At 31.3% G+C, this 57,671-nt stretch carries 36 protein-coding genes and 3 pseudogenes (2 of these 39 cut by a window edge); 17 read left to right on the forward strand and 22 right to left on the reverse strand.

The annotated features are described in order from the left end of the window. The 10 genes from R6X41_RS08585 to R6X41_RS08630 all read left to right on the forward strand — a co-directional run. A protein-coding gene (locus R6X41_RS08585; protein ID WP_318499297.1) for a Wadjet anti-phage system protein JetD domain-containing protein crosses the window boundary here: on the forward strand, positions 1-526 show its 3' portion. Its footprint begins 623 nt before the window's first position; only the last 526 of its 1,149 coding nucleotides appear in the window; its start codon lies off the left edge, out of view; its stop codon occupies positions 524-526. A gap of 429 nt (positions 527-955) precedes the next feature. Continuing rightward, positions 956-3,325, forward strand: coding sequence for an EcoAI/FtnUII family type I restriction enzme subunit R (gene hsdR / locus R6X41_RS08590; protein WP_318499299.1), 2,370 nt, complete (start codon positions 956-958; stop codon positions 3,323-3,325). Beyond that, the gene (locus tag R6X41_RS08595; protein ID WP_318499301.1) at positions 3,326-3,994 is read left to right on the forward strand and encodes a hypothetical protein; all 669 of its coding nucleotides are present in this window, start codon (positions 3,326-3,328) and stop codon (positions 3,992-3,994) included. It begins immediately after the preceding gene. Then, on the forward strand, positions 3,987-5,417 hold the full coding sequence (locus tag R6X41_RS08600) for an N-6 DNA methylase (RefSeq protein ID WP_318499303.1): 1,431 nt from the start codon (positions 3,987-3,989) through the stop codon (positions 5,415-5,417). The genes R6X41_RS08595 and R6X41_RS08600 overlap by 8 nt, the downstream gene beginning before the upstream one ends. Continuing rightward, positions 5,418-6,752 carry a restriction endonuclease subunit S gene (locus R6X41_RS08605; protein WP_318499306.1) on the forward strand — a complete coding sequence of 445 codons (1,335 nt, stop codon included), beginning with the start codon at positions 5,418-5,420 and terminating at the stop codon, positions 6,750-6,752. Between the two features lie 2 nt (positions 6,753-6,754). After that, a complete protein-coding gene (locus R6X41_RS08610; RefSeq protein WP_318499308.1) occupies positions 6,755-8,656 on the forward strand; it encodes an AAA family ATPase in 1,902 nt (633 codons plus the stop codon). Positions 8,657-8,754: 98 nt separating this feature from the next. Further along, positions 8,755-10,776 (forward strand): hypothetical protein, encoded by a 2,022-nt coding sequence (locus R6X41_RS08615; protein WP_318499310.1) that lies wholly within the window; start codon positions 8,755-8,757, stop codon positions 10,774-10,776. Further along, a complete protein-coding gene (locus R6X41_RS08620) occupies positions 10,773-11,750 on the forward strand; it encodes a recombination protein NinG (protein WP_318499312.1) in 978 nt (325 codons plus the stop codon). The genes R6X41_RS08615 and R6X41_RS08620 overlap by 4 nt, the downstream gene beginning before the upstream one ends. Before the next feature lie 175 nt (positions 11,751-11,925). Beyond that, positions 11,926-15,171, forward strand: coding sequence for an AAA family ATPase (locus R6X41_RS08625; protein WP_318499314.1), 3,246 nt, complete (start codon positions 11,926-11,928; stop codon positions 15,169-15,171). Then, positions 15,171-16,427 carry an McrC family protein gene (locus tag R6X41_RS08630; protein ID WP_318499316.1) on the forward strand — a complete coding sequence of 419 codons (1,257 nt, stop codon included), beginning with the start codon at positions 15,171-15,173 and terminating at the stop codon, positions 16,425-16,427. Before R6X41_RS08625 ends, R6X41_RS08630 begins: the two co-directional genes overlap by 1 nt. A gap of 351 nt (positions 16,428-16,778) precedes the next feature. Here the strand turns inward: R6X41_RS08630 and R6X41_RS08635 are convergent, their stop codons facing one another. The 3 genes from R6X41_RS08635 to R6X41_RS08645 all read right to left on the reverse strand — a co-directional run bounded on the left by R6X41_RS08635 (position 16,779) and on the right by R6X41_RS08645 (position 19,705). Beyond that, positions 16,779-17,513: an SOS response-associated peptidase gene (locus R6X41_RS08635; RefSeq protein ID WP_318499318.1), complete on the reverse strand. Its 735-nt coding sequence runs from the start codon at positions 17,511-17,513 to the stop codon at positions 16,779-16,781. A 94-nt stretch (positions 17,514-17,607) separates the two neighbouring features. After that, a complete protein-coding gene (locus R6X41_RS08640) occupies positions 17,608-18,897 on the reverse strand; it encodes a DUF723 domain-containing protein (protein WP_318499320.1) in 1,290 nt (429 codons plus the stop codon). Positions 18,898-19,111: 214 nt separating this feature from the next. Beyond that, positions 19,112-19,705, reverse strand: coding sequence for a hypothetical protein (locus tag R6X41_RS08645; protein ID WP_318499322.1), 594 nt, complete (start codon positions 19,703-19,705; stop codon positions 19,112-19,114). A gap of 714 nt (positions 19,706-20,419) precedes the next feature. Here R6X41_RS08645 and R6X41_RS08650 point away from each other — a divergent pair. Further along, entirely contained in the window at positions 20,420-21,616 is a 1,197-nt protein-coding gene (locus R6X41_RS08650; RefSeq protein ID WP_318499323.1) for an IS256 family transposase, read from the forward strand. Between the two features lie 227 nt (positions 21,617-21,843). Here the strand turns inward: R6X41_RS08650 and R6X41_RS08655 are convergent, their stop codons facing one another. Continuing rightward, entirely contained in the window at positions 21,844-22,494 is a 651-nt protein-coding gene (locus R6X41_RS08655) for a hypothetical protein (protein WP_318499325.1), read from the reverse strand. A gap of 275 nt (positions 22,495-22,769) precedes the next feature. On the opposite strand from R6X41_RS08655, the gene R6X41_RS08660 reads away from it, so the two are divergent. Beyond that, positions 22,770-23,738 (forward strand): IS110 family RNA-guided transposase, encoded by a 969-nt coding sequence (locus tag R6X41_RS08660; RefSeq protein WP_318499327.1) that lies wholly within the window; start codon positions 22,770-22,772, stop codon positions 23,736-23,738. A gap of 295 nt (positions 23,739-24,033) precedes the next feature. Here the strand turns inward: R6X41_RS08660 and R6X41_RS08665 are convergent, their stop codons facing one another. Beyond that, on the reverse strand, positions 24,034-25,842 hold the full coding sequence (locus R6X41_RS08665; RefSeq protein WP_318499329.1) for a DUF262 domain-containing protein: 1,809 nt from the start codon (positions 25,840-25,842) through the stop codon (positions 24,034-24,036). Between the two features lie 2 nt (positions 25,843-25,844). Further along, positions 25,845-27,464, reverse strand: a complete 1,620-nt coding sequence (locus R6X41_RS08670; RefSeq protein ID WP_318499331.1) for a hypothetical protein — start codon at positions 27,462-27,464, stop codon at positions 25,845-25,847. 299 nt (positions 27,465-27,763) lie between these two features. On the opposite strand from R6X41_RS08670, the gene R6X41_RS08675 reads away from it, so the two are divergent. Next, positions 27,764-28,132: a hypothetical protein gene (locus R6X41_RS08675; protein WP_318499333.1), complete on the forward strand. Its 369-nt coding sequence runs from the start codon at positions 27,764-27,766 to the stop codon at positions 28,130-28,132. A gap of 242 nt (positions 28,133-28,374) precedes the next feature. Here the strand turns inward: R6X41_RS08675 and R6X41_RS08680 are convergent, their stop codons facing one another. The 6 genes from R6X41_RS08680 to R6X41_RS08705 form a co-directional block, all read right to left on the reverse strand. Next, complete coding sequence (locus R6X41_RS08680) at positions 28,375-28,740, reverse strand: HIT family protein (RefSeq protein WP_318499335.1); 366 nt, start codon at positions 28,738-28,740, stop codon at positions 28,375-28,377. Next, positions 28,737-29,768 (reverse strand): HNH endonuclease domain-containing protein, encoded by a 1,032-nt coding sequence (locus R6X41_RS08685; protein WP_318499336.1) that lies wholly within the window; start codon positions 29,766-29,768, stop codon positions 28,737-28,739. Before R6X41_RS08685 ends, R6X41_RS08680 begins: the two co-directional genes overlap by 4 nt. 491 nt (positions 29,769-30,259) lie before the next feature. Continuing rightward, a complete protein-coding gene (locus R6X41_RS08690; RefSeq protein ID WP_318499337.1) occupies positions 30,260-35,212 on the reverse strand; it encodes a hypothetical protein in 4,953 nt (1,650 codons plus the stop codon). A 2-nt stretch (positions 35,213-35,214) separates the two neighbouring features. Continuing rightward, positions 35,215-39,924: a hypothetical protein gene (locus R6X41_RS08695; protein WP_318499339.1), complete on the reverse strand. Its 4,710-nt coding sequence runs from the start codon at positions 39,922-39,924 to the stop codon at positions 35,215-35,217. 1 nt (position 39,925) lies between these two features. Next, the gene (locus R6X41_RS08700; protein ID WP_318499342.1) at positions 39,926-41,041 is read right to left on the reverse strand and encodes a hypothetical protein; all 1,116 of its coding nucleotides are present in this window, start codon (positions 41,039-41,041) and stop codon (positions 39,926-39,928) included. A gap of 455 nt (positions 41,042-41,496) precedes the next feature. Beyond that, a complete protein-coding gene (locus R6X41_RS08705) occupies positions 41,497-42,732 on the reverse strand; it encodes a tyrosine-type recombinase/integrase (RefSeq protein ID WP_318499344.1) in 1,236 nt (411 codons plus the stop codon). Positions 42,733-43,759: 1,027 nt separating this feature from the next. Here R6X41_RS08705 and R6X41_RS08710 point away from each other — a divergent pair. Continuing rightward, positions 43,760-43,924, forward strand: a pseudogene (locus tag R6X41_RS08710) (DEAD/DEAH box helicase family protein); the annotation flags it as partial. Positions 43,925-44,213: 289 nt separating this feature from the next. Here the strand turns inward: R6X41_RS08710 and R6X41_RS08715 are convergent. The 10 genes and pseudogenes from R6X41_RS08715 to R6X41_RS08760 form a co-directional block, all read right to left on the reverse strand. Continuing rightward, complete coding sequence (locus R6X41_RS08715; RefSeq protein ID WP_318499346.1) at positions 44,214-44,402, reverse strand: transposase; 189 nt, start codon at positions 44,400-44,402, stop codon at positions 44,214-44,216. Positions 44,403-44,462: 60 nt separating this feature from the next. Continuing rightward, positions 44,463-44,924, reverse strand: a complete 462-nt coding sequence (locus R6X41_RS08720; protein WP_318499348.1) for a transposase — start codon at positions 44,922-44,924, stop codon at positions 44,463-44,465. 128 nt (positions 44,925-45,052) lie between these two features. After that, positions 45,053-46,561, reverse strand: a complete 1,509-nt coding sequence (locus R6X41_RS08725; RefSeq protein ID WP_318499350.1) for a sulfatase — start codon at positions 46,559-46,561, stop codon at positions 45,053-45,055. Positions 46,562-46,577: 16 nt separating this feature from the next. Further along, positions 46,578-47,873 (reverse strand): DUF6786 family protein, encoded by a 1,296-nt coding sequence (locus R6X41_RS08730; RefSeq protein WP_318499352.1) that lies wholly within the window; start codon positions 47,871-47,873, stop codon positions 46,578-46,580. Between the two features lie 14 nt (positions 47,874-47,887). Beyond that, on the reverse strand, positions 47,888-48,169 hold the full coding sequence (locus R6X41_RS08735) for a hypothetical protein (RefSeq protein ID WP_318499354.1): 282 nt from the start codon (positions 48,167-48,169) through the stop codon (positions 47,888-47,890). Further along, positions 48,153-48,392: pseudogene (locus R6X41_RS08740) on the reverse strand (sulfatase-like hydrolase/transferase); the annotation flags it as partial. The pseudogene R6X41_RS08740 and the gene R6X41_RS08735, both read right to left, overlap by 17 nt. A 136-nt stretch (positions 48,393-48,528) precedes the next feature. Continuing rightward, on the reverse strand, positions 48,529-49,077 hold the full coding sequence (locus R6X41_RS08745; RefSeq protein WP_318499446.1) for a sulfatase-like hydrolase/transferase: 549 nt from the start codon (positions 49,075-49,077) through the stop codon (positions 48,529-48,531). A 173-nt stretch (positions 49,078-49,250) separates the two neighbouring features. Then, complete coding sequence (locus R6X41_RS08750) at positions 49,251-51,719, reverse strand: glycoside hydrolase family 95 protein (RefSeq protein ID WP_318499356.1); 2,469 nt, start codon at positions 51,717-51,719, stop codon at positions 49,251-49,253. Positions 51,720-51,935: 216 nt separating this feature from the next. Continuing rightward, entirely contained in the window at positions 51,936-53,486 is a 1,551-nt protein-coding gene (locus R6X41_RS08755) for a sulfatase family protein (protein WP_318499358.1), read from the reverse strand. 164 nt (positions 53,487-53,650) lie between these two features. Further along, positions 53,651-54,745: a GH116 family glycosyl-hydrolase gene (locus R6X41_RS08760; RefSeq protein WP_318499360.1), complete on the reverse strand. Its 1,095-nt coding sequence runs from the start codon at positions 54,743-54,745 to the stop codon at positions 53,651-53,653. Between the two features lie 275 nt (positions 54,746-55,020). Here R6X41_RS08760 and R6X41_RS19830 point away from each other — a divergent pair. The 3 genes and pseudogenes from R6X41_RS19830 to R6X41_RS08770 all read left to right on the forward strand — a co-directional run. Next, positions 55,021-55,239 (forward strand): annotated as a pseudogene (locus tag R6X41_RS19830) (IS982 family transposase); the annotation flags it as partial. A gap of 355 nt (positions 55,240-55,594) precedes the next feature. After that, complete coding sequence (susR, locus tag R6X41_RS08765; protein WP_318499362.1) at positions 55,595-57,244, forward strand: SusR family glycan utilization regulator; 1,650 nt, start codon at positions 55,595-55,597, stop codon at positions 57,242-57,244. Between the two features lie 313 nt (positions 57,245-57,557). Beyond that, positions 57,558-57,671, forward strand: the 5' portion of a protein-coding gene (locus R6X41_RS08770; protein WP_318499364.1) for a SusC/RagA family TonB-linked outer membrane protein. 2,844 nt of this gene lie beyond the right edge of the window; 114 of the gene's 2,958 nt are visible here — the first part of the coding sequence; it begins with the start codon at positions 57,558-57,560; the stop codon falls past the right edge of the window.

A 57,671-nucleotide genomic window follows, 5' to 3' on the forward strand; every position in this document is an offset into this window, starting at 1 on the left:
GCCACAAATTCGATTTAAAATACTAGACAAAACAATTAGTGAGCGTTTCTTCTATGGTCTTGAAGACATAGCAACTCCTATAAACCAATTTAAAAAACTCAACTTACCAATTGAAAGGGTAATAGTTTTAGAAAACAAAACAACGTTTTACACCGCCTTAACGCTACCTGAGATGGACAAAACCATAACCATTTTCGGCAGTGGCTTTAGCGTTTCCAATTTAAAGAACGTATCTTGGTTTAAAGATAAAACGTTACTTTACTGGGGAGATCTAGACGCACAAGGTTTTGAAATTCTATCACAATTTAGAGGCTACTTCCCACAAACAAAAAGCATTTTCATGGACAAATTCACATTTAATAAGTACTACGAAAATGAAAAAGGTACAGCTTCAAACATCACAACCTTACTTCACTTAACGCATGAAGAAAAAGAACTATATAATTATATAAAAGCCGACAACTTGCGCCTTGAGCAAGAAAAAATCCCATTTGACTACGTTAATGACTATTTTAGTAAAAACTAAGACTTCTATATTTATATAAATCTATTATTATATAGATATATAATTACAAAATTCAATAACTCATTCTCTTCAGAATAATTCATCTTACCCCTCCCCTAGGTTTTCTATATCAAAAAAAAATTCAATATTTTTTTTGATTCTAGTGAGTTTGACTTTTAATTAAAATGTTATATTTTCACTAGCACTATACGTGACGCCTGCCGCTAAGGCGCATTTCAAAAATCAGTTGATTATTTCGCGTTGAATAAAAAAAAAATCAACTGATTTTTAAAAAGGAAAAACACCCAAGATATGGACTTTTTTCTAAACTCATATCGTGGGTGTTTTATGTGTTATCTACCTTCCTTTAAATCTTCTATAATTATATATTTATACAATTATGGATTTCCGTAAATATATATCAGGGGTATTTAGTATTTTTAATGATTTATGGATAAGAAGTCATTAACAGAAAGAGATATATGTTCCAAGTTCATTAATCCTGCTATACAAAAGGCAGGTTGGAACATGAGAACACAGGTGCGAGAAGAAGTTTCTTTTACAGATGGTCGTATTATTGTTCAAGGGAAAATGTATACGCGTGGTAAAAGTAAACGTGCAGATTATATCTTATATCATAAACCTAATGTTCCTATTGCAATCATTGAAGCCAAGGATAACAAAAAGCCTGTAGGTTCTGGAATGCAACAAGCTTTAGAATATTCAGAAATATTACAAATTCCTTTTATTTTTACTTCAAATGGGGATTCTTTCGTTTTTCATGATAAAACGGATACTACTGGTGCCTTAGAAAAAGAACTAACATTAGACAACTTTCCTTCTCCAGATGAACTTTGGGAGAAATATCTTAAACATAATAAGCTTGAAACGCCAAAGGCAAAGGAAATAGTCGAGAAAGACTACTATGTAGATGATAGTGGAATGAAGCCAAGGTATTATCAGCAAAACGCAGTTAATAGAACTTTAGAGGCTATTGCAAAGGATCAAGACAGAATTATCCTGGTCATGGCTACAGGTACAGGAAAAACCTATACGGCTTTTAATATTATTTGGCGGTTATGGAAAACAGGAATTAAGAAACGTATCTTATTTCTAGCCGATAGAAATGCTTTATTAACGCAGACAAAAAATGGCGATTTTTCTCCTTTTGGGAATGATATCATGCATATTATTAAAAACCGAAAGATTGATAAATCGTATCAAATATACTTCGCCTTGTATCAGGGTTTAACCAGTACGGACGAAGATAAAAACGCATACAAAGAATTTAGTCCTGACTTTTTTGACTTGGTTGTTATAGACGAGTGCCATAGAGGATCGGCTTCCGAAGCTTCAGCTTGGCGTGAAGTTTTAGATTATTTTTCTTCAGCAACACAAATTGGACTTACAGCAACACCTAAAGAAACTAAAGATGTTTCTAATATGGAATATTTTGGAGAAGCTGTATATACATATTCTTTAAAACAAGGGATTGATGATGGCTTTTTAGCCCCATACAAAGTGGTAAGAATTACAACCAATGTAGATGAAGGTTGGAGACCTACTGCAGGGATGTTAGATAAATACGGGAACGAAATTGAAGACCGTATTTACAACCTAAAAGATTACGATAGAACGTTGGCGATTGACGAGCGTACAGCATTGGTGGCTAAAAAAATTACAGAATATTTAAAAGCTACCGATCGTTTCGCAAAAACCATTGTGTTTTGTGTAGATATAGATCACGCTAACAGAATGCGACAAGCATTAATAAATGAAAATGCAGACCTAGTTGCAAAGCATTGGAATTACTGCGTAAAAATTACGGGTGATGACGAAGTTGGCAAGCAAGAGCTCGATAACTTTACAGACGTAGAAGAACGCTTTCCTGTTATTGCTACAACCTCTAAAATGTTAACCACGGGTATAGATACGAAAATGGTGAAATTAATCGTGCTAGAATCTAATATTCAGTCTGTAACCGAATTTAAACAGATTATAGGACGAGGAACACGAATAAGGGAAGCAGAAGGGAAAGTCTTTTTTACGATTATGGATTTTAGAAAGGCTACAAATATGTTTGCTAGACCTGATTTTGATGGTGACCCTGTTCAGATTTACGAACCACAACCAGATGAACCTGTTACACCTCCAGACGAAGCAGATCCTAATCAGCCAGAAAATGAAGATCCAGAATCTCCTGAAGATTTTGGACCGACTCGGCCAGATATAAGTATTGATGGTGACGACGAAGTGATACGAAAATACTACGTGAATCAGATCCCTGTTTCGGTTGTTAACGAGCGGGTTCAGTATTATGGGAAGGACGGTAAACTTATTACGGAATCCTTAAAAGATTATTCTAAAAAAAATATAGAAAAGGAATTTGCTTCACTTGATGATTTTATTCAAAGATGGAACGATTCCGAAAAGAAAGAAGAGTTAATCAAGGAATTGGCAGATCAAGGTGTTTTATTAGAAGCCTTGCGTGAGGATGTTGGATTAGATTTAGACGATTTCGATTTAATTTGTCACATTGCATTCGATCAGCCACCTTTAACACGACAAGAACGCGCAAATAACGTCCGTAAACGCAATTACTTTACAAAGTACAGTGAAACAGCACAGAAGGTATTAAACAGCTTGCTAGATAAATATGAACAAGAAGGGATTGTGTCCATAGAACAAGGTTCTGTATTAAAAGTACGTCCATTAAACGAAATGGGCTCTCCTGTTGAATTGGTAAGAGCGTTTGGAAAGAAAAAAGATTTTGACCAAGCCGTTAAAGATTTAGAAATCGAAATATATAATATAGCTTAAATGAAACCAAGAACCCCATTAGATAAAGAACTAGAGTTAATTGGTGAATCAGAGGGTTATAAAATAATCTATCTTGACAATTATGATTATTTAGCGAAAGGCGTCTGTGTAAATAATATTAATCACATTTTCGCAAAACCTATTGATGTTTCCGATGACATTGATAATGTTCTAGATGATGGTGAACCACAGTTTAAAGTTGCATTTTTATCAGAAGAAATGTGTGAATTATTAAAATCTATTTTACACTCTAATCTGTCAATAAAGATTAATCGTACAGGTAATTATATGTATTTAAAAACTAATTTAATAAGTCTTCAATTGATTTTCAAAGTAGATTACATGGTAGACTATATGATTATGTGTGTCGAGAAATGTACTCAAGTAGAAGAGGATTTAATTGAAATTTACAATGGTACATTGACAAGCGTTTCTTTACTTTCTAAAAAATATGAGGCCAAAATTCCAACCTTAAATAAAGATATAACGACTAGAGTTACGGTAGAGATTGCATTACATTTAAATATTGATAATAAAGCAGTTGTTTTAGGGATGCCCACTCCAAATATTGATGGAGACGAGCCTATAGAAATATACGATGAAAGTGATGACATTTTGGATTTCGTCAACTTACATCAAATAAAAAAATCAAGAGAAATAAATGAGTAACATTACAACAAATATAAAAGGCATACGCGATATAATGCGTAAAGACACAGGAGTAGATGGAGATGCACAACGGATCTCCCAAATGGTGTGGATGCTTTTTATAAAAATATTTGCCGACAAAGAAGAAGAATGGGAAATTACGATAGACGGTTACGAATCGCCTATTCCAGAACACTTAAAATGGCAAAATTGGGCTGCAGACGATGAAGGTTTAACTGGAGATGCTTTAATGGAGTTTATCGAAAACGAACTGTTTCCTGCTCTAAAGGAATTAGATATTACAATAAGTCCGCAAGCAAAAATTATTCGTTCGGTATTCGATGATACTTATAACTTTATGAAAAACGGAACACTCTTCCGTCAAGTCATAAACGTGATTAACCAGATAGATTTTAACAACTCTACCGAAAGTCACGTGTTTAACGATATTTACGAAACCATATTAAAAGACCTACAATCTGCAGGGTCTTCTGGAGAGTATTACACACCAAGAGCCGTAACGCAGTTTATGGTAGATATGATAAATCCGCAATTGGGCGAGAGCGTATTAGATCCTGCTTGTGGTACAGGTGGTTTTTTAACTTGTACCATTGACCATGTTAGAAACCAAGTAAAAGATTATACCGAAAGAGACGTATTGCAAAAATCGATACGTGGTATAGAGAAAAAACCATTACCACATTTACTGTGTACTACCAATTTAATGTTACATGGTTTTGATTTGCCAGCAGTACGCAGAGATAATTTACTAAGCAAACGTTATGACAATTGGGGCACTAAGGACAAGTTAGATATTATATTGTCTAATCCGCCTTTTGGTGGCGTAGAAGAAGATGGTACAGAAACCAACTTTCCTGCTAAATTTAGAACCAAAGAAACAGCCGATTTATTTTTAGCCTTAATTATTAAACTCTTAAAGAATAAAGGACGTTGTGCTATTGTATTACCAGATGGTACGCTGTTTGGCGAAGGGATGAAAACACGCCTAAAAGAAGAGTTGTTAGAAAAATGTAACCTGCATACCATTGTACGTTTACCAAATGGTGTATTTAGCCCGTATACAAGTATAAAAACCAACTTGTTGTTTTTTGAAAAAGGAACTCCAACCCAAAATGTTTGGTATTTTGAACATCCTTATCCTGATGGCGTAAAAAGTTATAATAAAACTAACCCGATTCATATTAAAGAATTTGATTTAGAAAAAGAATGGTGGAATAATCGTGAAGATGAAAAATTTTCTAAAAATGCTTGGAAAGTTTCTATTGATGAAATAAAAAAAAGAAACTATAATTTAGATATCAAGAATCCTGTATCAAAAACAGAAGAAGTTATTTTTACGTCTGCTGAAACTATAAAGAATTTGAAGAAGTCATTTAAAATTTCAAATGAAATTATTACTGAATTAGAAACACTTTTGAAATAAATGGCTAAAGAATATTTAATAGGTAAATTTCTTAAAAGAATAAAACGACCAATTGAATTGGAACCTAACCAATATTACAATTTAGTTACAATTAAAATGAATCATAAAGGAGTCGTTTTAAGAGGAAGTAAGAAAGGTTCTGATATCAAGTCTAAAATGTTTCAAGTAAAAGAAGGAGATTTTATTCTTTCTGGTATTGATGCAAGAAATGGAGCTTTTGGAATAGTACCCAAAGAGCTTGAAGGAGCTATTGTTACAAATGATTTTTGGTATTTTGAAATAGATGAAAACATTATTTTAAAACAACTTTTTTTAGAATTAACAACAATGTCGTGGTTCGATGAAATTTGCAGAAAAGGAAGTGATGGTACAACACAAAGAATTAGATTACAAAAGGATAAATTCTTCAATCAAAAAATTCTTTTACCAGATACTAATGAACAAAAAAAATTGTCAGATAAAATTTTAACCTTTAAAATAGGTCAAGCCTCAATAGATTTTGAAATTGAATCTCAGAAGAATAATATCATTAATCTAAGACAAGCTATACTTCTAGAAGCAGTACAAGGAAAACTAACAGCAGATTGGAGAGTAAATAACCCAGATACAGAAGATGCAAGTCAACTCTTGAAACGCATACAAGAAGAGAAAACACAACTCATCAAAGACAAAAAAATAAAAAAGGAAAAAGTTTTACCACCAATTACCAAAGAGGAAATCCCTTATGAATTACCTGAAGGTTGGGTTTGGAGTAAATTAGGAATCATATCACTAATTGTCGGAGGAGGAACTCCCAAATCAAGTAATCCTGAATATTTCTGTGAAGAAGGAATTTCTTGGTTCACACCAGCCGATTTAGGAAAAAGTAAATTGAAATATGTAAAAAATGGAAGAAGAGATATTACTGAACTTGGCCTTAAAAAAAGTTCTGCACAACTTATGCCAAAAGGTTCGGTAATGTTTTCTAGTCGAGCACCAATAGGTCATACAGCAATCGGATTGAAGGATTTTTCTACTAATCAAGGATTTAAATCTTCTGTGCCATACTTTATGGAGATGAATGAATATATTTATATATACTTAAATTCCATTGTTAAAGATACTAATGAAAATGCTTCTGGTACAACTTTTAAGGAAGTTTCAGGAACAATAGTTAAAAATTTCTTATTTCCACTTCCACCATTAGAAGAACAAAAAGCCATTGTAGAAAAAGTAAATGTTTCAATGGGTTTATGTGATGCCTTAGAGCAAGAAGTACAACAAAGCCAAGAACATAGTGAGCAGTTAATGCAGAGTGTTTTGCGTGAGGTTTTTGAACCTAATAATGTAAATTAATTATGAGGTTAAAGGAAATTCACATAAAAGGAACTTATAAAAATTTAAAAGATTTTAAAGTATCATTTGAGGGAGATAATTTTTTAGAAGTATTTGTAGGTAAAAATGGAACAGGTAAATCTAATTTCTTTGAATCAATTTTAGAGATTTTTAAACATTTATCAGAAGAAAGTTATACAATACCTTTTAACTATTCGATTACTTATGAAATAGAAGAAGAAACCATTTATCTAGAATGGAAAGATGTAAAATGGATAAACAAAGAGGATGAAGAAATTACTCCTGATAAAACAAAGCTACCTGAGAATATTTTAGTGTATTATTCAGGTCATAATAAAACCATTGGCAGTTTATTAAAGTCATCAAATGAAAACCATAAAAAACTATTAAACAATAATAGAAAAAAAAAGAACTTATTAAGCGAAGTTACTAGACGTTTTACAGGTATTGATAATAAATATAAATCATTACTACTTAGTGTGATCTTATTGCAAGATGATACTAATAAAGCAAAGTTATTTATAAAAGATAAATTAGGTATTGTAACCATAGGAAATGAAATAGGATTAGATTTCAAAAGACCTGACTATGCTCAGATTAAAGAAAGTCTAAAAGGCACAGAAAAAGACATATTTAAATTTGATGAGTTTGATAATGATAAACGTTTTTGGTCACCAGAAGGATATTTTAAAACGCTTTTAAATAAGGCTTGGTCAGTAAATAGCTTTGATTATCAAGGACGACCAAGAAATCAAGGAAAAATTAATGAGGATGAATACATACTATATAAATCCTTTAGCAAGTTTCAAGAATCTTTCCAAGGTTATTCCCCTCTCGAGTTATTTATTGCTTTTGATAATTTAAAAACTATTGGTTATTTAAATGATATCAAAATTGATATTACTTTAAATTCAGGAAAAAAAATAAACATAGACCAATTTAGTGATGGTCAATTTCAATCCATTTATATCTACGCGCTTACAGAATTATTCAAAGATAAAAACTGTATTACCTTATTAGATGAACCAGACTCTTTTTTGCATCCAGAATGGCAACATAAATTTTTAAGTCAAGTAAATGAGATTAGTGATGCATCTGCTAAAACTAATCATGTTTTAATGAGTAGTCATAGTGCAGTAACATTGGTTGGTGATTTAGAAAAAAGAGTCAACTTGTTTAGATTTCATGATAATGACTTGAAATGTCATAAAGTAGGTAAGGATTTTGCAGTAAATCAGTTGTCAAGTCAACTATTTAAAGTCAATTACGATAAACAAATATTAAGCATTATGCACACGCATAGTCAAGATAAACCAATATTATTTACTGAAGGGTTTTCAGATCCAATCGTGTTATATGAAGCTTGGGGTCGTTTATATGATTATGATATACCGTTTGATATCTGTTTTGGTTTTGGTTGCGAATATTTGAGAAAAATATTAAGTAGTGATAAATTTCAATCAGAAATGGGTGAAAAACCTATTTTTGGTTTGTTTGATTTTGATGAAGCTTATAACCATTGGAACTCTTTAAAAATAGATGGAGCATTATTAGAAGTAGACCCTTACAGAGGAATTTGCAAAAAAGTTGAAACTAAAAATAGTTATGCTTTTTTAATTCCTGTTCCGCCTATACAGGAAATAAAGAACCAAGTTATAGCAGATGAAACTACTGGAGAAACTTTTGGTTATCAATCTAAAGTAGAAATGGAACATCTTTTTTATTGCGATGAGACAAAAAGTAAATTCACTCTTAAAAATAAAGTTGGAGGTGGTCAAATTTGGGAAGTAAGTGATTCTCAAAAAATGGCATTTGCACAAGAAGTTGTGCCATTATTAGATGATTCATATTTCGAAGTACTAAGACCAATGTTTGACTCTATTATTGGCCAAATTAATATTTAAAATTTTCTAGTTATATGAGTGGATTTAAGTTGTTAGGAATAAAAACAAAGGATAGAGTTGATATAGAAAACGATCCAACACTAACAGATTATTTAAAAGTGCTTAAAGAGAATACTTATTATTCTTTTTATTCAAGTTATGAATTTGATTCTAAAACAGAAACGTTTACTTATTTTCCAGAAAACGATGTTGATTTGTATTCCATTTGTAGAGAAGACCAAAATCCGTTACATGTTAATATTTCTGCAATAGTTGGAGAAAATGGAGCAGGAAAAAGCACACTGATAGAATTACTATTTTTAGGTATACATAATTTAGCAGTAGCGTATAAAATACTTAAAAACCCTGAAGATTTAAGCAGTTGGCATACAGAAGAAGGAGTTCACTTAGATATATACTATTCAGTAAATGATAAAATTTATTGTATACGGCTAGATGACTTAGATGTTTGTTTTTCTTCTCAATCTAAAAAAGCAGACAATAGTTTTTCAAAGTTTAAAGATTTCAAAAAATATGATACAAAAAACAAAAAAGATTTAGAATTCTTTTTTTATTCAATTGCAATTAATTATTCACTCTATGGTTTAAACACAAATCATGTAGGTGAATGGATTAGAGCCTTATTTCATAAAAATGATGGTTATCAAACACCTCTTGTCATTAATCCTATGAGAATTAAAGGTCAGATTGATGTTAATAGAGAAGAAGGTTTAGCTAAATCAAGATTAATATCAAACTTACTAATTGAAACTAAATCAAATGAACATCTAAAACTAAGCAAGAAACAGATTGCTACAGCAATAACCTTTAAATTAAATAGACGTAAAATAGAAAATATTTATGATCACAATATTGGTTCAGATGGTATTTGGACTTTTGAAAAATTAAATAAGAAAACTCCAAAATTATTAGATATAATATATAAAGGCTTTGAAATAGATAACAGGGATGTAGAAATTAAATTTAAAGAAGAAATTGAAAAGTATATTATTAAAAAACTATTTAAAATTGCACGCACCTACGATAAGTATAAAGTATTTTTAACGGATAATTCAGGTAATAATAAAAAACAACCTTCTTTCACTACCGATGAAAAACACAACTTAGAAAGTTATATCGAAGCAATAAAAAAAGATGACAGTCACATTACCTTTAAGTTAAATCAAGCAATAAATTATATTAAAAAGAATCCCTTGGTTGAAGATGAAAACTATAAATGGAATAAGGAGAATGAGCATTTTCACATTCCTATTAAAGAATTATCAAAAAGAATAAACACATCCAAACTTTCTGAAATAATTAATTTAATACCACCTTCCCTTTTTAACATAGAAATACATCTTGAGGAAATAGAATCTAAAGAGAATAAGTCCGTTTTTAGTGGTTTAAGTTCAGGAGAACAGCAGTTAATTCATTCAGTACAGTCTATTTTATATCATATAATAAATGTTAATTCTGTGTTTAGTAATAACTCTCCAGAAGATATTAATTACGCATATATTAATTTAATACTAGATGAAATAGAATTGTATTTTCATCCTGCTCATCAAAAAGAATTTATTCAGCATATTTTAACAGGAATAAAATCTCTAGATATTCCAAACATTAAAGGAATTAACATGTTGTTTTCAACACATTCTCCTTTTATCTTATCAGATATTCCTTCATCAAACATTTTAAAATTAAGAAAAGGAGAAGCAATAATTAACGAACAACTAACCTTTGGTGCAAATATTCATGATTTATTAGCAAATGATTTCTTTTTGAAAGATGGATTTATGGGTGTTTTTTCTCAGAATGAAATTAAAAATGTAATTGAAGCATTAAATTATACTCATCTTAATAATTTAAAGATTGAAAAACAAAATCAAGTCAATTTAACTGATGAAGCCAATCATAAAAGTCGAGTAGAATTGGAAATAAAAGATATTGAACATAAGTTGTCAAAAACAAATAAACCTAATGAGAAATACAACAAAGAGTATTGTAAAAAGGTAATTGAGGTTGTAGGAGAGCCTATTTTGTATATGAGTTTAATAGAATTGTATACATTAGCTTATAAAAACTCTAAGGATGCTTTTATAGATGAGCAAATTGCTAACTTAAATAAGTTAAGATGATAGCTATTCATGTAGATAAGGTCAGGTCTATTCAGTTTAATTTCTTTAATGAAATTGAAGAACAAAGAGAGATAGCAATTACTAAATTAAAAAAACTAAACAAAAAAACTACTAATTTAAAAGACAAAACTTACCTAGAAGAAGTAATATTATTATTTGATAGCAATCCCGATATTTTACTTTGGGACTCAATAAAAATAAATAATGAAAAAGATAAATTTAGTAGCCTTCCAACTTATCCTAAAACTAGTAAAACAGGTAAAGTAACACTTTGTAAAACAGAAATAAAAGACAAAATACTAACTGCACTAGGATATAGAAATTTAAGGAGTAGTTTTTACCCAATGTATTTTAAAGAAATCGGTATAAAATCTTGTGTGTACTGTAATTCACAACTCACGATATCCGCAAAAAAATCATCTGTTACTAATGATTATTCGGCAAAATTTGATGTTGATCATTACCATTCTAAATCAGAATATCCTTTTTTAAGTATTTGTTTATTTAATTTATACCCTGCTTGTTCTTCCTGTAACAGAATAAAAAGTGATAATGTTGTCGAATTTGAGTTGTACACAAACAATAGAATTAAAGCAATTAAATCGGATTATAAATTCAAATTAACAGCTTACTCTAAAGCTAAATATTTAATCACTAAAGACCCGAAAGATATCGGTTTTACTTTTTATGAACCAACTCCTTCAAATATAACTGCAAAAACTATAAATGATGTATTTCATATAGAAGGCATTTATCAAACCCAGACAGATTTAATAGAAGAGTTAATTATTAAAAGTCAGATTTATAATAAATCGTATTTAAAAACATTAAAATACAATTTTGATAAACTTTCAATACAGCCAGAATTATTCAAGCGTACTTTAGTTGGTAATTATACTGGAGATAAAGATTTGCATAAAAGACCAATGAGTAAATTAGTTAGTGATATTGCTAAAGATCTTGGTTTAATATAAAATAATCCACAAAATGACCCGATCACAAATCATACAACTTTTTTACTAGACGGTTCACCAACTATTAATCATGAAGCAGAACTCACTAATATAAACTACGAAAAAATATTAATAAACGGTTGTTGGTTTGGCGTTGTAAAATGGAGGTTTGATTAAGAGATAAGAAAATACAATTATGATTACATATACAGATTACGAAAAACAAGTTTATGAATGGCTTATGCTGAAGCATGAAAAAGACCCGAATTTTACTTTTTCCTTAAGAATGAAAGGTTCTAAAGGAGCAGAACTAGATTATTTTATTGGCACAAAAAAATCTAATTATTTTGCGACTACATTTTGGTCTATTCCTGTAGCATATCCTGGTTCATCAAGCGATTGTATTGATTTAATTTTTGGTTTTTCAAATAATCTATACAGCTATAATTTTGAATTTACTCAAACAAACTCACCAGATAATACACAAAATAAATCGGTTTTAAGTTTTTTAAAAGCACTACATACATCTACAATATCAACCTTAGGATTTTCTTATGTAAGTCCAGAAAGCAATAGAATGTTTACGCTAAAAACCAATCAAAGACAAAATCAATATACGTCCTTACCTACCATGTTACTGGATGTTGAAAAAGATTTAGAAATTATTATTCCTGAAGTAAATAAAGCCATTACAACCGAAAAATTAAATAATCAAGAATTTAATGCACACCCTATTACGCTTCAAGAATTTACAAATATGCAAACTAAATTAGAGAAGCGTTTTGAGAAGTATAGCAACATAAATAAGAATGTTAATTATTGGATTTTTCAAGGAAACCCAGAGATATACAATATAACGAATGCATTAAAAGCTGCTCATTTAAAAAGTTGGAAAGTAGCAGCACATAAGGATAAAATAGCTATCGGCGATAAAGTTATTTTATGGCTAACCGGCGAAAATTCAGGCTGTTATGCTTTGGCAGAGGTAATATCTGACGTTTTTGTTTTTGAAGAAGAAAAATATGAAAAACAATATTATGTCAATCCAACTAATTCGACAGCCACAGATCGTGTAAAGATTAAAATTACAAAGTATTTGGCAGATGATCCTATTTTATGGAATGACATAAAAGAAAACCCTGTGTTTTCAGAATTTAAAGCAGGAAATCTGGGTACTAATTTCAGTGCTACGGAAACAGAATTTATGGCTTTACTTAATCCTAAAAACCTTAGTAGTAATACAAAATTAAATGATTTAATACAAAAATATAAAAGCGCTGTATTAAATGATAATTGGCTATATGTAGAATTGTACAAATTTGAATGGGGAAATTGGCTAAATAAAAGAGTTGTTTTTGAAGAACAAACCAATGAAGAAATTTTAGAAGTATGTTTGGCTTCCCAAGAAGAGAATTATACCGATGCTAAAGGTGTCCAATTTATTAGACAAGGTGCGCGAGAAAAACTTAGTAAATATATCGGGATTGAGGATATTGAAATTTTTAGAGCATTTAACAGTGGTGTAAAATTAGAAGACATAGACTACTCCAAACGTAATATGAGTTATCCCATTTTATCTTGTTGGATGTCTGTTTTTGTTCCTAATGCTATTTTCCCAGCGAGCAGAACTTCATTTGCTGATATTATTAGGGAAGTATTTTCAATAGAACTAAAGAGTAGTAAAATCGATTTTGTTATTGCTATGCAAAAACCGATGCAAGAAATATGCAATGTTTTATTAGAAGATGAAGAGGTTGCTAGCTTTGTTAGTAAGGAATTACATAAAGCGGTATTATCACCATTAGATATAAATTGGTTAACACAAGATTTTTTACTATTCGTAGATAGGCACCCAAATTTGCTAACTCAAGGAACAGAAATTATTGAAGCTAAAGTAGAATTACATATGATGATTGATACCACTCCGACAAACCAAATTCTTTACGGCCCTCCAGGAACAGGAAAAACTTATGCAACAATATCTAAAGCTGTTGCCATTGCAAACCCTAGGTTTAACTTAGAACAAGAACGCTCTATAATTAAAGAAGAATACAAAAGGCTTGTAGATTCAAATCAAATTGTATTTACAACCTTTCATCAATCTATGAGTTATGAAGACTTTGTAGAAGGTATAAAACCTAAAACGACAGAAGGTAAAAAAATCACTTATGAAGTAGAAGATGGTATTTTTAAACAACTAGCAGACAAAGCAAAAGGTTTAAAAGGTAAAATCACATCAGAAACCAATATTACAGATTTTAAAAATAAAAATTATTTTAAAATGAGTATTGGTGGTAAAAATAGAAAAGACGTACATGATTGGTGTATTAACAATAACTACATATCCTTAGGTTGGGGAAAAGAAGAAAATTATTCTGAATATAACAACATTAAAAATTGGGATACTTATAGAAATAAGTTTAAGCATGAATTTTCTTATTTAGTTGAAGACTCAAAATATCACATACAAGCAATGTTTATATTTCAAAAAATGAATATTGGAGATATTGTTTTAATTTCTTTAGGAAATCATTGTATTGATGCTATTGGAGTAATCACGGGTGAGTACGAATACATAGAAGACAGTGATATTCCTTATCGTCATTTTAGAAAAGTAAAATGGTTAGCTACCAATTTAGACGCTAATCCTAGTTTATTTGTAGATAAAAACATTTCTCAACAGTCTATATATCAATTTAACAACGATGATATTAAGGTTGATTATTTAATACAAACATTTTCTAAAAGTAAAGAAGATATTAAAACTCCTAAAAATCATGTATTAATCATTGACGAAATTAACAGAGGAAATGTCTCTCAAATTTTCGGAGAGCTTATTACTTTAATAGAAAATGACAAACGTTTAGGCGAAGATGAAGCTTTGATGGTACAACTACCCTATAGTAAAACTAAATTTGGGATACCTCCTAACCTTTTTATTATAGGAACGATGAATACAGCAGACAGAAGCATTGAAGCCTTAGATACTGCTTTAAGAAGACGTTTTGTTTTTGAAGAAACGCCACCGCAACCAAATTTACTTAAAATAGCAGGTAAATCTGGAAAGGTAGATGGTGTTGTAGCGTTAAAAGATGGTAAAACGATTGATCTAGAAATTTTACTTCGTACAATTAACAATCGCATAGAAAAGCTTATAGATAAAGATCATAAAATTGGACATTCTTATTTCTTAAAAGTAAATTCTGAAAGTAGCTTAAAAAAAGTATTTAAAAATAATGTGATTCCTTTATTAGAAGAATACTTTTTTGGCGATTTTGGTAAAATAGGATTAGTATTAGGAGATTCTTTTGTAGACAGAAAAGATGAAGCATTTGGCTTTTCACAATTTAAACATTATGATGATGATATTGTTGAAGATTTAAAATCTAAAGCTATATTTAAAATTAACAGCCATAAACTTTGGAACTTTAACGCTATATAATGCAAAACCCTATTCAAGTTTTTGAGTTCGAAAAGCTAGTCGCTTCCGATACTTCATTTTTTAAAACGGAAGCATTGGGTAAAAAAGTAATTGATAAACTTTGGCTATTTAACGATGCGAATAAAAACATCTATTTTGAAGCCATTAGAAATGGTGTAAAATTTAAAAACTATGTTGGAGTTATCCAAATTGGTAACGTCACTATTGAAATTCTACCTAAAGCAGATAGACAATCTTCAAATCAAAATGAAAGAGGTCAGTGGCATTCTGTTTTATTAAAAATGTTGGCTCAGTGCAAAAAAATCAAAGTAGATTCAGTCTCTAAGGCTGCTTTAAAGAAACGTCATCATTCGTTATTAGATTTATATTTCGACTTATTTTTAGATGAAGTAAATATGCTTCTAAGCAGAGGTCTAATAAAACAATATAGAAAACAAAGTGGTAATGTTTTAGCCTTAAAAGGACGCCTTGATTTTTCAAAGAACATACAGCACAACTTAGTACATAAAGAACGGTTTTACACTAATCATCAAGTCTATGATTATAATCATTTAATCAATCAAATATTGTTAAAAGCGTTATTAGTCTTAAAAAAAACATCTAACAATATTTCGATTAATGACAAAATAGAGAGAATATTAAGTTGTTTCCCAGAGGTAAAAGAAATTAAAATAAATAAGTCTCATTTTGATAAGCTTACTGCCAACAGAAAAACAACAGATTATCAGGAAGCTATTAAAATAGCAAAAATGATATTACTTAATTATTCTCCAGACATTAAAGGAGGCAGTGAAAACATGTTGGCTTTATTGTTTGATATGAATATGCTTTGGGAAGAGTATGTTTACAGAATGTTGGCTAAAACCCAAACAGAAAAGATGAAAGTTAAATTTCAAAATAGAAAGCCGTTTTGGGACACCAAGGTCATTAAACCGGATATCGTAATAGAAAAAACAGAGGAAAATAATACGGTTTCAAAATATGTAATCGATACTAAATGGAAAATTATAAATCCAAAGCAACCAGGAGATAACGATTTAAAACAAATGTATGCTTACAACATGTATTGGGAGGCTAATAAAAGTATGTTGCTATATCCAACTTCAGAATATTGTATGACAGATTTTGGAAAGTTTCATAAAGGTAGAACCGAAGAAAATCAATGTAAATTAGGTTTTATTAAGGTTATGGATAACGACACTTTAAATAAGAACATAGGTACAGATATTTTGAATTTACTAGAGATTGAATGTTAGATTATGGCAGTATCTCATAAACCTCAGTAAGTTCCCTAAGCTTCTAAGTTCTCCTCTTTACTTGTTTCATTTCATTAACTTAAATAAAAAACACTATAAGTGCACTATAACGTACTATCTCTAACAATCAGCCACTCAAAAACAAAACAGAACTCAATAAGTGCAGTATACTACACTTATTGAGGCTTCCATCCTAAACGAAAAATCGAAACGAAGTTATACACAGGCCTGTCAAACGAGGCTCAAAAAATTATTGCGCTCGTAAGTATATGTCGTATTAAATGAAGTAATAATCATGCCTTTGTTTACATAATTCTACATTTATATAAATCTAGAATTATATAGTTTTACTTAGAAATTCAACATAATATTATAATCCACCTTGTCCAAAATAGTACAAACATTACTATCTACTTTAGGACTAAACAAATCTTTACAAACGGTATAAGCCTGTAATTGTTCCTTTGGGTAATTTACCTGAACAAGGTTCTTGATATTTGTATCGGTTAAGTTTGGAGACAACCATTCTTTAGATTGTTCTGTATCTAGAATTAAAGGTTGACGTTTTTTAAGATTATGAATTTTAGCAAATAAAGGAGATGCTTCTTTAGTTATTATAGAAAACGTAACATAAGTATCTATAATAGTATAAATTCCAGCTAACGACAACGGTTCTTGATTAGAATTTTGAATAAAAAACGGATACTTCTTTTTCTCATATTCGTGTGGTTCAAAAAAACCTGTTACTGGTATAATACAACGCTGCTCGTAGATTGCATTTCTATAAATAAAGTGATCGAATAATTTTTCAGCTCGTGCATTTAGTCCACTTCCATATTTTACAGCTTCCTTATAATAAGGTTTTATTTGGTTGGGTGGTTTATTACTAGGCACTATTCCCCAAACACCAGGAGCTATCACTTCAGGTTTCTGTTGTGGGATAACAAGCATATTTGGGTGTGCAAATCCATTTAGATGGTACTGTGGTTTATCGAAAATAGAACGCACTTCTTCACTGCTTAATTTAATTCCATGGTGCTTTTCTAGCTTTTTAGTTTTGTGTGTGGTTGCGGTGTGGAAGCACATAGTTGTGTTTTATATTTTGTATAATAATGCTTTGTTTGTACCCTTACTCCTACTTCAGAAAAACCTTTAGTTATGAAAACTTAAAATTAGGTTTTTAATCATCAAACAAAGATAGTTGAACTTGATTATTCTGTTCTCTAATCTCGAAAAATTCAGATATACCAAGTAAGTAGTTTATATAATTTTCAAAATTATCCAAATGGATAATTTTATAACTAACATTCTCAGAAAGGGGTTCTACAATATCAAAATGATACCTTTTTTCAAGATATTTTTCATTGTCTACAACATAAATCATTACCATATTTTTGGATAAACATTTTTTAAGCTTTCTATTGTCTCTTTTTTTTGTCTGTTCAAATAGTTGATTGGCAGACTCCTCACCTTTTCCACCAAAATCAACTGGTTTAAAATGTTGAATTCCTTGACATTCAATTGCTATGTTGTATTCTGAAAGATAAAAGTCTAATGATTGTCTACCTAACCATTTGAACCTTTTCTGTCTTTCGTATATTATATTTTGTTCGTCTAAAATGAATGCAAGTTCTCGTTCTAATTTAGATTCATTGCAAATTGGACAACCACTTTTCTTAGATAAGTGATTATTTGGTGAAACTTCAAACTCCCCATGTTCGGGACAAATGATGCAAACATTCTTCTGTCCATTTAGGTATTTAACTTTTGAGTAATTAAACTTATCACCAAACAGCTCTTTTGCTTTATTAATAAAAAGTTCTTTCCCCATAGCTCTGTCTTGTGCCATTTGGTCAAAATGACATTTAGGACAGCCACTACCTTTTAAATGTTGGACTGCGATTTGTTCAAATTTTCCATGAATAAGACAATTAATCTCTAATTTATCGGTAGCATTAAAACACTCTGTGTTAGAATAATCAAATTTATTGCCATGAACTTTTTTAGCTTCTTTTATAAAATATTTAGTATTGTATTTGTTTATCTTAGATTTAGCTATTTCTCTACCACACTTTCTGCATCCACATTTTAGTCTGATATGATTTTGAGGCACCTGCATAAACTCCCCATGAATAGGGCATATAATAGCAATTTTAGTACTAGTATTTTCCCATTTTACATTAGAATAATCATATTTGTCACTATGGACTTCCTTAGCTTGTGAAAGAAATGTTTCTAAAGATGTAAGTCTATATTTCCCATGGCTGTATTGATAAGCACATTTTTTACATCCATTCCCTGAAAGATGATTCGTTGGTTTCTGATAAAATTCTCCATGTTCTGGACACAAAATACAAATTTTCGTATGACTGCGTATATAATCTACTTTGGAATAATCAAACTTATCGCCATGTACTTTTTTTGCTTTATTAATGAATTCAGATGTTCTCTTTTGAAGATTGTTTCTCATTACTAAGTAATTTATTGAATAGAGTTCATAGTCCTTTAACGTTAATGTTGAAAATTGCATGTATGTATACGAGGATTTTTCGAAGGAAAATCAAAAGCTAACAAAAGAGCAACAAACTTTGATTAGATCTAAAATAAGTAATAAATTTTAACAGAGTAATTGAGAAGTGCAAAAGTAATCACTTAAAACGAAAGTTATAGACTAAGCTTTATTACTAAAGGTCATTATTATTTATTTCATTTATGATTTCGGTATTTTTTAGGTCGACATAAACTAATTTAACAAAATAACCGCTATCCCTATCATAATTAATAGATAAATCAATTCCACCATTTTCAGAATGAAATATTGTGTGATATATGCAGTTATTATTTCTTACTTCATACAATTTATCAGCATCACTGTCTGGCTCAAAATTAGAATTAAACTCTTCAGTAACTTCAGAGGGCTCCCCATATTTTCCGGTAAGCTTCTCTTTTAAATCACTATAGGTATACGACAGCGTAGACCACGTGTCTTTTACAGGAAACATAACTACTAATACGTATACTAAATCTTTTTGGCTAATAGTTGAGACTACTAAATAACAATCGTTGTACCCCGCAACATCACCATTTAATAAGGCTACTCCATTTTCTGTCTGAAGATTATTCAAGCCTTTTTTTTCCAATTTAGAAACATATTCACTTAAGGTGCCATCAATAGGCACGCCTTTAAACACCATATGTTCGTTTGATCCTAAATCGTTTTGTGCAAATCCTGTAATTATAATTATGAAGTAAATAACTGTGGTTAAAATCGTTTTCATTTTTATATCTTTTGTATAGTGTTACCGCTTCAATTTTTGAACTACTTTCAATAAAATTTATAGAATTAGATCGAGTCAAGCACTTAATCAAGTGATAAAAAAGTTGAAACGAGCTGCAACCTTTTTAATTACAATTCTATTAATTATTAGAGTTCGATTTTTAAATCGTTATGGTGTATAGGCCGCTAAATCAAAAACCATTCCTTTTGTGTATGATTTTTAGATATTAAACTTCGAAAAGCAAAATGAATACTAAAAAAAGCATTAAGTTTCTAAGTATTATAGTAGCAAAGTCTTGAATTTAAAATAGAGTTTTAATCGAGTATGGTAGATTGTTATTCAGTAACGGGTATGGCAAATATTATAAGAATTAAAACCAGAAAACTTTAAATTTAAATGACTACTTGCAATATTACACACCCCACAAAACAGACTAAGACAATTTAATTTTAACTCATTAAAGACGACTAAAAGATGCTTTACAGCAACAAGGCAAGTTATTCTTTTGTTTACTTATTCATATTTTAGAGATTTTAATAATTCTATGCTTCCATAAAGTCTCTCTGTTTCTGTTCTCATTCAGATTACCAAGGAAGGTAAGTGTGTGATCAACAAATTTAAGGCAGTATCTCATAAACTGTGTAAGTTTTAAAATCTCAGGTTAAAAATTAATCTGAGATTTTTTTATTCATTAATTTTAACTTTTACACACTTATGAAACCAGAAGATTTATTAAACGAAGACTTTTTAAAACAATTCAAGAACGCTCCAGAGCTGACATCCTTTTTAGAACAGCTTCACAAGCGTGGAATTGAGAAGCTACTAGAAGGAGAACTAGATGCTCATTTAGACTACGATAAGCATCAAAAAAGTAAAGCAACTAACCTTCGTAATGGCTACACTAAAAAGAAATTAAAATCAGTTTTAGGAGAAACAGAGATCCAAGTTCCTCGAGATCGGGATAGTTCTTTTAACCCTTTAATTGTAAAGAAAAGAGAAAGCACAACAGAAGGTATTGAAAACATTATTATATCCCTTTATGCCAAAGGCATGAGTAACAGTGATATTGAAGAACAAATACGAGAGCTCTACGATTTTAATATCTCTACATCTACTATTTCAAGAATTACAGATAAGATAACCGAAGATGTTATTGCTTGGCGGAACAGGCCTTTGGAGGCCACTTACCTAATTGTTTGGATGGATGGCATCGTATTTAAAGTTAGAGAAAACTCTAAAGTCATAAACAAGACTATTTATATTGCAGTAGGTCTGAGAACTGATGGTAAAAAAGAAGTACTAGGATTATGGCTAGGTAAAAATGAATCTTCAGCCTTTTGGATGAGTGTTTTAACTGATATTAAAGCCCGAGGAACTCAAGATATACTTATCACAGCTACAGATAATTTAAATGGATTTACGGATACTATTAAAACCATTTTCCCGAATTCAACAACCCAAATCTGTGTTGTACATCAAATAAGAAATTCGTGTCGTTACGTGGTCTGGAAGGACAAAAAAGAGTTTACTCGTGACATGAAGCAAATCTATACTGCTCCTACAAAAGAAGCAGCTAAAGCAGCTTTAAATGACTTCAAAACTAAATGGGATTCTAAATATTCTTACGCCATTAAAAGTTGGGAAAATAATTGGGATGAGCTAACGGTATTCTTTGATTTTCCTATTGAAATAAGAACCATTATTTACACCACAAATCTTATAGAAAACCTAAACGGAAAAATAAGGAAATACACTAAAAATAAACTCTCGTTCCCAACAGATGAAGCTGTTATGAAATCAGTTTTCTTAGCCCTCAGAGAAAGCACTAAAAAATGGACCATGCCAATCCGGAATTGGGGAGTTATTCTAAATCAATTTTTAGCTATATTTGAAAACAGGATTAAGTTATAAATAACCTAACCCTGAAATTTTGAACTTACACACTTTTTAGGATAGTGTCAAATTTAATGAGTTTTACTTTTTCTAGAACACTATTAATATCACTATCAATCACATAAATCTACTTGAATACAATTTTTTATTTAGTTAATTATTTATATAATCATACAATTATATCTTTTTCTTATATAGGAGTAAGAATTTTTATCACAGTTCTTTGTTGGCAACTGGCATTACTACTATTTAAATTTAGTTTTTCTTCCAGTAGCGAATAATATTCTATCTATGTGATAAGAATAATTTTTTTTAGATTTCAATTTGTCCGACAATTCGTCTGACTTTAACCATTTTATATAGTTACTAATATTTTCTTTCTCTTTTTTAGTTATAATACTAAGTTTTCTGAATTTTTCAATCAAAGCAGAATCATTTAATTTTGAGATTGAGAATGCTCTTATTACGTGTTGATCAATTATTGGTTGTCCATCTGTTTTTGTTAAGTATTTCCCAAACTGATAGAAAACTAAAGCTTTTTCCTGATTGTCTTCATTCGATTCAATTTCACTAATTCCTTTTGCTATATGCTTTAGTTTTTTCAAATCACCGTTTTTCCATGCAAGTGAATACAACAGTTTGGTGAGAGGATCTGTAATTTTTGAAGACACATCCGCCCGAAAATTAAAATCGCAATCCAGAAAATCATTTGAGATAAGAGCATCAATTTCTGTCGGTGTTATTTCAAATTCTATTTTTGGATAACTAGTAATATCCATTTTAAATTTATCTTCAAACTCATTCTCTTCTATTGAAATTAAGTCTTCAATATTTTCAGATTTTTTTATTAGATTAAAAATATTATCGGTAAAGATTTTAGTTTCTTGATTTGTCATTTAAATATGATTATTGTGTTTTTTTTCTTGCTTGTTGCTAACGGTTAGTATAACTTAAGTTAGCCTTATTAAATATAAGTTATAAATTAAGTATCCAATCAGAAAGAACAAAAAGAGAGAATTAAGGTTATTTTGTATATTGAGACTTGATCTCGTTTTTCTTGAGAATCCTCTCTCTTTTCTACCATTATTTCGTACAGTTCTAGGAGACTAAGGATCTCGTTTTTAAGTTGTAGAAAATACCGTAGATACGTTCTTTCAAAAATATATTACATATGAATGAAAATACGAATTATTTTGGAATTGACATTAGTAAAGATGTTTTTGATGTAATGGGAAGTGATGGTTTGTTTCATCAGTTCAATAATAATACTTCAGGCTTTAAAAAGTTTATAAAACTTATGAGTTATAATACTCATTGTGTTATGGAATCTACAGGTGTTTATCATTTACAATTAGCGTATTATTTGGTAGAACACAACATAAAAGTTAGTGTTGAAAACCCTTTGTCAATCAAGCGTTTTATTCAAATGAAGCTTTCAAAAATCAAGACAGACAAGAGTGATTCTAAAATGATTTATGAATATGCACTTATGAATACTCCAGGCTTGTGGACAGGACAGACGAAAAGTCAAATAGAATGTTCTCATCTATTAAGTTTAAGTAATTTATATACAAAAGAAATTATCGTTCTTAAAAATAAATTACACTCTGAAGAAGCCCAAGGTAGCCCAGTTCCTAGGGCAATACGTTCTCTAAAGCGAAGTTTAAATTATTACAAGAAAGAAATAGCAACACTTGAAGTAACAGTTTTGAAATTAGTAAAAGAGGAATATCAGGATTTACATAGTCGTATTAAAAGTATACCGGGATTAGGTGCAAAAGCTAGTGCCTTGTTGATTGTTTTGACAGATGGTTTTGAGCGATTTAACACAGCTTCCGAGCTTTGTTCATTTGCAGGTTTAACACCTATTATTAGAGAGTCTGGTAGTAGTGTAAGATCTAGGCCTAGAATAAGTAAAATGGGAAATAGACGATTAAGAAAGATCTTGTTTATATGTAGTTTTTCTGCAAGTAAACATAATAAAGCTTGTCGAGAGCTCTATGATAGAATAGTCGCAAAGGGAAAGAGTAAAAAACTAGCATTAATAGCTGTTTGTAATAAGCTATTAAAACAGGCTTTTTCCATAGCAAAGTCTCATTTATGGTATGATGAAAATTATAGAAATGTTTTGGTAAGATAGTCCAAATTTAGAGGTGACAACTTCAGTATATTTCTATGTTTCAATAGAAATGTAAAAGGAAAATATTGTTTAAAAATTAACTCTATTTTATTAGGTTTTTAACACAGTTCTTGAATAGTAAGGGATTAAAAACCACTAACTTTTCGATTTAGCACTTAGCCAAATTCACAATTTCACTGTTACCTTTTTTTTATTTAACCGTCAAATTGTAAATTTGGCGGACTTTGTAAATAAGCACTAACTTTCGGTTTGGCACTAAACCCTTATTATTTTTATACATTGTTACCCACTTTTATTATTCATTTTCAAAGATATAGTTGAATATTTTCTCTACTTCCTTTTCTTTTCTCAATTCACATTTTATTAAATCCCAATTGTCATAATCAGAAACTAATGAAGTTTTAACAATCTCAAATTGACTTTTTTTATAGCCATTTAATTTTTCGCTTTCACAATTATTTATTGAACGGTTTATTTTCTGTTCTAAGACAACTAAATTCCCGATTGAATTTAATGTTTCTCCCCATTCTGATTTAATTTTTGGTCTTTCAACTTTGTTTTCATCATTATAAGACTGAATATGCTCAATGTCAATCGGATTATCAAAAAGTTTCGCTCTAATATCTCTAATTTCTTTAAAATCTAAAGTATTATAGTTTTCTTCAAGCATTGCAGATAAACGACAAAGTATGTTTTTAACTTTAGAACTATAAAGAATGTTACCAGAAATAGTGTTTCTAAACCTTGTTCGCCAATATTCATTTTGTGACGTGAACTTATTTTCTATAAACAACATTACATTTTCGTAATCTTCATTTACGATTTTACTAACTAATTTACTACTAAACTTAGAGTTTATTTCATTAACGGACTTTTGAAAATAAACACTATATAAAAGGTAAAGTTTAGTTAGTCTCTTTGAAAACGCATAGAGTTTTTCATATCTGTTTTCGTCATCTTTATGTTTGTGAAGAAAAACAAAAATTAGATTCCAAAAACGACCATATCTTGACCACCACCAAAGTCTTAACATTGAAGCGTTTTCAGCACTTCCGTAATCACCTGAACGCCATTTATTATCCCACTCAAATCTAATGTCAATCAAACTATCTATCTCTTCTAATTTTAATTGTAGTTTACCATCTTCAACATTGTTTCTAAAATGTTCCCACTTATTTATATTAAATAGGGTTTCAAATAGTCTGTCAAAAAATCTGTCTGTACCAACAAAATAAAGTGTTGTTGGTAGTTTATATTTTGCAATTAAATGAAATTGATAAATATGTAGTATACTACTAATGTCTGTTACGTGTCTATTTGCTAATTTATTTTTTGCATCAATTTTTTCATATAATGCACTTATTTGATTAAAAACTTCATCACTTTCCCCTTTTTTAGTTAAATATTCATACATTCTAATTTTAAAAATATCTCCTGCATCTAAATCAAGACCTGTTGTATTTATTGCATCAAATATTTTCAATGTTTTCGATAAACTTGCTTGTGTTTCAATGACTACAAAATAAATTTTAGAATATAAATGCTCTAAAAAATCAGTTAAACTAAAAACTGGGTCATTTTCAGTTTCTTGTTTTACTTGTTCTGTTATTATTTGATTAATTAGTAGCGCGTTATTAAAATACTTGTTGAGATTGTTATTGCTTTCAATGCTCAAAAAAGTTGATTTCATTAACACTTTTAGGTCTTCTTGTTGTTTACCATTATTTACTTTGGTTACTAACCAATTGAAATCAAAATCATTCAATTTACTTGAATTAGGATTGCGAATTGATAATACTTTTAATAGAATCAGAAAGGTTGTAATCCTTTGCTGGCCATCAATAATATTCTGCTCGCCATTATCATCTTTTTTAGATAATTGCATAGTTCCAATAAACATTGGTTCAGAAGAATTATCTTTATTGTAACCCCAAAAGGAAACAAAAATATCTGCAATGAATTTTCGTATTTGTTTTTCTGACCAAGAATAAGGTCTTTGATAAATAGGAATAATAAATTGAGTTGAATTACCTAAAATAGTATTGTCTTTTGCTCTATTTTTTATTTTAAGAGTATAAGTTCCTGCATCAATTGAAAAAGGCATAATTAAAGTAAAGATTTTATTTTCTCTATAAGTTCCTTTTCTGATGGTTCAAATTCGCCATCTACTAATGCCATTTCTTCTAACATTATAATAACTTCTTTCCCTCTTTTTGCATCATTGAATGTAACATCTTCTTTTGTCAATTCAGGTAAAAATTCAGCATTCATTAAGTCAAAAAATAAGTTCTTTTCCGAATTAGTAAAATCTTCAAGATTGGATATTTCACTCGCTAAAAATATCTTTTCCTCTTCTTCTATTTTCCCGTCAGATTTTGCTAAATAAATCATCAACTTTATTTCGATTTTTCTATCTTCTTTTAGTTTGTGACCTTTTGTTTTAAATATTTTTGAAAATAGTTTACCTGCTGATTTTCCTACGCTTTTTATATTAGTTTTAGTTAATTCCGCATCCGAAAGAAATATCAATTCTGGATTGCTCCAAATATCAACAATATTTATTGTATGAATATCATTTGTAAGCATATGCTTATATGAAATACTTATGCAAGGAATTATTTGGTATAATATTTTCGCACTTAGTAATAATGGATGATTAGTTTTAGAAAGGTTTAAGTCCGTTTTATACGTTGGTAAAATTTTACTACTGATTTCATCTTCATTATCAGTTATTGAACCATTAATGTTCTTGTATAATAAATTATAAGATAATTCTTCATTTACGTGGTTTTTGATGATATTTGTTTCAACATCAAATCCTTCTCCCAGTTTAAGTATTTTACTTTCTTGTAGATTATCAATATTTGTATCTAAATAAAATATTTGAGCAGATTTACCTGCTGTATAACACTTAGGGCAATCAATAGTTCCATATCTTGTTTTGTCAGAATAACAAGAAGAACAAACTATTTGTCCGCTTCCTTCACAATTGTGACATCTTACTTTTCCTGTTGTGCCACAACTTCCACAAGGTTTTTCACCTCTTCCACTACAACTTCCACACTTTTCAGTTTTTTGATAAGATTTTCCATCTCTGTATTCTGTTTTGGTTTTTTTTCCTGTTCCACTACAAGAATAACATTTGTTGTATTTATGGCCGTTACATTTCGTACAAGTAGTTTCTCCTTTTCCTACACACTTATTGCATTTCCATTCGTGTTTTCCTCCACATTCTGAACGTGTACAAGTTATGTATTTGTTTCCGCTACATTTAGTGCAAGTTTCTTGAAAAGTGTCTTTTGGTAAGAAGTATTTTCTTTGATTAAACGAAATCTCATTGTCAGACGTATCAAAAGGAAAGGTTTTAAAACTCAATCCTTCTTCCACATTGTTCTCAATTACAGTTGCTCCTTTTTTATTTGCAAATTCCGATAAATAATTCTCGTGTTCTACTATTGTTTGATTACCGAATTTAGGAACTCCACCTTCAAAAAATTTAAAATCATCTTTTATATTATCAAATAAAGGGAACTGAATCAAGTTTAATTTTCTGTCTGCTTTTATATAATCTAATTTTGAGTGATAATAATCAACCCTTTGAATTGGGGTTGTTTCATCAATTATCATTTTAGAAAATTCTGTTGGATAATTCGTTTTTAATATTTCTTTAATTTCTGCAACAGATATTTCTTTTAGTTGCTTTTGTGATTCTTGAAGTTGGCTCATATTATTATTCTATCTCGGTTTTTTTTAAATTTTGGGTAACTAGTTATATACAAATAAAACATACGTTTATTCAAGTTATTTCAAATGATAAACACAATTTCAATAATAAATATATTGGTTTTAGATTAAACTTTTTTACGGTTTTCCGTAAACTGGACCTATTCTTTATATCTAAATAATAATTATCATATTAAGATTATCAAATAATTAATTTATTAGAGAAAAAACCGAAATATAAATTCTTTCGTTTTTTTAACTTTAAAAATCTTTCAGATTTATATCTTTATAAGAATAACAACATGAGTAAAATAGAATTATCAAAAATAATCGACTCTACAGTTTCCGAGTTAACTAAAATTAAAATAGGCCTATTAGTAAGAGCTACCTTACCAGAGATATTGGAATTAGAATTAATATCAGAACTAGAAGTTGTTAAACTTACACAATCAGATTATAGTAAAATGACTTTAGATTTAAACTACCCTGTATTAAGGTTAGTCGATGAAAAAAAATCAATAAAAGAAAACAGAATAATTAGCGAGTACACTAGATACTATGCAAAACCACATAATTATAAAGATTCTAGATATTTAATTTCAAGCGAATGGTATGAAAAAAGCCAACTGGACTATATAAAATGGCTTAAACGAAAAGTTCAGATTAGTTAATAATCTTAGTTGTATTTATATAATTCTACAATTATATAAACATAGAATTATATATTCTTGTTTAAAAAGGGTAAGAAGGGTAGGTTGTTTTTCGGAAACTTTTATTTTTTAGAACATAATCACGTTGTTCGAATTCAATTATAAATCCATTTCAAACAATATTACATTGATAAACTAGCTAAATTCAAAAGGCAAAAATTGAGAAACAAACAACGGAGTAGTATTCAAATTTTGACTATTCATTAATACTTCATCTTACTAGTAATCACCCCTCTAACTCCTCCTCTAGGATTTCCTATATCCCCTTGATATCTAGGAATAAGGTGACAATGAAAATGAAATATCGTTTGACCTGCTGTTTCTCCACAGTTCATTCCGATATTATACCCATCAGGAGAGAATTCCTTTTCAATAATTCCTTTTGCAATTTCTAAAACACTAGATAGATTGTTTTTTTCGTCAGGAGAAAGAGCAAAGTAATCTAGTTTAAGCTCATTAGAAATGATTAAAAGATGTCCAGGAGACACAGGGTACGAGTCTCTAATGATAAAGAAATATTCGTTCTTGAAAATAATTGCCGATTCTGGAATATCTAAAAAATTTTTCATGAGTTCATGTATTGAAAACCATTGTTATTAGCGATGGTGAGCATAGGTTTAATAAGTTGTTCGTATTTTAATTTATTAAACTCTTGATTAGGAAATATAGGCAAGTAATCTTGTAAAAATTTATTCTTAGGCCTAAGTGCCTTTATGATCTTGTATCCCTCTTCCTGAAGATCATAGAAATCATCAAAATAGGTGTTAAAATCAGGAAGCTTATCGCTCTTACTCAAATTAAAACTAGACTCTGCAGGTATTAAGTTCCACATAAGATCATGTGCAACAAATTGATGTGGAATAAAATGTTCAATAATATAACCTCCAACAACCAACTTTTCTCCAGTGTAAATACAGTTAATGTGACCCAATTCATTCAAAATTAAATCCCAAAATAACTTTTTGTGATTATTTAAACCACCTCTAATAATTGGTCTTTGTATTTTATTAGGGATGTCTGGAACATTCGGGTTTCTAACCTGTAAAAACAAAGTTAGATTCCAATAACAGAATGATTTAAGAATACCACTATTAACCTTAAAATATTCGAGCCAATTATCTGAAATTATAATAGAATCTTTTAGGAGAACATATGGAGCATTAAACTTGGTGTCTATTGATTTATTATATACTTCAGATTTAGATCCTGTTCCTAACCATGGGCTTAAAAATTTATGAGGTACATTTTTATCAAAATGGTTTAATGTAGAATTTGTATCACTATTATTCGACATCAAAAGTTTTTCAAGAATAACACTTTTCTTAGAATCAACATTAAGGTTTTCTATGTCTTTTATTTTTCGAACAGCATCTTGAATTTGATCCTGTTTACCAAAAGAGACATGGAAATAATTCACGGTATACCAAGACAGGGTGAGCATTCTAGCAAAAATCTCTTTTTTATTGATTTCGGTATTGCCTTCTTCTATAGATTCTAATATAGCCCAAAACCAATAAAACTTATAAGTAGCACTAGTACTTTTAAAGACTGAAGTGAGTTTGGAAATTGAAATGTTTGGTTCTAGTGGTAATTGCATATTCGAATATAGATATTTCAATTCAAAAGATTATTTTCAATTTAACAATAATATTAAATCTGGTCAATTTTCATGGCAGTATCACAAAAAGATCGTTTAGAAAACCCAACTAGAAAAAGAAAGTTTATTTTTCGCTAAATGTGTTTTTTGATGCTAATAGTTTTATTTTGCTTTATGCAACAGTACCTTGCTAACTTTCTAAATTAATCGTCTATCAAACATTAGAGATCTTTAATTAAGTATTTCATATCAGGTATCACAATTAAAACATCCCTTTTAGAAACCCTTTCATATTGACACACTATGGTTAGTACGGGAATTATAAGTATTAAATTTTCGATTGAGCACTTATCCAAAAATTTTTATTTTATTTTATCTTTTCATTTATAAAGCCAAATCAAAAGATTTGGCGAACTTAGTTAAAAGCGCTAAACTTTGGGACTAAGCACCGCTCCCGGTATTAACTATAGCCATTGTTATGTTCATTTTTACTATTGAATGATAACCTTCACCTTTTGTTTAACCTCCTTACCGTTCTTTATTGGGCTAACTCTAACTTTTTTGTTGAAAATTTTGTTTTTCCTTAAAGTATTTTTCACATTTCCAGAATTATCCTTTAGGATAACCGCTATTTCTATCTTATAATCTATTTCATCTTTTCCACGAATAAAGGAGTCCGTTATAGTATTGTCAACTTCGTTCTTTTTTAAAAAAGGTATGTCTAAATACTTATCAATATATTTCCATGTCTTCAGTCTCCCTCCTTTCTCGCTATATTTAATGGATGACTGAACTTGTCTACTAAGTTTAATTCTAAAATAAATAGTCTCAGGCTCAACATTTTTTTCCTTAAGCAACGGATTAAATTTATCTTCTGTTAGCGAGAATGAGAATTCTATTTTTGGATGTAATTCATCCATATACTGCAGATAATCACTAGTATTAATACATATTTTAGGAAATGTGGGACGAACATATTCTGACCATTTTGTTTCTCTAGAGTATAAGTATTTATTTTCACCGAGGTCAAATTGATTCCCTGGATCAATATCTATGTAGGAACGTAATCTATATCTATATTCGCGTAAGCAGTCCATTGCGAATTTTAGCTCAGCTCCATAGAAATAGTCCACAAAGGTTTTATCCCCTTTAATCCCTTTTGATAAATTCAAGTGCATTTTTTCTTCCTGCTCTAATAGCCCATAATTGGGGAATATAAATCTACTTAAATTGTCTTCAGATTCAGGATGGGTTATTTTTTCAGATTCGAAAAGCCATCCATAAAGTGAAGGTTCCTTTTTGCTATTTAGCCAATCCATGGCTAGTATATCAAAGCCTTTATCATCACTACCCTTTTTGTCGTCAAATTTTTCAATTTTTGAAGCTAGATTCCAATTTGCAGCTGATTTGCTGATGAAAAATGATTGCTTTGGTTCAATTACCCTATTCTCTCTATCAATGCTTAAATATGTTTGATTGTCAGATTCAACTGGCGTATCCCATCTTACATAAATTCTAGGGGATAATTTGAGAAAATTATTATCTACTTTACGAAGGTTTATAGGTAGCCATTTTTGCTGATAATCATTATTTGCACTTAAAAAAATGTCTTTTTCATCTTCAGTGTCAATTCCTGAAACTGAATACCTATTAGGAACTCTTGGAAGGATTGATGGACTAAATTCTTGGTGACTGGTGTAAACTTCTTTTGATTTTTTTCCAATTGCGGAATAGGTTACAAAACACCAAATAAATAATTCTCTAGCGCCGCCTCCAACTGGACAATGTAGTTCTTCTTCAAATTGCTTCTGATTATTTAGAGATATCTGATTTGAGTATATTTCTTCAGAATGAATAAATAATAGTTGTTTGGGCTCACCAAATATTGAATCTTTATAAAGAGGGACGGTTATTTCTAGTTTTTTAGATTCTTGATCGAAGGTTTTGATTAGTGAAACATATAAATTAGAGTTTTCATCCTTTACAATAACTACAGTAGGGCTAACAAACTCACTAATATCTTTTAAGCTTGCATCCGTATTACTGTCACTAGTTGCAATTATTACATTGTTGAAAATGTTTCCCCCTCCTTTTTCAAAAGATTCAGAGTAAAGAAAAGCTGAAATGTTCGCATTTTGTGTAAGTTTTATTCTTGATTGAAATACTTTGTAGCTTTTAGCTTCTGCTTCCTTCTTGTTGTTTAAATCATTGTGAATTTTTCCTTTGTATTTAACATTGAACTTCTTGAACCCCCTAAATCCAATTAAACTACTATTCACAAGGTTTTCACTAACACCAGTGAAGTTTTGTTTTTTTGATTGTTCGTCTTCATTCAATTGCTCCCTTTCAAAGGTCACCCCATATTTAGTATAATAAAACACATCATTATCCTCATTCTCAGCATCTTTCTTGAGAGCATATAATTGTGTATTTAGAGCCGTTAATTCTCGTTTTAGTATTTGGTCCGCTGGTTTAATTCCAGAGCTGACACTTGAACGTTTATAAACTGCTTTTATCATTTGTAGCTGGTTAGAAGTATATAGCAAGCCATTCTTACGTTCTTCTTCTGATGATGCGAAATTTACTGTTTGCACCTTCTGAGTTCCATTACCATCCCTTATGGTCGTCTCACTAACTTCACTAGGAATCTTCAATATATTTGAGAGGATAACATCTCTGTTTAATTCTGCAACACCTAGTATTGGCTTTGTATGGATAAAAGGCTCTTCAGCTTCAATTTCTGAAAAGTGTTTTGGGTAATTTGTATCATAAATCGTTACCATATTTGAGAGAGCTACATTTCCAATACATGGCGTTTCTTCAATGTTTTTCTCTTCAACGTATGAAACATTGGACTCCATACCAATAGTGCCTTTTTCCTGACATGAATAAATGAGCTTTCTTTCATCATAATTTCTGACCCAAAAATTTTGATACGACTCTTTTACGACAAAGCCTGCAAGCACTATGTAGTCGAAACCCAAAGATACTTCATTACATTCATAAGGTTTAATATCAATACCCCAACTATCACTGCTGTCGCTTTTATTCTCAAATCCGTTAAAAAATTTAGCTACAACCCATTTATCATTATGCTGAAAGAGCTCTTCAAGCCCAATCTTCCATTTTTCGTTTTTAAACTCGTCTGGTAACGAATCTACGATCGAGTCTATCTTACTAGGCTTACCTTCTTTAAACTCGTCATCTTCTATTTCTTTTCTTAAAATCAATACATTCGCTTGTAACCTTGCAGAGTCGATTCCTTTATTTTCAAGACCTGTTTCATCATTCGAAATCTCTTTTACTGAATCGCCTATAATATTTTTTTCAGGACTCTTCCAAGCAATGGATAGGTTTTTACTTTGATAGTTTACATGCACATTATATTCCTGCTTTTCACCATTTACAATGAAAGGTTTCGGTTGTTTCAGGGAGTATCTATTTTTAAAACTAAAATCGAATGATTCCGTTTCTTTATCCGTCTCGACATTCTTAATTGGAATCGGCTCACTTTCCTGACCGAATAAATCAATTGAAGTAGCCCAAAAACGATACCGCTCAGGTCTCTCATCATTTTGACTTCCATCTTTAAACATGTGTGGAGTCCAATCTGGTTTGTAACTTTTGTTTCCGTCATTATCGTTTTTTTTGTAATCATCCCAAGTTTTTAATAAATCTTTATCAAATAAGTTATCAAAACCGTTTCTTATATTAAAAGAGAAGGAATAAACTCCTTCTTTATGAAAATTTTTGATTGTAGCATTCTTTACAATTCCAGCCACTGTAACATCTTCAATTTTTTCGTGATCAGAAAACTCATTAGTTGTTTGAAAACAGGGTTGTATAGGTGGGTTCTGATTTAATTGTTTTAAGGTAGACTCTAACTCAAAAAAGGGTTGAATTTCTTGATGGAAAGAATACCTTCGAGTAATTAACCAAGGCTTTAAGTCTTCTAAATTTGGTTTTTGGTCAAGAATGAGACCACTACTTTCCCATATGCCATAAATATTTATACCAGTTATTACGGTTGACTTTTCTTCTCTCATCTTTCTACCCTCAAAAACATAGAAAGTTTTTTCTTCGGGTGCAACAGTTTGGATACTTACTCTGCCGTTTCCAGTTCTCATGTCCATATTCTCTATATTATTGGATAAAGAACCTACTAATGATTGCTCTGATTGTATCTCTGAATAGTATAAATTATAGTCTATTTGGCTACTCATTGGAGGATCTGGGGGACAGCTTTTACTAGTTTCTAGAGTATTTTTAATACTATTCGCACCCTCTTTGGTAATAATATATTCAAGAGATGTTAGCTCTGGTATAATGTTCAATAATTCTAGATCATGATGAGACTTCCAATCATAAACATCTGATTTGAGTAATTTACTGTTTCTTGGTGGAATATATTTAACAGAAATTCGAACATTGTCACCTAATTGCTTCCAATTTTCTAAAGTGGTCTTTGCAATATTCCCAATAGAGCATCCAAGACCTAAAGCATGAGACAATGGGTACTCCTTACCGCAATCTTCTTCTATTCGAGGATGCCTAATTCCGTTACTATTTAACGGATCGCACCAGTAATCAATAACCGATACGCTATGTGCGCTAAGAAGTGCTAAATTTCTTTTTAGGTTCTCTCGTTCTTCTTTTTCTTTTTCGCATTGCTCGGAATAATCAGGGTCAGATATAATTCCGTGTATTCTTGAAACATTTTTCCAAGCATTTTCAATCACCAAGTTTTTTGCATTATGATCTTTGGCATTATCATTTTTTAATGATTCGTCTATATCGAAGCAAAAAAGATCAGGGATTTCTGCAGTTGTAAACTCCTTGTTAGAGGAGATCTTTTCTAGTTCACTCAATGATTTTATAAATATGGCCTGCCAATTTCTAGGCTGTATGTTGGATTTTATTATGAAGTGAATCCACTTCTTAGCATATTCTTCGGTATCTATATCAATAAACTGTCTACCTTTCTTTCGTGTAATATTGGTAATTCTCTTATTCGTTAATCCGATCATTTTTTTAGCGTAACTACTAACACAAGAGTCGGTTAACACATGGAATATCCCGACACCAGAGCTTGCATCCTTGCGAGCCGTATCAATAGGTTTATCTGGTTTTTTCATTTCTCCATCTATGCTAGGTGGAGAAAGCATCAAGTAATTTAAAGGTCGGACTTCCGGTAAATCATCAAGATCCCAATGGTTAGAAATTTTGATTTCCTTGACCTGTCCTTTGGCATCAATATATTGATTTGACTTACTCGTCCTAATTAATACTTTGAATTTACCCTCTGGACTTGGTAAAAACGCTTTATCTCCTAATTCCTTATTAGCAATGTCTAATTCATCGATAAACCATCTGACTATAAACTCATAATATGAATTATCAGTTTTTTGCTTAAGCGCACCTATACAATCTAATTTAAAATTCATATTTAATAATTATTTGAGAGTAGTTGATAGTTTGAATAGTTTCTTTTTTTGCTTTTTCTAACGATGACCACATTTACAGTTGAAGATTTACATTTCGTTTTACTTCCTATTTTGACACAATAACTAAGTCCAAACGAACCTGATATATCAGTGATTCCTCTTTCGGTATTGCCAAAAACTCGCATTCTCGCATTCCCATCTGCTTTTACTCCGGCTAATGTGATTCCGAAAATCATAATTTTAGCATAGCCTGTTAGGTTTACAAAAGCTTCCCCCTTGATCTCAATAGATTGCATTGTCAGAGAATTTAAACTTTTCTTTATTTCCAGGTAATCCTCATATAAAGAAAGGTCTTTCTCAAAAAATGGTGTATTAGCCGAATTAATAGTTAAGTTTATTTCGCCTAATACAGAGCCCAAGAACCTTGAATTGTTTAAGTTTTTATTGGTAGGAATAAATTGGTTTTTCTTAAAGTTGTACTTTACTTCAAGTAGTCCGCCAAAGTTGATATCATAACCGGCTTTTCCAATACCGAAACTGATGTCTTTTTTCCAACCTGCTTTCAATGCAAGACCAAAAACGAATGAGTCACTTTTTAAATCAATTTCGTATTTTACTCCAGCACCAATAACGTTTGGCGCTGGCCATTTAGCATTTTTCCATTCTGCCTCGCTTAATTTATGCCAATGTCTGTCTAGAGGATCATTTGCTTTTTTGGGAGGCCAGCCCATCGCCAGTAAAAAATAATCTGGTTTATCATAGCTAGCTCCTAGAATTACTTGCCCCGGTCTTATAACCACTTCCGGATTTTTTTCGTTGGGATAAGGTAAAGCCGGCAGTTGAAAACCAACCGTAAAACGTTTATTTCTAGTATCAATTGCAAAGATCAATTGAACTTCTTTAATACCAAAAATATTGACCCAAGCCTCTACACGAAAAATACCTGATGAAGAAAGTAGAACACCCGAGTAATTTTTAGATTGGGTTTCGGCTATATTCGGATATGTTAATTTACCAGATGCAAAAAGAGTAGTTTTAGTTTTACTTGAGTATTGGAATTTATTCAACCATTTAACCCTGTCGTTTAGAGAATCCGAAACTGGTCTAAGACCTTCTAAAGTACCTCCTAAGCTATTTGTAACTATAGTATCAATTCTATTATCAATATCGGAATTGCTTGCAATAACTAATTCAGGTTCTTCTAGTGTTCCAGGGCCAAGGGGTAGTGCTTGGTCGCTAGTCATACCAAATACCGAAAATGGCACTCCATTTTTCGAACCTACTTTTGTAAATACATCGAACTTGCCTAATATTCCGGACGTTTTAACCTTTAATATTCCAAGAAATACTTTTGAAGCTCCCTTCTCTATTAATTGATTCTCGTTCAATGGTTCATACGGCACTTTTGAAGGGTCGTCAATATAATTGGGTGTCTTTGCCGTTGTACTCACCCAAGCTAAATAGCCTTCCAACTTAAAATCTTCTGAGATTTCTAATTTTGTTTGAATTTTATCCAACTCAATATCAAACTCCCATTTGGAGTTATCTAATAAGTTTTCTTTCGAGTTTAATTGACGTATAACAACTCTACCACCTATACTCAAACTATCAGATAAAGTAATTTTTCCTACTACTTCTATTTGCTTTAATTGGTCTGAAGCAATAATATTCAAGGCCTTAAATTCAAAGGGTATCCATCCGAAAAGTCGAATTTTCTCTGAACTACCATAAAGTGATAGTACTGTCTTTCCGTTCTTAGAGTCAAATGCAAGCATGGACCTCATAACATGTGAAGCGTCTACTCCGCTATCTTTTGGATTTACATCAAAGATTGGAAGAGCTTTGGCCAACTTGTCATTAGGGTATAAGCTAACGCGTGCATCGAACTTATCTAGATCGGTTTCAATGTATTCAAACTGGATGAATTCAAAACCAGGGAGAATATTACTTACATCTATCGGACCTGAGAACTCAGGTAAAGGAACTATCTTAAGTTTATCAATTCCTTCTTTACTATCAAATGTTACCTCGGCTTTTGCTTTTAGGTTTATCTCGTATTCATCTTCACTTTTTTGGAAAAGGCCAAAATTTATGTTCATAGAGAAAGAGTTCATTTTTCCTTTATGACCTATACATTCCAAGTCATATAGGCTAAACTTCATTAGTTGATTCTTAATTACAGAGATTTCAAATCCATCATCATCTCTATTTTCTTGAGGCAGACGTGCTATCCAAGTGAATCCACTTTCATCCTTCCAACCAAATTCAAGAAATAAGTTCTTATTAACACTATCTTGAAGCTCTTTAAAATACATGCCTAGTTTACCTGTATCGACATTTAATTTAACCATTAAAGGCATGTTCCTAAAAACAATACCATTAAACTTGGTACTTGTAGGGTCAACAAACCCATTTACGCTTTCATTTCCATTAATTGTAGGAAATAGCTTTTTGTATTTGTGATTCTCAGCAAGATCTTTGAGAGATTCTAAATCAAACCCAAAATTACTATCAAAGTCTAACCTCGATTCTTCTGCTAGATCTATTCCTATCCCACAAAATATATTCTTAAATCTGTCGTTTACGATCTCTTGTGGGTACTTGTCCGGCTTATTTTTCTCCTTGATAACAAGGGGAATACCTATTCCGCCAAATACAGGCCAAAATCCGATTGATTTCCTGCCTTCCACAGGTTCGCTAATCTTAATGTTGTTATTTATGAATCGCTTTAACTCTTTGTTGTTTTTATTAAAGTTATCATCATCTCCATTATAAATTTCAATTTTTAGATTTTTAGACTTGTTGCTCTTTAGCCAGGGTGCGATTTTTTTTGGATTAGCAATTCCAGTAATATCAAACTGGATGTTTATATATTCCTTTCCCTTATTACTTAGACAGGATCTTATTTCTGTTGAATCGACAGAATTACAAAAATAGGCGGCAGACAAAGCGGCACTACCTAGAACAAGGCTAGCTGAGAAAGCTAAAAACTCTAATGGCTCTTCGAAATTTTCATCTGTTTCCGAATTAACAGATATTTTTATATTCCCAAACTCACTAAGTAAAATTGAGTTATTAGCCTCTGGAGCGTATATAATTTGAGCTCCTTTTAAGTCAATAAGGTCTAGAGTTGTGTTGTTCCGAGCTTTATATTTCTCAATCCATTCTTTTTCAACGGGTATAATTCCATCTTTAGAATCCTTTTCATCACCCTGATAAATATCAAACTCGATGTACTCATCTGAATGATCAAAATTTAGACTGTCGTACTTTTTAACCGTACTCGAATTTAGATTACTAGAATCAATTTGCTGTCCTGGTCTGAAAGGCGGTAGCTCAAGACTCGAGTTGTAAATTCTAAATTTCTTTATTTGGGTATTAATAAGAAAGCTAGATCTAGATGTGTTGCCATTTATAACAACAGTTGGTTTGTTTAATGGAATACTTACACTTCTTGGATGTCCCTGTTTTATTACATTAGGCTTTGGTACAAGAATGGACTTCATCTCTTGTCCTTTTACTTTCACATATTGGGAGTTATCCTTATTGTTGTCACCAGCCTGTAAAAAGAATTCTCCATTGTCAGATTCGGAATATCTTATAACCGCAACATCAGCATCCATAATTATTGGCGCCCCGTTTTCATCTTCTAGGTTGCGAATAGAAATTCCGTACTTCTGATTTTTAAGAGTTGGTTCTTCGTCAAGATCACTCTCGTAAACAAAGTGTGGGACATCAATAAATGAAGTGTTTTCTAGATTTAGAAAACTAGGAGTACCTTTTTCTTTTAAAAACGCTGTATTGCCAATCTCAATTGGGTAGTTGAAAGTTAATCTTCTAGTATTAGTAACCAGTTTTGTTCTGTTTCCCTTATGACTTTCGTCTGTTTTAATCAGGGAAAGAGTTGTATGAATAAGTTCGTCTTCACTAATTACAGTGGAAGTAATCCAGCCATCAATACACCTTAATTCATAGATATCTAGAAATGAAAAATCACCTAACATATCTTCATTGTCCAATTCTAGTTTTAATTCTTTGTCTATTTTCACATAAAACTTATCTTCTTTCTTTTCGGATAGAAACTTAATGTCACCTAGAGTTAGATCAAAAGATACCAATGAGAAGTCTGGTATAGCTAAGGTCAATCCTTTAAAGTGATCTAGGAATGTAGAGCCATCAGAGTTCCCTGAGCTAATTTTAGTTTTTAGAGTTAAGCCACCATCATCGTCATGAACCAAAATAGTACCTCCAGACCTGTTGAAAATAGCTGGATCTTTACCAGAATGGTAAAATAGCTTTTTATCAAAATCAAACTTAGGTTCATCCAATAGACCAATTAAGGAAACGGCAAATTTTTCAAAAAATACACCTGTAGGTTTATTCTTGCCCTTACTTAACGAAACTTTCCTAACATATAAATATGCTGATATAGCATTCTTTGCCAATGGGATTGGATTGAAGTTAAAATCAAGTTTATTGATTGTGAGGCCAGAAACACGTTCTACATAATAGTTTTCATCTTTTTTAATTACCTCTAACTTTCCCTTTGCTACAGTGATTGATTCTGATTCCAGTATCGAACCTAAAATTGCCAATTCCATTTTGAAGTCCCCTTCCGCATAAAACTGATTACCTGAGCTATACACTGAATGAAGACCTTCAATCCCAATTAGTGAAACATTAAATAAGCCGGTTTTTAATCTCTCAATCATATTAATTAATTTTAATTATGTCGCCCGGAAGTGGGATATATTTGTTTCTGTTATAGTAAATCCAAATACGCTTTTCTTTATAACGCACATTTTCTGCATACTCTCTTTTGAAGCAATACTGTTTTGGATCGTTAGAGATGATTCGGAGTTTCTTCTTTCTCTTGCGGATCATATTGCTCATCAAAGTCACATCGTCTCTCTTTTGTCTTTTAAAATATTTATCAATGGTTTCACCTGTGTAAACACATCTGACAATATGCTTTTTATATATAAATACAATATCTAAGTCATTTTTGGGAGGGGAAACAGTTACTCTAAAATTTTTAACATTTAAGTTCGTTGCCCCATTTGTAATGAATTTGGTGTAAAAATTCAGTATTTTTTTTTCTATTTCGTAATTAGTTGCAAATTGTTTTTGATCTAAAACCGTTATCTTCTCCGCACTTTTAATAGACATAGTTCTTATAGGTGTAACTATTTTATCAGATTCTACATCATTCAAACGCCCTGTAACAACCTCATAATAAGCGGGTAAAGAAATCGCACCATTTTGATCTATTTTTATTTGGAATATTTCTTTTTGGGGTGCATATGGCATTGACATTTTATTAAACTGAACATCATATCTTATATCAACCTGGATCCTAGAATTACGCGAATAATGCCATAATCTCTCTGGTTCTTTCATTACGTCAACGCTAATATCAAATTTCCCCAGAGTGTCTTTTAGGGATTTGTAAAAATCGTAATAGGTTATTAGTGGGCCTATGGCAATAGTTTCTGAATTGTTTGTAGATATTTCTATTTCAATTCCTGAATTCGGTTCAAACATTCTCAGATTTACAAAATGCTCATCAACAAAAGTATCTTTTGGTCTTTTCGACACAATAGATCCATTTGAGTAATCGCCATGGTTATGATGCTTAATTTCATTGATTTTATGGCTGGAGCTGGGGGTCAGCCTAAGTGTTAAATCAAAATTTGGTTGGCTATCCATTTGTGCAAAAAGTTCCTCAAGTGTTGTATTGAAAATATCCTCAGTATCCTGTGCACAAATAGTGTTTGGTCTCAATGCTGTGCCGAGTGTTAATATCAATAGAATTACTGTTGTTTTCATAAAGGGAGTTGTTTCAATAATTACTGTTTTCGGTATTCTTTACTTAACTTAAAATTTGAACATTAAGAATAATATATAGTAAGTACGTGCCATATAATCGAAATAAAAGATATATGTAACATATGTTCTATATATCCTATACATCAATCACTACAATTTACCCTATAAAAACAACATATAAAATACCCTAAATTGGGTATATTTTAATGATTTTCAATTAATTACGCGGAAAAAACCTACAATTCTCACTGGTTTTAAATATAAATAGTAATTTGATAAAATTTACTATAAAGTATTTTGAGAAGATTCTTGATAAAACAACCACTAAAATTGAGTGAATTTTAGAAAGTAAACTAGGGAGTTCCCAACTTCGAACCCTCGTCCAAGCACAAAAAAAGGCAATACTTAAATTCTAAGTATTGCCTGATTCTAAGAAATGATATTTTTATAATTATTTAGATTCCTGAAAACACTTTGTTCACTGCACTTATTCTGGCTGTATCATCTACTTGATGGTACATATTAAAGGTCTTAATATCCTTATGCCCACTTATACTCATAATTATTTTATCAGGAATTTGTTTATTTCTCATGATAGTGATATAACTCCGTCTAGCCGTATGAGTAGAAATTCGTTGACAAAAAGGCTTTATAATAGTATGTTGCTCTACCCCTTTAGTTCTCGTATACTCAACATCATAGTTAAATCCTGCAGCTTTTAGTATTATTTTAATAGCATCATTCTGCTTCTGATTTGATATTAATGGTAATTCATAATCATACTTCAGTAAGATTTCTAATGCTATTGATGGTAACGGAATTTCTCTTGTAGGTTTACTTGTATCCTTTTCTTCCTTTAAGACTAAACAATTATTTGTGTTTAAAATACGCTTATTTACACGTTTTAAATCCCCATACCGCATTCCTGTAAAACACTGAAAAACAAAACAGTCTTTTCTTTTTTCCAATTCTGAATTCTCACAATCAAATAGGTGTATCTCTTGTATCTGTTCCAACGAAAGCGTTTCTTCTCTTGTTAATACTCGTTGTGGCTTTTTGAAATCTTTAAAATTATCATTAAAAGCATAGCCATTTTTATTAGCCCAAAACATAAATGTTTTAAACAGCCCTACATTCCTACTGAACGTATTAGTAAAATGATTGCGATACTCGAAACAAAAATCAGTAAACTCAGTAAAGAACTTTTTATTAATTTTTGAAAACGTAAGTTTATATTTTTTCTGCTTTTCAAAATCCAGCAAAAGTCTTTTTATATTCTTATAGCGCTTAATTGTAGCCGGCTTCCATTCTTTCAATTTTATCTTCTCCTCCGTAAACTTATCATAAACCTCGAAAAAAGAACTCACCTTTACTGTGCGTTCAAACTTCCTGTCAAAATGTTCTTTTAAAGAACCGCTATTGAAATCCTGCTCCCCTAACTCTGAAAGTGATTTAATAAGTTGAAAAGCGTCTTCAAAATCTCTAATTTTCTTAAAAATCTCAGCTTGATTTCTTGCCACTAATTTCCCCGATTTTTTAGGCCCTTTATTATTAAAATCCCAATGTTTAGGTAAAATGGATTTCTTGATGGAATAGACAAATTTCTTTTTTTCATCATTGAAGTAGCATGAAAACAAAATTAAAGTCTCCTCTTGAGATTTAGGTTTTCTTAAATTAAAAGTACAATTCATAATTTTTTAAAATATTTCGTTAAACATTCGCGTTGACAGAATCGTTGACAATTTTGTTATATCTCATTACTATGAAAAGTTATAATAAGATATAAAAAATCGTCGCAAAACACTGTTTTACAACAACATACAACAAAATATTTAATAACAAAAACTACCTTAAAGCTTAGTCTCCGACTCCACTTTTACAGAGGTAAAACTCAACAAAACCCCGTAAATTGTACTATTTACGGGGTTTTTTATTTTTTAGGAGGTCGTATAACGGTATATAAAAGCATCTGAAGCGAGACCAATACGGTGACCTATTCTTCATTTTAAAAATAGGTCACCAGAAGCACATAAAAAACTAACAACCAAATACTTACATTAAAAATAGATTTGTTTTAAAAGTGTGCTTTAACCGTTTAGATTAATATTATACACGCGTGTGTCAGATAGTAATGAAGTATTAGCCAACTTCAAATAATGTTAATTGATTTTCTGTGTATAGTCTCCTTTGCTTTTTTCCCTGGTCGCTGTGTTTGGTTCTTATGCTTTTAAATAATTCGATTATCTGAGTTTCAAAATTTGAGTTTATCCAATTCTTAGGTAGATGTTTGTTTTTAATCTCGTTAAATACTTTCATGTCTGTTTTATAGCAGTACCTCAACCCCGTAAGTCTTAAGAATTTACTATCCTGTTTTTGCATTGATATATTTATACCTATAACTAAACAAAAACGTCTGTTTTGGTCTGTATTTTGAGAAGTAGAAACCCCAGTTATTAACCGTACATGTAAAGGGTTAATTTGGTGTGTTTTGGTGTTTAGAATTTCACACTTGTTATTTATCAAATTGGCTATTACATTTTTGATGTTATTAGGGTGTTTTCCATTATAGAGTTGAGTTTGTTTCTGTGGTATTTTAACTTGTTATAAGAGAGGTCTAACTAAAAATTAGGGTAGTAAACTTGTCTTTATATTTATGCCCTCTAATCGCTTGTTTGTCGCAAATAAGTACGTTATTCCATTCCGTTAATAGTTCATTGCAAAAACCGAAATATTGATAAATCGCATCAAATATACTTCGCCTTGTATCAAGGTTTAACTAGTACAGTCGAAGATAAAAATGCATACAAAGAATTTAGTCCAGACTTCTTTGACTTGGTTGTTAAAGACGAGTGCCATAGAGGATCAGCTTCCGAAGCTTCAGCTTAGCGAGAAGTTTTAGATAAAATTTTGCTTATTTTTAATATTAGACGCAATTACCCCTGAACTTCTACTCAAATTATAACACATCGCATCCATTTGGTTTTGGGCATACATTTTTTCCATGCCTCTGTATCTTGCTAACCCCAGTTAAACCATCTTTCTATTCCTCTAAATGTGCGTTCTAATTTGAATCTTGTTTTACCTATTAATTTATTGAATTTCTTCTCCCAAAAAATGAGTAGCTTATTCTTTTTTGACTTTTTCAGAATGTGATTTTTAAGGTTTCTTTCCTTTAGTAAGTCTGCATTTTTCTTGATTGATAGCCTTTGTCTACTTTTAAAGGAATGTCTTTTGATAAATTTATATTCACTGTTTCTAGCACGTTTTCTAAATTTGCTATCTCATTTTTACTTGCAGTGGTGATTAATACTCCTATAACAAGACCTTCTTGATCCGTAACGTGATGTTTTTTAAGACCCAAATGATAAACGCTTCTTACTTTTAACCAAGTACCCTCATTATCTAAGCTTTCTACATACTCTTATTTTACGACTATTACTTTTTCTGTACGATCTTCGGTTACTTTGTGATTACTCTTACCCTTAGGTTGCAATGGGGTGTCTATAACACTTGCATCTACTATAATTCTTTTTTTAACAATGATGTTGTGAACTTCTAATTGTGCATTTAAAGAACTGCAAAGCTTCTCAAAGGTTTTGGTTTGAGTCAGGGCCGTTCTAAATCTACTTAAAGTACTGTGGTCTGGTGCAACTTTATCGCTGTTCATGCTACAAAAATAACTAAATGAAACACTATCGTTTAATCGATCTTCCACTTCATAATCACTCAGTCTATACCAACTTTCCAAAATACACATTTTAAATAATAAAAGACCGCTATATGAAGGCTTACCTACTGCACTTTCCCTTTTAGAATAATCAGCATCTATTACTTTTTCAATTGTATTCCAATCGATAAACGTATTTATTTGACTGAAAAACAAACAATTAAGATTGTTAAAAACCTCGTTTTAACAATTTCACACTAGCAACGGTCTTAATTAGCATAAAAAATCTCAAGAAACCTTTAATTGATGGCGACGTAAGTTTTATTTTCTTGTTTAATATTTTTTCAAAAAGATAGTACGGTAGCTGGCGGAAGTGGCACTTTATTATTTTTTCGCCAGGTTACGAGTTCATCTAATAATTCCGAAACTATTTCTGGACTTTCATCCACCAAATTGTTAGCTTCTTTTAAATCGTTATTTAGGTTGTATAATTCTACTTTTCCATCATTTAAAAATTGAATAAGTTTCCAATCTCCTTTTCTAATAATTGAGCATGGTGGATTCTTATAAGTACTGGCAAGGTGCCAAAAAAGTGAACGCTCTTTCCATTTTTTATCTTTTAATAAAGGCACTAAACTTTCTCCATCTAATTTTCCATCATAATCATTTACTTTAGCCAACTCTAAAAACGTTGGAAAATAATCCATGCCACAGATAGGGATTTCAGAATTTCCTGACGCAATTCTTCCCTTCCAATTCACAAAAGCAGGAACGCGGATTCCGCCTTCATACACAGTTCCTTTCTCACCGCGAAGCGTATTTGTATTACTTTGTAAACCGTTAAACCCGTTGTCTGAAGTAAATATCACAATCGTGTTTTCTCTTAAACCATGCTCGTTCAAATAATCGAAAATGCGTTTTACATTTTCATCAATAGAGGCAATCATGGAGGCGTAACCTGCAATTTCTTCCAAACGCTTTTCTCCTTGACCTGTAATGGAATCAGATACTTTGTTTAAAAATTTTTGAAATGATTCCTTGTCCCTTGGAACTGTAGGGCGATGTGGTGCATAATAATGAAGGTTTACAAAAAACGGTTCCTTTTTATTTCGTTTGATAAAATCGATAGCATCATCGGTTAATCTGTCGGTAAGCCATCCACCGTCTTCTTTAACTTCTAAAAAAGGATTTTTGAAAGGCGCTTTATAGCCACCGCTTTCAGAATTATATCCTTTGAAGTATCCTCTGGCTGGGTCGCCCCACCAAGTGCCTCCAACGTTTTCATCAAACCCTTTTCCTTGCGGATAATATTGTTGGATTTGGGTAGTTAAATGATTTTCCAACCAATCTAAATTTCCATTGGCAGGTTGTTTCAAAGGTTTCTGAAAAGGATAATTTACTTCTTCCTCTGGATTTGGCCCCACAACATGCCATTTCCCTAAATGAATGAGTTTATAACCAGCTTCTTTTAATGGTTTAGCATACATGGTGTGTTCCAGACCCACTGTCCAACGGGAAAAAATATTGTGCTTATCATCTCCTTTTTCCAAAACCGGCACATTATATATTTGGGTTCTAAAGGATTGTTTCCCTGTTAGCAAAGCCGCTCTTGATGGCGAACATGTTGGATACATATAGGCTTGATTGAAAACGAGACTTTCTTTTGCTAAAGCATCTAAATTTGGAGTTTCAAAATAATTACTTCCCATAAAACCAACATCTTGCCAACCTAAATCATCAGCCATAATAAAAATGATATTTGGTTTCTTTTCATTGCTTTGCTGTCCTTTACATGTTAATAATGTTAAAGAACAAACCGCAACAAACCCAAATATTTTAAAAAACGGTATCATTTTAATCTGATTTTTTTTAATTAAAAGCATTTTTGATGTCTTCAGCAGAAACTCCAAACACCTTATTGATTATCGGATTTAACACGTCAATATCACCTTCAAAATGACAAGTTAACTGAACGTGCGTTCCACTTTCACCAGATTTTAAAGCCATAGCTGGAGAAGATGTTTCTAACTCATAAAAAGGCCCTAATGGTTTTTCGCCAGGACTTGGTTCACCATCATTATAAGCATTGATAACATCGCCAGCAAAAGGTTCTTTTTGAATTTCCCACATGGAGTTTACATAATCGGTTACACCTTCTGGTTTATTGTATTTTACAATAGTTAATATGCCATTTTTCGAATCGTATGACCCAGCAACATCTTTAGCTCGCCTTGGAGATAATCCTATTTTACTTCGATATTCGCCATCACCACTAAAATAAATAATGTCTTCTTTTACAACCAAGCGTTCGGAAGGTACTTTACCAAAGTAATTATCATTCACTGGTATGCCTAGTTCAGATTCATCCCCTGAAATATAAGGTATCATAATGGTTGTATTTGGTGAATGATTGTACATACCTAACATCCACATAGACAGCAAGCCTGTTTCTTTTTTCCATTCCGATTGCCCGATATTTGTAAGTGTATTTGTAGTTTGGTAGGCAACTACTTTGATGTTATCTGTAATTGAATTTAAACCCAATTCTTTTTGTATTTCACTTTTAGAAAGGATAGCGATTTCACGCTGAATACCCATGTCAAATTCAAAACCAGAATAGTTTTTTAAGGATGCCTTTTTTGTAAAAACCACTTTAGTCGAAGATTGATTTTCAACATCAAAATGTTCCAAATCAATAAGCCTTGGTGTGTACCAATCATCCAAGGTAAATTCAGCTCCTTTTTCAAAAAAAATAGAATATTGTCCACCTTCGGGTCCTAACCAAAAACGTTCTTCACCTCCAAATACATTTATATGATCCAAAGTGTCTTTAGATTTAAACAACTCTCTATTAATCCAACCGTAGCTTCTTCCGCTATTTCCAAAAGCACTTGTGGTCATAACTCTACCTTGAAGCGCTGCAGATATGGCGACTTTAGAATTGCCAGTGACATCTGTAAGTTGAATTAAATCGATGTAGTTTTCCATGAATGCGACATCTTCGCCATAGGTAATCATATTTTTTTCTGAATTATTTAGTGAGTCTGTTGAAAGGCTCTCTTTTGCCTCTTCAGATTTCTTTTTAAAATTACATGAAGTGGTTAACAAAATTGAGAATACAACGATTCCAATGCTTCCGATGTTAATTGATACTTTTTGTTTCATAAATCAAAATTTATTTAGTTTTTTTTATTTGTTCTATTGGTATATATGAATCTAAAATGGCTTTCATTTCCTAAATACACCAAAGGATCTTTTGGATCACCACCTACAACATATGTGTTTTCTACATTTACAAAAGGAGGTACGCTATTCACCAAAGGTACTCCATAGTAATAATCGAAACCTAAATCATTAGGTTCAGGACTTAAGGGGTCTTGCCAATTATTTTCACCTATTCCAAAGCCTAAATGCCATTTTCCCATAGCTGCTGTTGCATAACCACTATTTTTCAAAAACATCTGCAATGGTTAATTGCTCTGGTTTTATCATTAATTCTGCTGTAATTCCTGCAGGCCCCCAAATGCCTTCTCCATTATTTGCACGAAAGGGATATTGCCCTGTAAGCAACGCATAAAGAGAAGGTGTACACACTGCAGAAGCCGAATGGGCATCTGTAAATATTTTTCCTTCACCTGCTAGTTTATCAATATTAGGTGTTTTTACTTTGGTGGCTCCATAACAACCTAAATCCCCTAACCAAGATCATCCGCATTAATTAATACAATGTTTGGTTGTTTTTTTTTTGTGCCGCAATGTCATTAATTGACAATAACACCAAAACAAGCACCGTTAATCTTATTATATCTTTCATAAATTTTTAATATTTAAGGTTGTTTAAATAAAAAACAGCTTCAGCAAATTTTTCTCCTAAATCAATATATCCTTTGCTATCATAATGCCAAGAATCTGAATAATCATAATCTTTTGTACTCCTAACAATACTGGCATTATCATCTAACTTCGCATATTTTTCTTGAGCATATTGTACCAATTCACCATAATCCCAAACTGTTCCATCTTTATCATTACCTGAGTCTGATATTTTTCCGATGACAACAGGTAAGTAATTATCACGAAACGTATCTCTAAATAAATCCATCAACCTTTTAAGATTAAAATAATATCGGGAAGCAACTTCCTCATCATCGTTTCTTGTATTTCGCAAGGGATAACACCCCGTTATTAACGCTGCTCGTGATGGCCCATATACGGTTTGAGCGTAAAAACTAGTAAACTTCATACCTTCCGTTGCCATCTTATATATATTGGGCGTTTTTATATTGGGTGAACCAAAGCAACCTAAATCTTGATACCCCTGATCACCAGTAAAAATGATAATAAAATTAGGCTTTTCAGCTTTTGGAATATGGTGTTAGCCATACGTTTTTAATACAGGCCAATCATCACTTTGCCTTTGAGCGAAGGATAAAAGCGTAATATTACCAATACACTAATCGAAGTTGTTTTTTTCATCTCTTTATTAGTTTTTGAATTTAGAACTCTTTATTAGCTTTAGTTTCATATTGATACTTTGATTAATTATTTATTTTTCCAAATCATTGTTTCTCCTTCATCCAAAGAAATTACTTTACTAAGGGATTTATTATAATAAATTCTAAAATCACCTCCTTTATTTGCTCTAATAGTTGCGGCTACCAATTGTCCATTTGCCCATTCTATATCTACCTCAAAGCCACCACGTGCTCGTAATCCTTTTATATTTCCATTAAGCCAAGCAGAAGGTAATGCTGGTAGAAGGTGTAAAATGTATGGAGCCTTTGATAAGGTTTCATCGGGTACTACTGGCAAAAATTGATTGGTATTTTCAGTGTCCTTTTTATATGCAATAAAGGCAGCTTCTTCAATAGTTTTCGCCTTGTTGTTTACACTTCTTAAATGACTTTGCAATAGCATTTCACAAACCCCAGCTGTTCCACCAAAATTTCCATCAATTTGAAATGGTGGATGAAAATCGAACAAATTGGAATATGCCCTTTCTGATGTTAAAAACTGATAAAACTGATGTGCTTTTTCACCATTATGAAGTCGTGCCCAAAAGTTCGTTTTCCATGCGGTACTCCATCCGGTTGAAATATCACCACGATGTTTCATGGTAACCAATGCAGCATCTGATATTTCCTTAGTTGTTAATGGCGAAAAATCACGACCAGGATGCAAAGCTATTAAATGTGAAATATGACGATGTTGGTCTGTTGGGCTGTCCCAATCTTCTGGCCATTCTTGTAATTGTCCGTATTGCCCAATTTTTTGAGGAGAAAGTTTAGGAATAATTTCTTGTAAACTTTTTCTAAACGCTTCATCACGCCCTAAAACGGTAGATGCTTCAATACAATCGGTAAATAAATTTAATGCTAATTGCTGCTCAAATGAAGCGCCATAGGCTTGTTTATTTAAGTTGCCATAAGTATTTGTTAAATAGGCATTTTCTGGAGACCAAGTTGGATACACAACAAGAGTACCATCCTTCCAAGGCGCCAAAAACTCCATATAAAATTCTGCTGCCCCTTTTAAAATGGGATAAATTTCTTCAAGATAACCTTTGTCTTTATTAAAAGCATAATGCTCAAAAAGGTTTTGACAAAGCCATGCTCCTGATTGTTGCATACGCCTACCGTGTTCATTTGGTGCAGTGAATCCAAATACATTACCATTAAGCCCCATACTCCAACCTTTTTTAATTCCAAAAGATTCTTGTGCAACATATTTACCTGACTCGGCAATCATTTTCATATAATTCACATAGGGTGTAAAAGACTCGGGAAGGTTTGCTGTTTCTACCATCCAGTAATTCATAGCTAGATTTATATCCGTGTGATAATCACTATTCCATGCTGGTTTTAAGTCGCCATTCCAAAGTCCTTGCAAGTTTGAAGGCACCGGAGCGGTTCGCGAACAACTCAATTGCAAATAGCGTGCATAGTTAAAATAGAGGGTTTCTAATTCTAGACTAGAACCTCTTTTCACTAAGTTATCAGTTGTTAAACCTGAAGGTTCATAATCCAATTTCAACTGGCAACGATCCATTAATTCTGAAACATCCTTTTCATGTGATTTTTTCAGATTTTCATAACCCAATTTAACAGCTTCATCCATGACGTTTTCACTATCTACTTTATAATCGCGCCCTTTAAAAGATGGATAAATAGGTAAATAATCTGTATATGCGGTTAGATATATTTTAACGTCCGTTGCATTCTCGACGAGTATCGAACCATCCTCTTGCGGCAACAACGTTCCGTTTCCAGCATCAATGTGAACCAACTGCTGAAATTCGATATCATCTTGAACCATGGTGACTTTTCCTGTCAATATGATAGCATTCTCTTTAGACTTAACGCTATTCATTTTATGTAAAGTACCAACCTTAATTTTGAGATTCATTTTAGTGTTTTGGGCTGTATATCTCACGGCAAACACATCATTTGGATGGCTACAGAAATATTCTCTTTTAAAATGAGCATTATCAATACTATAACTTACTGAACCAATCCCTGAACGAGCGTCTAAAGTTCGAGTGTAATTACTTACGGCTATACTATCATGACCCGTAGAAACATACAAATCGGTGAAAGGTGCATAATTACCTAATGGCTGATTACTACTTAAATATTTGGTAGCCATGGATTCCATGCTATTTTCGGAAGTGCCGTAATTACCCTGTCTATATGCTTCTCGAACTTTTTCAAAATTCTTATAAGCCCCTATTCTTGTTCCAGATTGAGCCGCTTCATCAAGCCCTCGCTTGCTGTTCATCCATAAGGTGATATCATTAATCATCATGTGTTCCTCATCAATGCCTCCAGAAAACATAGCGCCTAAACGACCATTACCCAATGGCAAAGCCTCTTGCATGTAACCCAATTTATTTGGATTCGCTCGCTGCTCTGATGTAAATTTACTTGCAGGTTTGTCATAGTGTAACAAAATCTGTGCGTTTAACTGTAAAGAAAAAATAGTGAATAGTATTATGTAAAAAATGTTTTTCATCTAAATAAAATTTAAATACTTTTTAGCAATCAATTATATCGATTGGTCTTGGTCTTTTTTCGTTAAATACCCATTTTGGGTTTTCATTTGTTCACTTTACCGACTTAATTTTAACACAAACACCTCCACCTGCTGCTAACTTTAATTTTAAGGCACCTTCTGCTTTCAAGTATGTTCTGAATATTGGTATATTGGATATATAATTTATCAAAAATTCTAATTTACAATATTTTTAATTTGTTTCCAGCCTTCCATATTGTCATTTTCCTGAATGGCTCCAGGGGTACTTCTTCCGTCGAGAATGATTTTTTTGAGGGCTGCTTTTAATTCTGCGACTCTGTCTGGGAACACAGATACTAAGTTATTGGTTTCACCTATATCGTCTTTCAAATTGTACAACTGCATATTTGGCAAAACAAGTGCTTCCATTTTTATATCCTGTGGCTTAGGGTAACTCCAGCCTCCAGACCCAGGACAAAGAATTAATTTCCAATCACCCTTCCTGATAGCAAAAGATCCATTTATAGAATGATGAATGGTATATTCACGGATTTCAGAATTCTTTTTCCCTATAATAATTGGCAGCATACTGAAACTATCTTCTGCTTCGGTGTCTGGAATTTTGTAGCCAGCTATTTCTGCGCATGTAGCAAAAAAATCGGTGGTACAAATTGTTTGGTCAGAACTTGAATTTTTCAATGCTTTATTAGGCCACTCTACAATGAAAGGCACACGGTGGCCTCCTTCAAAAATATCGGCCTTCATTCCTCTATAAATATAACTCGGACTATGCTTTACTTTAGCGAGCTCTTCAAAATTAGCTCTTGGCGAACAACCATTATCACTTGTAAATACTAATAACGTGTTTTCTGAAATACCTTGTTTTTTTAGAGCTTCTCTAATTTGACGTACCACATCATCCACCTGCATTACAAAATCGCCATACATGTTGGTATTACTTTTTCCTAAAAATTCTGTTGTTGGTAATATAGGTGTATGTGGTGCAGGTAAAGGAAAATATAAGAAAAATGGTGCATCAGATTTAGCTTTTTCATCAATAAAACCGATGGCCTTATTGGTCAAATCCTGTAAAACATTGGTATGGTCAAAATCATCTGATGTAACCCCTTCTCTCCAGAATCCTTTCTCATCAACACTAACCGTTTTTTTGGTTGGCACCATAGTAGGAACATCATTTTCAACATAAACATACGGTGCCATATCAAGCGAACCACAAAAGCCAAAAGAATAATCGAAACCATGTGTAGATGGACCATTCTTTACAGGAATACTGTAATCTACAGCTAATTGTGCGCTCCAATCGTCACGACCTGAAGTGTTTTCTTCTTCAATAATAGCCCAGTCCCAGCCCAAATGCCACTTTCCTATAAAAGCGGTGGTATACCCTTTTGTTTTAAGCATTTCGGCAATGGTAGTACGATCTTGTTTTATCAGTGCGGTAGAGAATCCTCCAAGTACCGACTGTTTTAAAGTTGAACGCCAGTTGTAACGTCCTGTTAGAATACCGTAGCGCGTTGGTGTACAAACAGCCGATGATGTATGCGCATCCGTAAATTTAACACCATTTTCAGCCATATTATCCAAGTTTGGTGTTGGAATTTTACTTTCTAGATTAAAGCTTTTTACATCGCCATACCCCATATCATCTGCCAGAATATAGATGATATTAGGTTTTTGTTGATTAGGTTTTTTTGATTGTGCTGTCATTATTGAAAATGACAAAAAAATAAATAATAAATGTTTCATTTTTAATCTAGTTTTGTTTTTTGTTTTTTGTTTTTTGTTTTTTGTTTTTTGTTTATTGTTAACGCTTTAGGGTTTTCAACATGTCTTACAGGTCGTGCTTTTTTTGTTACTTCCGCATCCAATTTTTCCATCGCATTTTTTAGTTGAATAACAATATCTGGATGTTAGTCTTTGAGATTAGTTTTCTCATGCTTGATTCTAGTGATGTTTTTCTGCGCTACTTCCCATGAATCTACATTTTGGGTAGCATAATAATTACCCACATTATACTTTGTATTGCCCCATGCCGGACGATTAGGGAATTTCCAAGTCACAAAAAATCGAATATTTTTTTCTTTATTAGGAGCTAAAGTTGTTTTTACCGCTAAAGACTCCATATTATTTTTTTGATCAGAGATTCTTTCTTGCAGCAAACCATCATCTGCATAATCATCCCAAAATTCCAAGGTACTTTTCCCCCACTCACCCGGTTTCAAAGCGGTTCGATGGGATACTTCGCCATCATTATTGGTTACTAAACTAAAAGTTCCCCATTGCGTACTTTCTTTTTCAATTTCCTTATTGGCTGTGTAATGCATCCGTTTCAAACCATTTTCCTCTTTATAGGCATTGATGTTTTGATAAGCTTTACCTTCTTTACTATCAAAACCAATAAAATTAGGGATATTTCCAGCTAAAGAAATCGTAATTGGTTTTTCACTTGTGTTTTTCACTTTATAACTCAATACAGCCATGGGTAGACTACTATCCTCTGCATTACCTGGTATAAATGGATTGAATGCTCCAACTGTAATTTCCACAGGTAGTCCTTTATTCTTAAGCAATACTTGTCCGAAAGGATAAGCCTTTTGAAAGGTGGACTCTGAGAAACGTGGCAGTCCATGATTGGGTGCTTTAGAACTGTAAAAACCATCATCAAATCTGGTTGGCACTGGTGCCTCTAAAATAAGTGCTTGTGCATCTTTATTTTCTTCTTTAATATAAATGGAGAAAAATGGTGCTCGATTTATCACTTCCACACCGGCATATAACGGGTTATAGCCTTTGGCCGAGCGACTCATAACTTCCCAATCTATTAAAGCACCATAACCTCTCAGAGATATTGTTCCCGTACCAATACCACCAATTGGCATAGCTATTCGGTCGGTATGATTTTGGTCGTAGGTTTTAAGTACTGCCCATTCAATACTTTTTATCTGAGCATTTAAAAAACTTGAGACACAAAAAAGCAGAACATATGAGTAAATTAGTTTTTTCATTTTTTAATATTATAGACTGTTGTTAAATCATCCGCTATGGCTTTAAATTCATTGTCAGACAACGGACTTTAATAAATTAAAAATCGAGCAATTTCACCATCAAAGGATTCAAACCCCGGATGGTTGGTGGCATCCCGTTCCTGATTGCATTCCTCCAATTACTTAGTAATCACCTGAGTTCGATTAATAATCATGTAGTATTTTAACAATACAAAAGATAGTTTTTAAGCAGATTAAAGTGCTTAAATCCAATTTATTAACCCAAAAACCGATCTATAATAATTTACATTAAAGTTACTGAAATTTTCTGTTTGGCTTATGAGTTTTCAAAGGAATATGACCTAGTTGTAGAAAAACATCTTTTAGGGAACCCCACAAAATGACCTTCAATAATGTCTAAAAGTAAAGTGGTTACTATCACTATCTTATTTCAATTTAGTGGGTTTAGAACCTTTAAGCATTTTTATATTTATTATGTCCAAAAGCATATGCAATGATTCCACTAAAAAACAGTTTCTCTTTTATTAAATAAAAATGAAATGTTTTTTTTTATATCTAAGCTGATTCTCTTTTGGATAATAATTATTGTAGAAAATCTATTTAATATTCTGCATTACTTGGATGCAACTAAAAACGAAATTTCTAAATGTAAACCACCCAATAATTAGATATCTAATTTCACAACTTTCATACGACAATCTAGTTGCATTCTCCAAATAAAAAAATACAAGCAAATTAAGTGTTTGGCTATTATTATGAGATATTCATAAAATAAACGCAATTAATTACATTTATTCTTTTAAACATTCTTAATATTAATATTTCTTACATTGAAAAGAGATATTAACTATGAGAATTTTAATACTATTTTTTTTTATTTTTTATTGCCAATTTATTACAGCTCAAAAAGAAATTGACTCTCTTTTAGTTGTTTTAGAAAAAACAATGTCAAATCGTAGTGAATATGATTTAAAAAAAGAACTTCACATACGTCATTTAACTGATTTATTGCAAGATGAAAGTTTAAATCTAGAACAAATCTATCAAATCAATAACAATATTATTTATGAATATGAAGCATATTCTTTTGATGAAACGCTATCCTATATAGAACAAAATATTTCAATAGCAAACAACCTTAAAAATCAATTTTTTATTGATGAATCCCTATTAAATTTAGCTAAACTTTTGGCATCCTCCGGTCGAGATAAAGAAGCTATTGATATTTTAGAGAATATAAATAGAACATCCATTTCCGAAAAATTACTTAATAATTATTACAGCAATTACAAAAAAGTATATTTAGACTTAAGTTACTATTCTCTAGCAAATGAAAACAAACAAAAATATTCAGATTATTATAAATCCTACACAGACTCATTATTTAATCGATTAGATTCAAGTTCCCAAGATTATTTAGCAATAATTGAAACTAAGTTTAGGGATAATAGACAGTTATTAGAAAGTTTAAAAATTAATTCTCGTAGACTAGCAAAGACACATATTGGAACGAGAACGTACTCATTAGTTACATTTGAAAGATCACTAAGTTATGAACTTGAATCTAACACTACAAAACAAAAAAAACAACTGATTTTATCTGCAATTTCAGATATTCAAGCAGCTGTTAAAGACAATGCATCGTTAACCATTTTAGCCTTATTACTCTTTGAAGAAAATGATATTAATAGGGCGCATAAATACATTAATTTTTCATTTGAAGATGCTGATTTTTATAATTCAAGACTTCGATTTATTATCATTTCAAACATATTACCGGTAATTACGAAAGCTTACCAAGATCGAAGTGAAAAGCAAAAGGCTAAACTTCAATACTCCTTAGTAGTTATAAGCATACTTGGTCTTATTTTATTATTTACTGCATTTTACATATTTCTGCAAGTAAAGAGGCTATCTAAGGCAAGGAATGAGCTTTTAGATGTAAACGAGCAACTCAATACGTTAAATATTAAACTAAATAGCACCAACAGAAAACTGGAAAAAATCAATGACGAGCTTTCTGAATCTAGCTTAGTTAAAGAACATTATATAGGCACGTTTTTAAGTATTCAATCCAATTACATCGATAAGTTAGATGCCTATAGAAAAATGGTAAAAAGACATATTACGGCTAAAAAAGTTGCTGACTTATTTGAAAAAACCAAATCAAAGCAATTGATTGACGATGAATTAAAACTTTTTTATAAAAACTTCGATGACACCTTCTTACACATCTACCCTAATTTTGTTGAAAAATTAAATAATCTATTAGTTGAAGATGGAAAAATCACACCTAAAAACAAAGGATTTCTAAATACAGAAATTCGAATTTTCGCATTAATAAGACTAGGTATAACAGATAGTTCTAAAATAGCAAAATTACTCCGCTATTCTGTAAATACTATATATAACTACCGCGTTAAAGTTAAAAATAATGCAGCAGTTCCAAGAAATAGTTTTGAAGATGAAATAATGAAAATAGGTGCTTCCAAAAAATAATATTTACTTCATATTTAAGTAAAAAAACCGTACAAAACAGCTAAACAGTCTACTATTACAAGATAACACTTCCACTTATTTTAAATTGAAACACACACACAACACGCTAATATACAGTTGTTTGAAATTTTATACACTTCTAAAAACCCCACTTTTTTACTACTTCAGATTGTAAAGCAACTCTTTTTCTATTTCCTTTACATTATCAATTAAAATGACTTGTGGAAACATGTTACGAAATCGATATAAACATTAGACAACATCTAATGCTTTTTAAAAACAAACTAAATTTTTCTAATTTAAAAAACCAAACATGAAATTTAATGAATGTTCAAATTTAAAAAAAACGTTTAGATACGTTGTTTTAATGATGTTAATTCCCTTTTCAGTTTTTGCTCAGCAAAACGTAGTAAAAGGTGTAGTAACA

The sequence above is a fragment of the Formosa sejongensis genome (assembly GCF_033447105.1).
Classification (GTDB): Bacteria; Bacteroidota; Bacteroidia; order Flavobacteriales; family Flavobacteriaceae; genus Formosa.

Excerpts from the sequence above, each read along its gene's own strand:
- hsdR (WP_318499299.1), top strand. The coding sequence starts at position 956 with ATGGATAAGAAGTCATTAACAGAAAGAGATATATGTTCCAAGTTCATT.
- R6X41_RS08595 (WP_318499301.1), top strand. The coding sequence starts at position 3,326 with ATGAAACCAAGAACCCCATTAGATAAAGAACTAGAGTTAATTGGTGAA.
- R6X41_RS08600 (WP_318499303.1), top strand. The coding sequence starts at position 3,987 with ATGAGTAACATTACAACAAATATAAAAGGCATACGCGATATAATGCGT.
- R6X41_RS08605 (WP_318499306.1), top strand. The coding sequence starts at position 5,418 with ATGGCTAAAGAATATTTAATAGGTAAATTTCTTAAAAGAATAAAACGA.
- R6X41_RS08610 (WP_318499308.1), top strand. The coding sequence starts at position 6,755 with ATGAGGTTAAAGGAAATTCACATAAAAGGAACTTATAAAAATTTAAAA.
- R6X41_RS08620 (WP_318499312.1), top strand. The coding sequence starts at position 10,773 with ATGATAGCTATTCATGTAGATAAGGTCAGGTCTATTCAGTTTAATTTC.
- R6X41_RS08625 (WP_318499314.1), top strand. The coding sequence starts at position 11,926 with ATGATTACATATACAGATTACGAAAAACAAGTTTATGAATGGCTTATG.
- R6X41_RS08630 (WP_318499316.1), top strand. The coding sequence starts at position 15,171 with ATGCAAAACCCTATTCAAGTTTTTGAGTTCGAAAAGCTAGTCGCTTCC.
- R6X41_RS08635 (WP_318499318.1), bottom strand. The coding sequence starts at position 17,513 with ATGTGCTTCCACACCGCAACCACACACAAAACTAAAAAGCTAGAAAAG.
- R6X41_RS08640 (WP_318499320.1), bottom strand. The coding sequence starts at position 18,897 with ATGAGAAACAATCTTCAAAAGAGAACATCTGAATTCATTAATAAAGCA.
- R6X41_RS08645 (WP_318499322.1), bottom strand. The coding sequence starts at position 19,705 with ATGAAAACGATTTTAACCACAGTTATTTACTTCATAATTATAATTACA.
- R6X41_RS08650 (WP_318499323.1), top strand. The coding sequence starts at position 20,420 with ATGAAACCAGAAGATTTATTAAACGAAGACTTTTTAAAACAATTCAAG.
- R6X41_RS08655 (WP_318499325.1), bottom strand. The coding sequence starts at position 22,494 with ATGACAAATCAAGAAACTAAAATCTTTACCGATAATATTTTTAATCTA.
- R6X41_RS08660 (WP_318499327.1), top strand. The coding sequence starts at position 22,770 with ATGAATGAAAATACGAATTATTTTGGAATTGACATTAGTAAAGATGTT.
- R6X41_RS08665 (WP_318499329.1), bottom strand. The coding sequence starts at position 25,842 with ATGCCTTTTTCAATTGATGCAGGAACTTATACTCTTAAAATAAAAAAT.
- R6X41_RS08670 (WP_318499331.1), bottom strand. The coding sequence starts at position 27,464 with ATGAGCCAACTTCAAGAATCACAAAAGCAACTAAAAGAAATATCTGTT.
- R6X41_RS08675 (WP_318499333.1), top strand. The coding sequence starts at position 27,764 with ATGAGTAAAATAGAATTATCAAAAATAATCGACTCTACAGTTTCCGAG.
- R6X41_RS08680 (WP_318499335.1), bottom strand. The coding sequence starts at position 28,740 with ATGAAAAATTTTTTAGATATTCCAGAATCGGCAATTATTTTCAAGAAC.
- R6X41_RS08685 (WP_318499336.1), bottom strand. The coding sequence starts at position 29,768 with ATGCAATTACCACTAGAACCAAACATTTCAATTTCCAAACTCACTTCA.
- R6X41_RS08690 (WP_318499337.1), bottom strand. The coding sequence starts at position 35,212 with ATGAATTTTAAATTAGATTGTATAGGTGCGCTTAAGCAAAAAACTGAT.
- R6X41_RS08695 (WP_318499339.1), bottom strand. The coding sequence starts at position 39,924 with ATGATTGAGAGATTAAAAACCGGCTTATTTAATGTTTCACTAATTGGG.
- R6X41_RS08700 (WP_318499342.1), bottom strand. The coding sequence starts at position 41,041 with ATGAAAACAACAGTAATTCTATTGATATTAACACTCGGCACAGCATTG.
- R6X41_RS08705 (WP_318499344.1), bottom strand. The coding sequence starts at position 42,732 with ATGAATTGTACTTTTAATTTAAGAAAACCTAAATCTCAAGAGGAGACT.
- R6X41_RS08725 (WP_318499350.1), bottom strand. The coding sequence starts at position 46,561 with ATGATACCGTTTTTTAAAATATTTGGGTTTGTTGCGGTTTGTTCTTTA.
- R6X41_RS08730 (WP_318499352.1), bottom strand. The coding sequence starts at position 47,873 with ATGAAACAAAAAGTATCAATTAACATCGGAAGCATTGGAATCGTTGTA.
- R6X41_RS08735 (WP_318499354.1), bottom strand. The coding sequence starts at position 48,169 with ATGTTTTTGAAAAATAGTGGTTATGCAACAGCAGCTATGGGAAAATGG.
- R6X41_RS08750 (WP_318499356.1), bottom strand. The coding sequence starts at position 51,719 with ATGAAAAACATTTTTTACATAATACTATTCACTATTTTTTCTTTACAG.
- R6X41_RS08755 (WP_318499358.1), bottom strand. The coding sequence starts at position 53,486 with ATGAAACATTTATTATTTATTTTTTTGTCATTTTCAATAATGACAGCA.
- R6X41_RS08760 (WP_318499360.1), bottom strand. The coding sequence starts at position 54,745 with ATGAAAAAACTAATTTACTCATATGTTCTGCTTTTTTGTGTCTCAAGT.
- susR (WP_318499362.1), top strand. The coding sequence starts at position 55,595 with ATGAGAATTTTAATACTATTTTTTTTTATTTTTTATTGCCAATTTATT.